At 52.1% G+C, this 55,580-nt stretch carries 62 protein-coding genes and 3 pseudogenes (2 of these 65 only partly in view); 29 read left to right on the forward strand and 36 right to left on the reverse strand.

Features of this window, described 5'->3' with window-relative positions:
* Nucleotides 1-1,175, forward strand: partial view of an alkaline phosphatase PhoX gene (locus tag LIW51_RS31780; protein WP_227380044.1) — the 3' portion only. Its footprint begins 910 nt before the window's first position; only the last 1,175 of its 2,085 coding nucleotides appear in the window; the start codon falls outside the window, past its left edge; its stop codon occupies nucleotides 1,173-1,175.
* A gap of 145 nt (nucleotides 1,176-1,320) precedes the next feature.
* Here the strand turns inward: LIW51_RS31780 and LIW51_RS31785 are convergent, their stop codons facing one another.
* The 6 genes from LIW51_RS31785 to LIW51_RS39635 form a co-directional block, all read right to left on the reverse strand.
* Nucleotides 1,321-1,779 (reverse strand): trehalase-like domain-containing protein, encoded by a 459-nt coding sequence (locus LIW51_RS31785; RefSeq protein ID WP_227380045.1) that lies wholly within the window; start codon nucleotides 1,777-1,779, stop codon nucleotides 1,321-1,323.
* A gap of 324 nt (nucleotides 1,780-2,103) precedes the next feature.
* The gene (locus LIW51_RS31790) at nucleotides 2,104-2,598 is read right to left on the reverse strand and encodes a hypothetical protein (RefSeq protein ID WP_227380046.1); all 495 of its coding nucleotides are present in this window, start codon (nucleotides 2,596-2,598) and stop codon (nucleotides 2,104-2,106) included.
* Between the two features lie 174 nt (nucleotides 2,599-2,772).
* A complete protein-coding gene (locus LIW51_RS31795) occupies nucleotides 2,773-2,931 on the reverse strand; it encodes a hypothetical protein (protein ID WP_227380047.1) in 159 nt (52 codons plus the stop codon).
* Between the two features lie 684 nt (nucleotides 2,932-3,615).
* The gene (locus LIW51_RS31800) at nucleotides 3,616-5,556 is read right to left on the reverse strand and encodes an alkaline phosphatase D family protein (RefSeq protein WP_227380048.1); all 1,941 of its coding nucleotides are present in this window, start codon (nucleotides 5,554-5,556) and stop codon (nucleotides 3,616-3,618) included.
* 363 nt (nucleotides 5,557-5,919) lie between these two features.
* A complete protein-coding gene (locus tag LIW51_RS31805) occupies nucleotides 5,920-6,975 on the reverse strand; it encodes an alkaline phosphatase PhoX (RefSeq protein ID WP_368411902.1) in 1,056 nt (351 codons plus the stop codon).
* A complete protein-coding gene (locus tag LIW51_RS39635; protein WP_368411896.1) occupies nucleotides 6,893-7,222 on the reverse strand; it encodes an alkaline phosphatase PhoX in 330 nt (109 codons plus the stop codon). Before LIW51_RS39635 ends, LIW51_RS31805 begins: the two co-directional genes overlap by 83 nt.
* Nucleotides 7,223-7,397: 175 nt before the next feature.
* On the opposite strand from LIW51_RS39635, the gene LIW51_RS31810 reads away from it, so the two are divergent.
* Entirely contained in the window at nucleotides 7,398-7,964 is a 567-nt protein-coding gene (locus tag LIW51_RS31810; RefSeq protein ID WP_227380049.1) for an NAD(P)/FAD-dependent oxidoreductase, read from the forward strand.
* 59 nt (nucleotides 7,965-8,023) lie between these two features.
* Here the strand turns inward: LIW51_RS31810 and LIW51_RS31815 are convergent, their stop codons facing one another.
* The 6 genes and pseudogenes from LIW51_RS31815 to LIW51_RS31840 form a co-directional block, all read right to left on the reverse strand.
* Entirely contained in the window at nucleotides 8,024-8,650 is a 627-nt protein-coding gene (locus tag LIW51_RS31815) for a superoxide dismutase (protein ID WP_227380050.1), read from the reverse strand.
* Between the two features lie 273 nt (nucleotides 8,651-8,923).
* On the reverse strand, nucleotides 8,924-9,286 hold the full coding sequence (locus LIW51_RS31820; protein ID WP_227380051.1) for a DsrE family protein: 363 nt from the start codon (nucleotides 9,284-9,286) through the stop codon (nucleotides 8,924-8,926).
* 249 nt (nucleotides 9,287-9,535) lie between these two features.
* Nucleotides 9,536-10,456 (reverse strand): ZIP family metal transporter, encoded by a 921-nt coding sequence (locus tag LIW51_RS31825; protein WP_227380052.1) that lies wholly within the window; start codon nucleotides 10,454-10,456, stop codon nucleotides 9,536-9,538.
* A 429-nt stretch (nucleotides 10,457-10,885) separates the two neighbouring features.
* Nucleotides 10,886-11,307, reverse strand: a pseudogene (locus tag LIW51_RS31830) (VOC family protein).
* Nucleotides 11,308-11,370: 63 nt separating this feature from the next.
* Nucleotides 11,371-12,177, reverse strand: coding sequence for a DUF8832 domain-containing protein (locus LIW51_RS31835; protein ID WP_227380053.1), 807 nt, complete (start codon nucleotides 12,175-12,177; stop codon nucleotides 11,371-11,373).
* A gap of 198 nt (nucleotides 12,178-12,375) precedes the next feature.
* Nucleotides 12,376-12,642 carry a hypothetical protein gene (locus LIW51_RS31840; RefSeq protein ID WP_227380054.1) on the reverse strand — a complete coding sequence of 89 codons (267 nt, stop codon included), beginning with the start codon at nucleotides 12,640-12,642 and terminating at the stop codon, nucleotides 12,376-12,378.
* Nucleotides 12,643-12,648: 6 nt separating this feature from the next.
* Between LIW51_RS31840 and LIW51_RS31845 the strand changes: the two genes are divergently transcribed.
* From LIW51_RS31845 to LIW51_RS31855, 3 genes are all read left to right on the forward strand, one after another.
* Nucleotides 12,649-12,828 (forward strand): hypothetical protein, encoded by a 180-nt coding sequence (locus LIW51_RS31845; protein WP_227380055.1) that lies wholly within the window; start codon nucleotides 12,649-12,651, stop codon nucleotides 12,826-12,828.
* A 112-nt stretch (nucleotides 12,829-12,940) separates the two neighbouring features.
* Complete coding sequence (locus LIW51_RS31850) at nucleotides 12,941-13,873, forward strand: hypothetical protein (protein WP_227380056.1); 933 nt, start codon at nucleotides 12,941-12,943, stop codon at nucleotides 13,871-13,873.
* 26 nt (nucleotides 13,874-13,899) lie between these two features.
* Entirely contained in the window at nucleotides 13,900-14,208 is a 309-nt protein-coding gene (locus tag LIW51_RS31855; protein WP_227379511.1) for a hypothetical protein, read from the forward strand.
* 554 nt (nucleotides 14,209-14,762) lie between these two features.
* Here the strand turns inward: LIW51_RS31855 and LIW51_RS31860 are convergent.
* Nucleotides 14,763-16,166, reverse strand: a complete 1,404-nt coding sequence (locus tag LIW51_RS31860; protein WP_227379512.1) for an ATP-binding protein — start codon at nucleotides 16,164-16,166, stop codon at nucleotides 14,763-14,765.
* 72 nt (nucleotides 16,167-16,238) lie between these two features.
* On the reverse strand, nucleotides 16,239-16,493 hold the full coding sequence (locus tag LIW51_RS40175; RefSeq protein WP_438267464.1) for a DUF7437 domain-containing protein: 255 nt from the start codon (nucleotides 16,491-16,493) through the stop codon (nucleotides 16,239-16,241).
* Nucleotides 16,494-16,504: 11 nt separating this feature from the next.
* On the opposite strand from LIW51_RS40175, the gene LIW51_RS40180 reads away from it, so the two are divergent.
* Nucleotides 16,505-16,630 carry a hypothetical protein gene (locus tag LIW51_RS40180; RefSeq protein ID WP_438267484.1) on the forward strand — a complete coding sequence of 42 codons (126 nt, stop codon included), beginning with the start codon at nucleotides 16,505-16,507 and terminating at the stop codon, nucleotides 16,628-16,630.
* Nucleotides 16,631-17,038 carry a Cdc6/Cdc18 family protein gene (locus LIW51_RS31865; protein WP_227379513.1) on the forward strand — a complete coding sequence of 136 codons (408 nt, stop codon included), beginning with the start codon at nucleotides 16,631-16,633 and terminating at the stop codon, nucleotides 17,036-17,038.
* A gap of 444 nt (nucleotides 17,039-17,482) precedes the next feature.
* Here LIW51_RS31865 and LIW51_RS31870 read toward each other — a convergent pair whose 3' ends face one another.
* Nucleotides 17,483-17,713 (reverse strand): hypothetical protein, encoded by a 231-nt coding sequence (locus LIW51_RS31870; RefSeq protein WP_227379514.1) that lies wholly within the window; start codon nucleotides 17,711-17,713, stop codon nucleotides 17,483-17,485.
* A gap of 330 nt (nucleotides 17,714-18,043) precedes the next feature.
* Here LIW51_RS31870 and LIW51_RS31875 point away from each other — a divergent pair, with 330 nt between their 5' ends.
* Entirely contained in the window at nucleotides 18,044-18,280 is a 237-nt protein-coding gene (locus tag LIW51_RS31875; RefSeq protein WP_227379515.1) for a hypothetical protein, read from the forward strand.
* A gap of 65 nt (nucleotides 18,281-18,345) precedes the next feature.
* On the opposite strand, the gene LIW51_RS31880 is transcribed toward LIW51_RS31875, so the two are convergent.
* The 3 genes from LIW51_RS31880 to LIW51_RS31890 all read right to left on the reverse strand — a co-directional run bounded on the left by LIW51_RS31880 (nucleotide 18,346) and on the right by LIW51_RS31890 (nucleotide 20,278).
* Nucleotides 18,346-18,612, reverse strand: coding sequence for a HalOD1 output domain-containing protein (locus LIW51_RS31880; protein ID WP_227379516.1), 267 nt, complete (start codon nucleotides 18,610-18,612; stop codon nucleotides 18,346-18,348).
* A 640-nt stretch (nucleotides 18,613-19,252) separates the two neighbouring features.
* Nucleotides 19,253-19,489, reverse strand: a complete 237-nt coding sequence (locus LIW51_RS31885; protein WP_227379517.1) for a hypothetical protein — start codon at nucleotides 19,487-19,489, stop codon at nucleotides 19,253-19,255.
* 255 nt (nucleotides 19,490-19,744) lie between these two features.
* Entirely contained in the window at nucleotides 19,745-20,278 is a 534-nt protein-coding gene (locus LIW51_RS31890; RefSeq protein WP_227380064.1) for an Rrf2 family transcriptional regulator, read from the reverse strand.
* A gap of 277 nt (nucleotides 20,279-20,555) precedes the next feature.
* Between LIW51_RS31890 and LIW51_RS31895 the strand changes: the two genes are divergently transcribed.
* From LIW51_RS31895 to LIW51_RS31905, 3 genes and pseudogenes are all read left to right on the forward strand, one after another.
* Nucleotides 20,556-21,305 carry a hypothetical protein gene (locus tag LIW51_RS31895; protein ID WP_227379518.1) on the forward strand — a complete coding sequence of 250 codons (750 nt, stop codon included), beginning with the start codon at nucleotides 20,556-20,558 and terminating at the stop codon, nucleotides 21,303-21,305.
* A 167-nt stretch (nucleotides 21,306-21,472) separates the two neighbouring features.
* A pseudogene (locus LIW51_RS31900) lies at nucleotides 21,473-21,937 on the forward strand (DNA polymerase domain-containing protein).
* A 197-nt stretch (nucleotides 21,938-22,134) separates the two neighbouring features.
* Nucleotides 22,135-23,061: a WD40/YVTN/BNR-like repeat-containing protein gene (locus tag LIW51_RS31905; RefSeq protein WP_227379519.1), complete on the forward strand. Its 927-nt coding sequence runs from the start codon at nucleotides 22,135-22,137 to the stop codon at nucleotides 23,059-23,061.
* A gap of 292 nt (nucleotides 23,062-23,353) precedes the next feature.
* On the opposite strand, the gene LIW51_RS31910 is transcribed toward LIW51_RS31905, so the two are convergent.
* On the reverse strand, nucleotides 23,354-23,608 hold the full coding sequence (locus tag LIW51_RS31910; RefSeq protein WP_227379520.1) for a hypothetical protein: 255 nt from the start codon (nucleotides 23,606-23,608) through the stop codon (nucleotides 23,354-23,356).
* A gap of 64 nt (nucleotides 23,609-23,672) precedes the next feature.
* Here LIW51_RS31910 and LIW51_RS31915 point away from each other — a divergent pair, with 64 nt between their 5' ends.
* The 3 genes from LIW51_RS31915 (at nucleotide 23,673) to LIW51_RS31925 (ending at nucleotide 25,985) form a co-directional block, all read left to right on the forward strand.
* The gene (locus tag LIW51_RS31915) at nucleotides 23,673-24,317 is read left to right on the forward strand and encodes a helix-turn-helix domain-containing protein (protein WP_438267465.1); all 645 of its coding nucleotides are present in this window, start codon (nucleotides 23,673-23,675) and stop codon (nucleotides 24,315-24,317) included.
* Nucleotides 24,318-24,476: 159 nt separating this feature from the next.
* Entirely contained in the window at nucleotides 24,477-24,836 is a 360-nt protein-coding gene (locus tag LIW51_RS31920; RefSeq protein WP_227379522.1) for a group I truncated hemoglobin, read from the forward strand.
* An 804-nt stretch (nucleotides 24,837-25,640) separates the two neighbouring features.
* Nucleotides 25,641-25,985, forward strand: coding sequence for a DUF7853 family protein (locus tag LIW51_RS31925; RefSeq protein ID WP_227379523.1), 345 nt, complete (start codon nucleotides 25,641-25,643; stop codon nucleotides 25,983-25,985).
* Nucleotides 25,986-26,662: 677 nt separating this feature from the next.
* Here the strand turns inward: LIW51_RS31925 and LIW51_RS31930 are convergent.
* Nucleotides 26,663-26,905, reverse strand: a complete 243-nt coding sequence (locus LIW51_RS31930) for a hypothetical protein (RefSeq protein WP_227379524.1) — start codon at nucleotides 26,903-26,905, stop codon at nucleotides 26,663-26,665.
* Nucleotides 26,906-27,107: 202 nt separating this feature from the next.
* Entirely contained in the window at nucleotides 27,108-27,527 is a 420-nt protein-coding gene (locus LIW51_RS31935; protein ID WP_227380065.1) for a helix-turn-helix transcriptional regulator, read from the reverse strand.
* Nucleotides 27,528-28,248: 721 nt separating this feature from the next.
* Here LIW51_RS31935 and LIW51_RS31940 point away from each other — a divergent pair.
* A complete protein-coding gene (locus LIW51_RS31940) occupies nucleotides 28,249-28,476 on the forward strand; it encodes a hypothetical protein (protein ID WP_227379525.1) in 228 nt (75 codons plus the stop codon).
* 962 nt (nucleotides 28,477-29,438) lie between these two features.
* On the opposite strand, the gene LIW51_RS31945 is transcribed toward LIW51_RS31940, so the two are convergent.
* On the reverse strand, nucleotides 29,439-30,122 hold the full coding sequence (locus tag LIW51_RS31945) for a helix-turn-helix domain-containing protein (RefSeq protein WP_227379526.1): 684 nt from the start codon (nucleotides 30,120-30,122) through the stop codon (nucleotides 29,439-29,441).
* Between the two features lie 169 nt (nucleotides 30,123-30,291).
* On the opposite strand from LIW51_RS31945, the gene LIW51_RS31950 reads away from it, so the two are divergent.
* Nucleotides 30,292-33,042, forward strand: a complete 2,751-nt coding sequence (locus LIW51_RS31950; RefSeq protein ID WP_227379527.1) for a PEP/pyruvate-binding domain-containing protein — start codon at nucleotides 30,292-30,294, stop codon at nucleotides 33,040-33,042.
* A gap of 530 nt (nucleotides 33,043-33,572) precedes the next feature.
* On the opposite strand, the gene LIW51_RS31955 is transcribed toward LIW51_RS31950, so the two are convergent.
* From LIW51_RS31955 to LIW51_RS40560, 6 genes are all read right to left on the reverse strand, one after another.
* Nucleotides 33,573-34,418, reverse strand: a complete 846-nt coding sequence (locus LIW51_RS31955; protein WP_227379528.1) for a helix-turn-helix transcriptional regulator — start codon at nucleotides 34,416-34,418, stop codon at nucleotides 33,573-33,575.
* Between the two features lie 102 nt (nucleotides 34,419-34,520).
* On the reverse strand, nucleotides 34,521-34,676 hold the full coding sequence (locus LIW51_RS31960) for a hypothetical protein (RefSeq protein WP_227379529.1): 156 nt from the start codon (nucleotides 34,674-34,676) through the stop codon (nucleotides 34,521-34,523).
* 11 nt (nucleotides 34,677-34,687) lie between these two features.
* Complete coding sequence (locus LIW51_RS31965; RefSeq protein ID WP_227379530.1) at nucleotides 34,688-35,080, reverse strand: cupin domain-containing protein; 393 nt, start codon at nucleotides 35,078-35,080, stop codon at nucleotides 34,688-34,690.
* Between the two features lie 589 nt (nucleotides 35,081-35,669).
* A complete protein-coding gene (locus LIW51_RS31970; RefSeq protein ID WP_227379531.1) occupies nucleotides 35,670-36,167 on the reverse strand; it encodes a hypothetical protein in 498 nt (165 codons plus the stop codon).
* Between the two features lie 195 nt (nucleotides 36,168-36,362).
* Nucleotides 36,363-37,799, reverse strand: coding sequence for an MATE family efflux transporter (locus LIW51_RS31975; protein WP_227379532.1), 1,437 nt, complete (start codon nucleotides 37,797-37,799; stop codon nucleotides 36,363-36,365).
* 752 nt (nucleotides 37,800-38,551) lie between these two features.
* On the reverse strand, nucleotides 38,552-39,028 hold the full coding sequence (locus tag LIW51_RS40560) for a DUF7972 family membrane protein (RefSeq protein WP_497007410.1): 477 nt from the start codon (nucleotides 39,026-39,028) through the stop codon (nucleotides 38,552-38,554).
* Between the two features lie 207 nt (nucleotides 39,029-39,235).
* Here LIW51_RS40560 and LIW51_RS31985 point away from each other — a divergent pair, with 207 nt between their 5' ends.
* Nucleotides 39,236-39,676, forward strand: coding sequence for an FxLYD domain-containing protein (locus tag LIW51_RS31985; RefSeq protein ID WP_227379534.1), 441 nt, complete (start codon nucleotides 39,236-39,238; stop codon nucleotides 39,674-39,676).
* Between the two features lie 1,006 nt (nucleotides 39,677-40,682).
* On the opposite strand, the gene LIW51_RS31990 is transcribed toward LIW51_RS31985, so the two are convergent.
* A complete protein-coding gene (locus LIW51_RS31990; protein WP_227379535.1) occupies nucleotides 40,683-41,087 on the reverse strand; it encodes a TRAM domain-containing protein in 405 nt (134 codons plus the stop codon).
* Between the two features lie 136 nt (nucleotides 41,088-41,223).
* Complete coding sequence (locus tag LIW51_RS31995; protein ID WP_227379536.1) at nucleotides 41,224-41,430, reverse strand: hypothetical protein; 207 nt, start codon at nucleotides 41,428-41,430, stop codon at nucleotides 41,224-41,226.
* 432 nt (nucleotides 41,431-41,862) lie between these two features.
* Here LIW51_RS31995 and LIW51_RS40565 point away from each other — a divergent pair.
* Both LIW51_RS40565 and LIW51_RS32000 read left to right on the forward strand, forming a co-directional pair.
* Nucleotides 41,863-42,206, forward strand: a pseudogene (locus LIW51_RS40565) (DUF8070 family membrane protein).
* Between the two features lie 267 nt (nucleotides 42,207-42,473).
* Nucleotides 42,474-42,710, forward strand: coding sequence for an SWIM zinc finger family protein (locus tag LIW51_RS32000; protein WP_227379537.1), 237 nt, complete (start codon nucleotides 42,474-42,476; stop codon nucleotides 42,708-42,710).
* Nucleotides 42,711-42,733: 23 nt separating this feature from the next.
* Here LIW51_RS32000 and LIW51_RS32005 read toward each other — a convergent pair whose 3' ends face one another.
* From LIW51_RS32005 to LIW51_RS32010, 3 genes are all read right to left on the reverse strand, one after another.
* Entirely contained in the window at nucleotides 42,734-44,734 is a 2,001-nt protein-coding gene (locus LIW51_RS32005) for a right-handed parallel beta-helix repeat-containing protein (RefSeq protein WP_227379538.1), read from the reverse strand.
* A 236-nt stretch (nucleotides 44,735-44,970) separates the two neighbouring features.
* The gene (locus LIW51_RS40570; RefSeq protein WP_497007420.1) at nucleotides 44,971-45,096 is read right to left on the reverse strand and encodes a hypothetical protein; all 126 of its coding nucleotides are present in this window, start codon (nucleotides 45,094-45,096) and stop codon (nucleotides 44,971-44,973) included.
* Nucleotides 45,097-45,181: 85 nt separating this feature from the next.
* Nucleotides 45,182-45,844 carry an AIM24 family protein gene (locus tag LIW51_RS32010; RefSeq protein WP_227379539.1) on the reverse strand — a complete coding sequence of 221 codons (663 nt, stop codon included), beginning with the start codon at nucleotides 45,842-45,844 and terminating at the stop codon, nucleotides 45,182-45,184.
* A gap of 624 nt (nucleotides 45,845-46,468) precedes the next feature.
* Here LIW51_RS32010 and LIW51_RS32015 point away from each other — a divergent pair.
* Together LIW51_RS32015 and LIW51_RS32020 are read left to right on the forward strand one after the other, a co-directional pair.
* Entirely contained in the window at nucleotides 46,469-46,678 is a 210-nt protein-coding gene (locus tag LIW51_RS32015) for an SWIM zinc finger family protein (protein WP_227379540.1), read from the forward strand.
* Between the two features lie 322 nt (nucleotides 46,679-47,000).
* On the forward strand, nucleotides 47,001-47,801 hold the full coding sequence (locus LIW51_RS32020; RefSeq protein ID WP_227379541.1) for a hypothetical protein: 801 nt from the start codon (nucleotides 47,001-47,003) through the stop codon (nucleotides 47,799-47,801).
* Between the two features lie 61 nt (nucleotides 47,802-47,862).
* On the opposite strand, the gene LIW51_RS32025 is transcribed toward LIW51_RS32020, so the two are convergent.
* The gene (locus LIW51_RS32025) at nucleotides 47,863-49,062 is read right to left on the reverse strand and encodes an arginine deiminase family protein (protein WP_227379542.1); all 1,200 of its coding nucleotides are present in this window, start codon (nucleotides 49,060-49,062) and stop codon (nucleotides 47,863-47,865) included.
* 154 nt (nucleotides 49,063-49,216) lie between these two features.
* Here LIW51_RS32025 and LIW51_RS38835 point away from each other — a divergent pair, with 154 nt between their 5' ends.
* The 5 genes from LIW51_RS38835 (at nucleotide 49,217) to LIW51_RS32045 (ending at nucleotide 51,824) form a co-directional block, all read left to right on the forward strand.
* Complete coding sequence (locus LIW51_RS38835) at nucleotides 49,217-49,339, forward strand: hypothetical protein (RefSeq protein WP_255767643.1); 123 nt, start codon at nucleotides 49,217-49,219, stop codon at nucleotides 49,337-49,339.
* Nucleotides 49,340-49,446: 107 nt separating this feature from the next.
* Entirely contained in the window at nucleotides 49,447-49,872 is a 426-nt protein-coding gene (locus tag LIW51_RS32030; protein ID WP_227379543.1) for a SprT-like domain-containing protein, read from the forward strand.
* Nucleotides 49,873-50,116: 244 nt separating this feature from the next.
* Nucleotides 50,117-50,788 (forward strand): nitrile hydratase subunit beta, encoded by a 672-nt coding sequence (nthB, locus tag LIW51_RS32035; RefSeq protein WP_227379544.1) that lies wholly within the window; start codon nucleotides 50,117-50,119, stop codon nucleotides 50,786-50,788.
* On the forward strand, nucleotides 50,785-51,402 hold the full coding sequence (gene nthA / locus LIW51_RS32040) for a nitrile hydratase subunit alpha (protein ID WP_227379545.1): 618 nt from the start codon (nucleotides 50,785-50,787) through the stop codon (nucleotides 51,400-51,402). Before nthB ends, nthA begins: the two co-directional genes overlap by 4 nt.
* Nucleotides 51,399-51,824, forward strand: coding sequence for a nitrile hydratase accessory protein (locus LIW51_RS32045; RefSeq protein ID WP_227379546.1), 426 nt, complete (start codon nucleotides 51,399-51,401; stop codon nucleotides 51,822-51,824). Before nthA ends, LIW51_RS32045 begins: the two co-directional genes overlap by 4 nt.
* Before the next feature lie 528 nt (nucleotides 51,825-52,352).
* Here the strand turns inward: LIW51_RS32045 and LIW51_RS32050 are convergent.
* On the reverse strand, nucleotides 52,353-52,628 hold the full coding sequence (locus LIW51_RS32050) for a hypothetical protein (protein ID WP_227379547.1): 276 nt from the start codon (nucleotides 52,626-52,628) through the stop codon (nucleotides 52,353-52,355).
* A 422-nt stretch (nucleotides 52,629-53,050) separates the two neighbouring features.
* Here LIW51_RS32050 and LIW51_RS32055 point away from each other — a divergent pair, with 422 nt between their 5' ends.
* Both LIW51_RS32055 and LIW51_RS32060 read left to right on the forward strand, forming a co-directional pair.
* A complete protein-coding gene (locus LIW51_RS32055; RefSeq protein WP_227379548.1) occupies nucleotides 53,051-53,794 on the forward strand; it encodes a Gfo/Idh/MocA family protein in 744 nt (247 codons plus the stop codon).
* Nucleotides 53,795-53,910: 116 nt separating this feature from the next.
* Nucleotides 53,911-54,078 carry a hypothetical protein gene (locus LIW51_RS32060; RefSeq protein ID WP_227379549.1) on the forward strand — a complete coding sequence of 56 codons (168 nt, stop codon included), beginning with the start codon at nucleotides 53,911-53,913 and terminating at the stop codon, nucleotides 54,076-54,078.
* A gap of 115 nt (nucleotides 54,079-54,193) precedes the next feature.
* Here the strand turns inward: LIW51_RS32060 and LIW51_RS32065 are convergent, their stop codons facing one another.
* Complete coding sequence (locus LIW51_RS32065) at nucleotides 54,194-55,168, reverse strand: DUF7972 family membrane protein (protein WP_227379550.1); 975 nt, start codon at nucleotides 55,166-55,168, stop codon at nucleotides 54,194-54,196.
* Between the two features lie 314 nt (nucleotides 55,169-55,482).
* Between LIW51_RS32065 and LIW51_RS32070 the strand changes: the two genes are divergently transcribed.
* Nucleotides 55,483-55,580, forward strand: the 5' portion of a protein-coding gene (locus LIW51_RS32070) for a hypothetical protein (protein ID WP_227379551.1). 70 nt of this gene lie beyond the right edge of the window; only the first 98 of its 168 coding nucleotides appear in the window; it begins with the start codon at nucleotides 55,483-55,485; its stop codon lies off the right edge, out of view.

Genomic DNA, 55,580 nt, shown 5'->3' on the forward strand with positions numbered 1-55,580 from the left:
TCAAGAAGTACTATGGCAGTGACTCCTGGGATGTTCAGGGCTACTGGGCACTGACGGGCCTCGAATTCCTCGCATACTACCTCGGTGCCGACCCCGTCGACCAATCGTCTGACAACAAGAGCAACACGACCACGCCGATTGGCGATGTCTTCCCGAATCCCTATCGATACGGTTATCAGGTCGATTTCCGTGAGCCAACTGCCAACCCACCGAAGCCGGTCAAGTACTACGTGATGGGACGAGCAGCTTGGGAAGCGCCGGACATCCAGAGTGACAAGCGAACGGTGTACGGTTGTTCGGACGGCGACAGCAAAGGTATCTACAAATTCGTCGCCGACGAGCCAATCGACAGTTACCGTGACCCTATGGACATCGCCGGGACGTTGTATGCACCGAAGGTGACCAACGAGGACGCCGCGAAGAAGAATCCACCCGCTAACGTCAATCTCGAGTTCGAGTGGCTGGAACTGGGCCACGCCACCAATCGCGAAGTCGAGAACTGGATCGCCACGTATGACGACATCACCCAAGCGGAGTATCTTGAAACCCACGCGGATACCGACTGGCAGGACGACCTCGCCGCGGCGCTCGAAGAAGCTGACAAGGAAGTCGTCGAGAACGGCAACCAGAACTATATTGCGAACCAGAAGATCATCACGTGGGCAGAGCAGTACGAACGTGAGGGCCCGGATGGCGTCGATGATGACCTCCGAAAGGTGCCGTTCCTTGAAACGCGTGCGGCCGCCAAAGAGATTGGCGCGACCATAGAGTTCAACAAGGCCGAAGGGGTCGACAGCATCGATGGCGCAGAACCCGGCGACTACGTCTACTTCGCCATCTCCGAACTTAACGATGACATGGCCACCGGCCAGGGCGACATTCAATTAGACCGTGTTGACGGCGGTGTTGTCTACCGCGCTGAACTCGAAGAGGACTACAACGTCTCGACGCTCGAACCCGTGATCGTCGGCCCGGACGCAAGTGATCCGGTCGCTGTCGCGGACGACGCGCTCATCAACATCGACAACGTCTACGTGATGGACGACGGTCGGGTCCTCTGCTGTGAGGACGCTGACAAGTTCGGACGGTCGTATAGCAACGACTGTCTGTACGTCTACGACCCTGCTGAGGATGCAGGTCGCAGTCGCGGACAGAACGAGACCGGCGGCTGCTGAGACACGCTCCGGTGCGGAAATTAAACGGCTAATCGCTCCTGTTTAACAGGGTTGTCCCTGGACTCTCGATTTTTCTCATCTCGTATTAAGTGGACAGGCATAATGGCGCAATTAGCCTCCAGATTACTCCATAGTCGTCAAACCTCTACGATGCGATGAGTATCGATATCTTTGTCCATCGAATTCTATTATATACATCCATTTCCGCCAGACTGTAATCGTGTCGCGGGGCGAAGTCGACCTCAAGATCGACCGTCCCGTCAGTGCATTTGATTTTGCGATAAAGCGCCCGACAGGGTTCTTTTATGTCGGTCTCGGTTGGAGGCATGAAATCGGTTATCTGAACCGTGCCATCGTTGGTTTTAAACTCGGTTTGCAAGACGTTCGTTCGGGGAAGATACCTTTGTTTGGTTTCGGACGCTTTGACTGGATTGATTCGAAAATGGCCGCCTCGATCGACGTCGAGAATGGCCGCAAAGACGCTTGGGGACTTAATGTGTGGCAGCGGATACCACGCTATCGCGCCGGTGGGATCCACGAGCGCACAGGTCTCCAAGTTTCCGACGATTCCGTATGATTCAATAGGCGGATATTTATCCGTCATTATCTGGACTATCCCTTTCGGTTAGCTCGGGTTCTGATAAACAATCTGAGTTGAAATGTTGTCGAGCCATACGGATCCATATTTAGCGATACAATGGCGGCGCGTAACTCAGTGAGGGTGCATCGATAACACACTCCGCGAGAATAGAAGGAGGAACCCTTTGTGACCACCGATAAATACCTTATGTTGGTCGTGAAATGAAAACGGTCGTCTAAGCGCCACGCATAAATTGATTCGGGGGTACCGAGGGTGTTGTACTTCCGGTTATGGTCTAAAAAGCAGTGATCGACTGTATGACTTCGGCAGCCGCCACTTCTGTCTTATTTATTCCCCAACCCTTGTGTAGGTCAAGTCGAAATCTACCTCCCAGTCGACCCCATCGTCTGAGCGTTCCCAGGTGGCTTCGATCGTATCGCCGTCCTCGCTAAAGGTGCCTGTAAAATGTTGTGCGAACCCAGGTGTGTCCCTCCAAATTTTCCATACACCATTGCTCAGACTCATTTGGTACACGCGGAAGACACCACGCGAGTCAGTATAGAGCATCGTGAACTCCTCGCTCGAATCGTCTAGGCCGATGACTGATACAGTGGAGCGAGGTGCATTTTCAATCCATTCCGTGGGTGCGTCCGATAGATCAACGACTTCTGAACGGTAAACGAGGAAGGCTCCATCCTCCAGCCAATTGAACGTTGCCCGTCCTCCTCTAAGCGTTTGCCCGTCTATCCTCACTTCTGTTTCCCACTCACCAACGAGCCGATTTAGCCGGCCAAGAACCGGATTCGATTCTACAGGTTGGCCGTTCGCTTCTTCATCAGACATAATCCTCTAATAGGAGGCTAGCCATCATCAAGGTTCGTTCGAACATATTTCACCTCGTTTTACTTAGACTTTTTCTAATAAATCCGGGAGAGGGTACCGGAGTAGTCCACTTCCCCTTTTGAGGTGAGGCGACAGGAGATTAGTCCGCTGTCCTGAATAGAGAGCGTGAATAGTTCAGTCGCGCTTTCCTCTCTTGCAGAAATGTGTTCTTCCTTCAAGTTCTGCCACCACTTCCGCAACAGTGACTTGCGGATCACCGTCATCAGCCGAAGCTAACTCGGTATGGAAAACCGTTTTCTCGGGATTCTGGTGGATGTCTTTGTTCTCGGCCATATCATCGCTTATTGAGCGTGATGGTCGTAAACGAATTGGCTGCAGGACTAACAGGAAACTAAGTGGTCAGACAGGTAAAACTGGGAGACACCAACTTCAGATCATATAATTAACTGGTAACCACCAACTGAGTAGTCGTTGTTAGACCTCGAAATAAAAGCATGTATCAAACACCATCACTCGAGGCTGTGAACACCATGAATTACGGAAGATGAGCGAACCAATCGCGACCAGCCACTTGACCACAGATGTATCGACTCGGAATCACCACTGGGGTGGCCACGCCAACGAACGTCATTCTGTGGTGATGAGGGTAACAGATATTGAGGTTGCTGTCCCAGCCGACGAATTTGTGCTCAGTCAGACGTTGACAACGATCGACGGGCAGACCGTTAAGTACCTTTATGACTGATTTTGCTTGCGTCGAAGAATAGACTTTGACGGAATCGAACTCCTTGCCGGTAATGAGATTTTCTGCTTCCTCAAGGGTGGCGACCCGGCTGGATCCACCTCAGCTTATGAAATTAATGGGACTCTTCCAGTTGCTATCGGAACAAAATCCCAATCATCTAATATTTTTACCTATCTCCAACATCATATTAAGGTAGTTTCCGTTATGAGTTCTGTCGCCACATACTAGGTATTTTCGTTTGCTAAAAGAGTGATCGGCTATTCGCGTCGACCTTAGGTTGGCTGGTACGACTCTTCGTCGAGGATGATCGCCTCGTCGTTGGCGATAACCACAGTGTCGGGATTGCTGTTGTTCAGGACTGCACCGTCAAACCCGGTATAAATGGTCGACTGGGTGTCATCTCCACTTCCGTTCCGGACGGTGACTGTCTCGCCTGCTCCGAGAGTGAAATCACCGAACGTATAGTTTTGCACCCGGCCGCCTTCGAAGCTGAGAATGAAGTCCGACATGTTAATCTCAGTGTCGCCTTCGTTCTGCAGTGTGACGTATTCATTGTTGAGATCTCCATCCTGATTTGGACGAATATCGGTGATCTCTATAGGTTCTTCCTTCGGTCGTTCCGAGATCAGCTGAGCGCCGGGATTGCCAGCCTCCGTTACAAACGATGCAAGGGTGTCAATCGATGCACTCGGTTTCTCAACGGTCGAGACAACTCGGTAGTCGGCCTGCCACTGCTCAGGGGTAAGCGTACAACGGACGTAGCCTCGGTCAACGTTAAAGAATTCTTGCCATGATTCGCCCGCCGATGGACCATACTGGGTGAGCCCGGACGTGTCTCCGAACGAGGAGATCGACGTGCCAACGTACTCAGTGCCCACTGTTTTGGAATCCGGATCCGAAAAGTCAGCTTTGAGATTGTAGGCGTAATTACGGTGAACGTCGCCAGTGATGACGATTGGGTTGAGATCGCCATCTTCAGACATCGCATCAAGCAAGGTTTGCCGATCAGCCCGATAACCATCCCATTTGTCTCCGCCACCGAACTCGGCGTCGTCTGGATCTGCATTCTCGTCAGTCGCCGCGACAGGGACTTGGTTTGCGAGGATGTTCCACTGGGACGTGGAACTATCCAGCCCATCTAGCAACCATTTTTCTTGTTCGTCGCCGAGAATGGTCCGTTCAGGGTCTTTCACCTTTTTGCTGGAATGCGTTTGGTCATCACGATACTGCCTGGTATCAAGCACGTTGAACTCGGCTAACTGTCCGAATGTAAACCGGCGGTAAAGGGGCATATCTGGCCCGTCAGGCATTCGTGAGCGGCGTATTGGCTGGTGCTCCCAGTAGGCTTGATAGGCCGCAGCCCGCCGTTCAAGGAACTCTTCGGGTGGGGTCCCTTCATCAATTTCATCAGCGTAGTTGTTTGCGACCTCGTGATCATCCCATGTAATGAACCATGGGAATGCTGCATGGGCATCCTGGAGGTGTGAATCAGTCTTATACTGTGCGTGACGAATGCGATAATCGGCTAGACTCTTGATTTCTCGTGGCGGCTCATGGCCACGGTCTAGTGAGCCCTGCGACCCCCCTTCATAGATATAATCGCCGAGATGAAAAACCATGTCAAGCTCTTCTTCAGCAAGGTGCTGATGAGAGGTGTAATATCCGGATGGATAGTTCTGACAGGATGCGAATGCAAAGTTCAGTTCGTCAATATCCGAATCAGGTGCTGGAGCAGTCTTTGTCCGGCCCACTGGACTTGTGTCTTCTCCAACCCGGAACTGGTAATAGTATTCTGTATTGGGTTCAAGCCCCTCGGGTTCAATGTGCACGGAATGAGCGTGTTCTGGCCGCGCGTACACCGTACCATCTTTCACAACCTGCTGCATGTTTTCACGAGTGGCCACCTTCCATGCGACTGGCACCTTCTTATCTGGCATCCCACCATCAGCTTGGAGTGGTTCTGGTACAAGACGCGTCCAAAGTACAACCGAGTCCGGAAGCGGGTCACCAGAAGCTACACCAAGTGTAAACGGATCGTCGCTCAATTGACTGGTGATGTCGTTTTTCGCTGTAGCAAGTCCTATCGTTCCGAACGTCGTAAGCCCAGCCACACCCGTTGCCGTCTGAAGGAATTCACGGCGGTTTGAGGAGAAAAATTTGTTTTGTTGAGTATCCATCTTATTGTTACTGCCAGACTCTGTCATTTTATCCATGTAAAGAATTTAAACGTTAGAGTAAGAATGTTTATAATAGGTCTCTATTAGTATATATCTAAATAAATAAATAATAGAAATATGAGTTCTCCTATATATTAATAAATAATCTCTGTATACGCCGCCACACAATTATCGATAGAGAATTGACTAGAACCATTCAATAAAGGCTTAGAGCGGAAATTTGAATGCCTTCTTACTAAAACGAGCGTTCAATAAAGTAGATGGTAGAAATGAGAAGAGATAACCCACTGATATTAGTATTATTTCACTTTTATAATAATTTAATCGGTATCTATTTATGTTCTTTTTTGATTAAAAATGGAAGTCAGAGTTTGGTCTTGAGGACTCTAAGAGCGACGGTCAATCCAGGTTGTAGACCCAGACCATGTTCGGCGGGTCGTGACCTTCATTACCGGTGTCCTCACCAATAATCACTCGACCATCGTCCATCACGACGATATTGTCGGGCTCGGAGATTGTATTCTCGGGGTCATAGCTCTCTTGGCTCGAAAATGCCTGCTTCATTAATGTCATGCCCTTACCCACAATGCCATTCTCATCCTCTTTGGTCGGATTGTGTACGCAGTCTTGACAGACAGTACTCGCCGAGTTAGGATGAGCATCGTAGGGACATCCACCACAGATGTTCGCATTCGGTCCACCCGTCACGATCGGTTCCATTCGACTTACGTTGTAGTTGGCACCGAGCTGCAACCGATAGACTGCACCCCACTCGTTTCCCTCAAGTTGGATTTCGTCTTGCGGGTCGTCGTTCTCAGACGATGCATCCTGATTTGAGAGCATCGTCTTGTTTGTATTTGACATCGCCATGTACAGATAGTCACCTGGTTTGGCGTTCTGCTTGATGTTCACGCCTTCCATCTTGCGGAATTCATTTGTCGCGCCCTTGGCGGCAGCCGCTTTCCGCGATTCGAGAAATGCAACACGGTTGTCCTTTGCCTTTCCACGCGCCCACTGTTTGACTTCTGCATCAGTGATGTAATTGGCGTTCGATCTCGGCTTTTGGCCATCGTACTTAGCAACCCACGATTCGACTTGATCGTGGGTGCCATGGTCGAGCTTGATCCATTCCAGATCGAAGCCAGTGGTAGCGACCTTGTTTTCAGCGTCTTGGGTAGCTTTCGCAGCGTAAAGCGTCCCCGCAGAGAGATCACCAGGAGTGTCGGTCACGAACTTGAAAAAGACCGTTCCGGTTCCATCGTCGCTCAGATACACCGTCCGCTGGTCGGGCATCACGACTGCGTTCTCGCGCGAGAAGCGTCCCATCGCAAATTGTTTGACGGGTGTTGGGGTACTAGTCGGATCGTCGATTTCAATGATGTGACCGTATCGATAGGATTCGCGGTACGGCCGAGGTATTCCGACATTCGCTCTCGCGCACTGTTCCTTCAGTATACCATTGAGCGGCGTCCGGCTCGTATTCTTCGGAGGTCAATGGCGTGTTCCACGGTGTGACAGTCCCGAAGCAGTTGTTCCATGTTCCTTCGACGTCGCGGAAGTTGACGTTCTCGCCGCCAATGTTCTCGGGGCGACGCGCGAGGATCTGCTTCGGCAATTCATTTTTGGATCGCTTCCTGAACAGGTGCGACTCGGGGCACAAAACACGGTCCTGCTGACCAAACGAAAAACAACATAACTGCATAATGGTAAGTTCGGCATCGAGGAGGCGCTTTCACATAGCCATGAAAGGTTCATCACAATGAAATACAGGGAAATGTGTTAGTTGGTTCGTCCAGTTTCCAACTACAATTTTTCACCGCTCGGCGTCGTTCTTGCTGGCAAGTACTCATTTATATTGCGAGTGAGTATGAAAAAGTATGGTCGACGTTATTGTTGTCGGCGGTGGCCCCGCCGGCATGAGTGCTGCACTGTTTACCAGCAAAAACGGTCTCGATACGACAGTGTTCGACACCGATCAGACGTGGATGCATAAGGCTCACCTCTTCAATTTCCTCGGGATTCGAAGCATCGACGGAGACGTGTTCATGCAGCGCGCCCGCGAACAGGCCACCATGGACCACGGTGTCGACCTATACGAGGGCATCGCAGTTTCAACCGTCGAGAAAACCGATGCTGGATTCACCGTCTCCACCGACGAGGACGAGTATGAAGCACCGTATGTTATTCTCGCGACCGGCGCAAAGCGTGACCTTGCCGAAGATCTCGGCTGTGCGTTCACCGACGAGGACGTCGTGGACGTGGACGTGACGATGGAGACGAGCGTTGAGAATGCCTATGCAACAGGTGCGATGGTTCGGGCGGAAGAGTGGCAGGCTATCATCTCCGCGGGCGACGGCGCTGCCGCATCGCTCAATATCCTCACTAAGGAGAAAGGCGAGCACTTCCACGACTTCGACACACCAGATGACGTTGGCGAGCGCTAGCTAGCACTCGTCGAGTAGGGTCGATAAAAAGTAGTGAACAACCGGCAGCGATGTGAGAGTTAGTGGGAGTGCTGGCCGAGCACAGTGGCGTTCTTCGCCTCGTCGTAGCGCTGGGAGACGTCGTCCCAGTTGACGATATCCCAGAAGTTGTCCACGTACTCGCCGCGGCCGTTCTCGTACTGGAGATAGTACGCATGCTCCCAGACGTCGAGTACCAGCAGTGGCGTCACACCCTGTGGGGTTTGATTTTGGTGATTCTCAGCCACGGTCACGAGTGGCTTCTCTCCGATGTGGTCGTAGACGAGGAAGCCCCAGCCGGAGCCCTCGACACCCTTAGCAGCCGCTGAGAAGTGAGCTTTGAATTGCTCAAAGCCGCCGAAGTGTTCGTCAAGAGCGTCGGCAAGCTCACCTTCAGGCTCTTCACCGCCATCGGGGGACATGTTCTCCCAGAAGACGGTGTGATTGACGTGCCCTGAAAGATTGAATGCGAGATTGCGCTCGACGCCCTTGATGTTGCCATAGTCACCGTTTTCACGCATTTGTTCGAGCGTGTCGAGAGCGGCGTTTGCACCGTCGACGTAGCCCTGGTGATGCTTGTCGTGGTGCAGTTCCATGATGCGCTGGTCGATTGCTGGCTCGAGCGCAGCGTAGTCGTACGGTAAGTCTGGTAGTTCGTAGGTACTCATCTGTGTATCCTTGTAGTGCCAAGCTGACAATCACAATAAAGATTTGCTGAAGCGTATTTTGGTAGTGGTTTCAATACATCCGGAATTCCGTTGACGTTGATGGCGGTTACAGCAGCCGTTCTCGTTACAATCATTCTCACATCCTTTGTGATACGCTACTTTTAGTGCCCAATCGAAGTTGGTAGTATATATTAAATAATTTGAATTACTGAATAGATTAATCGAATAGCTTGACGACTAGTACTGTATGGCTGAGGTGTTTCTAATTGGTGTTCAGAATGTGATGGTCGTGTCGTACTCTTCTGTCAATCGGGCGAGATCTGGGGATCGACCGAGTTCTGCCCACTCCGTGAGATCTTCCGCAGTGATATTCCGCGCTGTGGCACAGGGCTCACACACGATGAATTCATCAAGTGCATCGTTTTCCTGCAACTCTGCAAGAACCTCGGCGACAGTCGGCAATCCTGGTGCCTTGATTTCTTCGAGTTGTTCCTCCGGTTGAGTTGCAAGGCGGGTTGCTTCTTGCATTGCGAAAATCGACATGGGTTCTCCACGAGCCATCGCCCCTTTGGCGGCAACGAACGGCAGTACCGTCTTCGTCGCGTTCTCTGTCCCAATGGTCGTTATGATAAACATAGTGTGTGATCCATCGCTTGAACGTATACTATAGGTTTGGAATCAATACAGTTGAATAACCCTAAAAGTAGTTCAAAATCACTCATTGTGGCACTGCTAGAGTAAGCGAAAAATCAACAGACAACGGTATCTGGTGGTAAATAGTCTCGCAGAGTTTCCGGAGATACAGCTCCAATCAATCTTTTGTTATATCACTGCCAACACCTCTGACGCGTCGACCAATAATGAGTAACTCAGCGACAATCAGGGCTATGCGAGCACCACGTCGAGCGTGAGCATAACCGCCGCGCCGATCATCAATCCAAGTGTTGCGACCCGTTCGTAGCCGCGTGAGTGCGTTGCAGGAACGATTTCGTCACCGATCACGTAGAGCATCCCGCCAGCCGCGAAGCCCATCGCATATGGCAGCAATGGGGCGGCAACCGTGACAGCCCATGCACCGAATAGAGCGAGTGGGATCTCAACGAGGCCGGCGCGGATACCAGCGACCGCCGCATACCAACGGCGGCCGAGACCAGCGTTAATCGCCGCAACCGAGACTGCGAGTCCTTCTGGAATGTTCTGAATCCCGATTGCAAGCATCAATGCGATGCCACCAGACACATCGCCACTGCCAAATCCAACGCCGACCGCAAGTCCCTCCGGCATATTATGAAGCGTGATAGCTACAGTGAATAACAGCACGGCCATAATGCGAGAATCCAGCGCAGTTGAGCTGGTGCTTGCCGATCCAGCGAAGTGGGGATGACCGTGCCCGTCTTCCCCACCGTCAGTCTTCGTTTCCACGTCTGGGACAAGCCGGTTGCTGATCATCGGACCGACGTACTGAACCCACCGTTCACCGCGGTCGAGTACTGCAACACCGAGGAAGAACCCGATAAGTACGGGGATAATACCTGCCAGCGCGATACCGCCAAGGTGGAGAGCGCGATATCCAGGTTCGGATGCGAACTCGATACCGGGGAGTAACAAGCTCGTGAAACTCGCTGACAGCATGACCCCGGCAGCGAATCCGAGTGCAGCATCAAGCCACTTCTCGGTCGGGTTCCGCCAGATGAGGACGACCGATGCACCGAGAAGGTTGAGAAATGCAATGATCAGTCCACCAACCAGCCCCTGAACGACTGGATCCTTTCCGACAACGTCTATGAACAGCTCTTCAATCGTCATTCAGTATCCTCCAGCGGTTCTGAATATCTGTGGTACAACGGTGAGCGTGGCTATACAATCGAATCTTCTTCACTAGCAAAGTCGCCTCTAGTTGTTTCGACTTCAGTAGGTCGACTGTACTTCCCATATCTTGTTTAGACCCGCCTAATACTTTAATTTGGCTAGTAGAAACCGACGCTGAACTAGCAATTTGACCGTTTATTACCCCATAGAGTGACTGAATTGAATCTCTAGAAGCGCTCACAAGGGTCTATACGTTTCTACTTGTATTCGTATTGCTATCCAGCGGTATGTAAATTGTCGGTGGTTGCGACACGGAATAGGTCGAGATAGTAATCCCATATGGATCTCGATATCGAAGGTAAGGAGATCTAGGTAAATATACCGAGTGTACCCGTCAGGATATCCAATTGGCTGTGAGTACGGTGATTACTCTGGCGCCATTCCCTTTTCGGAAAGTTCAGCGATAGCGGTCTCGGACTTTTCAAGATCCGAGAGATCCATCGCCTCGAGGATACGTTTTGCCTTCGTGAACTGGATCTCCTCATACGCAACGATCTGAATACGATTTCCCCATGGATCGCGGAAATCAAATCCCTGGGTCGGGAGTCGTTCGACATTAAGTTCCTCAAGTCAGCGACGGTAGTCGGATCATCGACGACGAGACCAAAGTGCCGGTGGTCATCACCGTTGTTGGGGGACTCATCGGTTTCTGTGAGGGCGAGGAATTGATCGCCCATATCAAGGAAGGCGGCCGCCTCTGTCTGCCCGCGGAGTTCGAACTCGAAGATCGAGCCATAGAAATCGAGTGCAGCTTCGATATCATCGACTTCAAGCGCGACATGGTTGATGCCGACGAGGCGAGCGGGAGAGTGTCCGAGTTAGTCATTTCACTAGGGGTTCTATTTGCAGACCTATGAATTCGAGTCGTCGAGACGCACGTCGAACGACGTTGTAATCAGGTTCCCGTCGGGCTTCGCTTGTAAAAAGAGGCGGTATCGTCCTGCCGTGGGGAACCGTATCCTCCCACTTTCAGGGTCTGTTTCTTCAGGGTGGACGTGCACGTATGCAAGATCGCCTTCACGGAGGACGACGAGATGTCCGAGCGCACCGAGGTACTCGTCTAACTTTGCAACCCGCTCGCCATCTTGCTGGGTTTCGAACTCAAGGACGACGGCCTCACCGGCCTGAATCTCTTCAGGCCTAAGCGTCACGTTGTACCCATTAGTCGTCGCTTCTCTGGTTGAGGCCGGGCGGGGGTCAAGTTCGACAAGCCCGGGTACAAAGAGATCAACGCCGAGCGTCGTCGGTTGCCCGTTGACGAGGATGTCCACAAAGGCTCGGTACACGCCTGGATCTGGGAACGTAAGCTGTTGAGACCAAGTGCCGTCCGCAGTCATCTCGGGATGGAGGTGCTGAAAACGCGTAAGATCACGCCGGACAAGGATCAGATGGTTCAGTTCGTCATGAGACTCCTCGAACTCGGTGACGACGGTCCCCTCGTAATCACGGATCTGGTATGTCCATGTCTGTTCGACACCAGGCTTAAAGCGAATATCCGACGGAACGAGACGGAGGCCATCGGCGGCAATCGACAGTCCACCAGGCAGTGCGTGACTGCCGTGGTCAGTATATCCGCGAGCATGTGTCCCTCCTTCCCGCCCATGGTTGTATTCCCTTGTTGCCTCATTCTCGGTTTGGTCGTACTCGTCGTTGCCCATGACTAGTATAGTGTGTTGGAATCGCTTACCGATTTCCGCTTACGATTAGAAGAATCTGGCTCGGGAAGGTTTCCAATTTAAGGCTTGGACGGAACCCACCGTTACGTTCTTTTTGTGCCGCTGGTTGCTGATAACGTGTAAGCGACCAATCTTTCAGGCGTTGGCGCTGAGTGTTTCGTACCGGGCCTCGAACTGATCTTAACAAGACGGACAGCAAAGGTGATACAGTTCGCCGTCGAGTCGCAGCGTTTCTCCGTCGTCATTTACCTCATTCTCACACTGCACACACGTAATCGCAAGATCCGTCCCCTCGACCTGTGGCGTCCAGTCAGCACTCGTGAGCACTACAACCTCGTAGTCAGTAATCGCTTCTAGCTCGTCAGGCTCAAACGTGTCCGTGAGGAACGTCTGGACGTCTGCTTTCGGGAGACGGGAGTGGAAGAACACGCGCGGGTCAGAGGCCATGAATACGTGTTCGACTCCGTCCGTGAGAGCCAGTGTATCGCGGATATCCTTGGTCACCTCAGATCGGACAGAGCGTTCGACGAGGACAGGAACGCCACTACGCAGTTTCGAGCGGTCGAGATCGAGGATGAACCGTTGAATGATACCCAGCTCCTGGAGTCGACTGATGCGACCAGATCCAAATAGGATCTCTCCTACAAATCACTCAGAGTTCAAGCGTTATTGACCGGTTTATACTGGTTTAAGGTTAAGATTAATCTTAAAACTACTTTAAGGTTATGTATTTTATTATCGAAGTATGGGAACGGATCAATTCACACAATCACTCAACGACACTGAAAGCGTCCAAAAGCGCTACGCGAAACAGCTAGGGATCAAACCAGATCGGATTCCCTTCACAGCGGAGACGTTACCAAACCCAGAGGTTGCCGTCCGTGTGAACGATGACTTGCTCAACGAAGTTGCCTCACATATCTTGAATCGAGCGGGGCACGTCTCGATCATCGACCGGCGCGGGGCAGGGAAGACTCACTTTCGCGATCTCGTCTATGACGCACTCGCAAACGGTCCCCGAAGCGAAGAGTTCCATATTGCACGTATTCGTGAAGTCGAATCTATCACAACACGACGATTCTATACACGACTACTATACGAGCTATCCCAGTATGACGATTTGGAGATCCCGGATGACTATCCACATCCGACCGATGAGGTCCGACAAATCGTCGAAGGCGTAGCAGCCCAGCTCGAAGAACACGATATCGCCTGCATTATCCAAGTGGATCAGCTTGAGGACGCGGCACGCAATACACGTACGTTCAAACAGCTACTTGCCGCGTTACAGAGTGTCGGTGACCTTGGTGATGAAGAACCAGTATTCTTGTTGTTCCTGTTCGGGACACCGGTAGCAAGTGAACGAATAGACGAACTTCGCGAGACACTCACCTCTCGTCTCGTCGCGAAAGATCGATCGCTGGAACGGTTTGACTTTGCAGAGGCTGACGAGCTGATTGGACGGTGGCTCGCGTTCGCACGCGAAGAGGAATACAGTGACGGCTACTCATCCAATCCCTACACTGCAAGCGCAATTGACGAGATTGTCGATCGGAGCGACGGAACTCCACGCTCGATTCGACAACAGTGTTACCACGCGTTCCGTGCTGGTGCACGGCAATTCGATGACATTGAAACGGTAGGAATCGATGACTCAACACTCGAGCAATACACTTAGGCTTAAAACTAAGATTAAGGTTAACAATGAGTAATCCACTTAACGACGCGATGGATGCAGCAGAATCGGAAGAGGAGACAAGTGAGGAGAAGTCGAAAAACGAATTCGACGCTGACGAGTATCTGAACAAACTCGGAGAAGGGCCGAAAGAACAGACCGTTGGCTTCTCGGTTGACGAGCCGATGCATCGATTCTACAAAGAACTCCAAAGCGACGACAACATCAAGTTCAATGTGGCCGAGTCGTTCCGCGAACATCTGAAGAAATTAGCTCGTCGCCATCCAGAAACATTCGAACGTGCAATGCGGAAATGGGAGATCGATAGAGAATATTAATCTTAAGCTTAATCCTAAGTCCCAACCATTGTATTGAGCATGTTAGGAAGGAGATTCACCTTCTGAAACAGGGTTGGAAACGAAAGGTCGGCAATGCCGTTGGAGTCCACAGTAGTATTTGTGTTGAAATCCGCTAGCTGATTTTCAAATAATACTTGATGGGTAATTTTCATATAACACCGCGATACTGTAGGATTAGTATATCGCGTTGGTTAATAGCGGTCGCCCACCCACATGTACTGTTTTGAGGACCGAGACGGCGTCACTACCATGGAAGGTAGCCATAATATTAGCATTAATCTTAAAATTAGTATTCTTAATCTATTTTGATGTGAATCGCTTCGGAGGTACGCCCCGAGACCCGTGGCCTGTGCCGCCTGTAAATGCATCGGGGTATGAGTATTGATCTTAATTTCAACCGGACGGTGAAGGTCACCCAACACTGAAACTCGAGATTGTGAAACAGAAACACGAAAATGGCTGGATAGATTAATCTTAAGGTTAATTCCATTCTTAAGCGTCTGTCTAAAGGAAATTATCGAATTCCACGGTTTTTAAGCCGTGGAGGAAGTCAATTGAAGAATATCAGCGGGCGTGAACAGTGAGATATCAGTACGTTCATCAGCCGTAGCTTGGAGTCCATCTGAAAATCCAGACCGACAGAAACAGCAGTAGTGAAACGTTGGTTCATCACCATCTTCTGGCGTCCACTGTATTTGTGCTGCACTCCGTTCAAGATCAGCTAGATCACCCTCATCCATCTCTTGAGATGTGTATTTACACTCGCCAGCAACGAGTGTTCCATCGCTCGCGAGGCCAACAACGTCTAATTCGAACTCGCGGTGCCACCAGTAACCAATTCCGTGGTATGTCTTTGGAACCAGTGATGGGAGTGCTCCTTGGCAGACAATTTCAAACATCGGGCCCATATAATCAGAGAATGATGGCTTGACCAACTGCTCATAAGCATCTTCACCGAGTTGAATCAGTTTTTCTTCTTGCCCATAGACGTAGCGAAACCAAAAGCGGAACAAGGGTTCGTTCAATCGATACCGGCTTTTGCGTGTCGCAGTGGGGGTAGCCGTCACAGGGATATTCCGTTCCACTAATCGAAGACGGCGGAGTTTTGAGAGATAGGATCCGAGTGTATTCGAATCAATACCCGCAAAGTTTGCAATCTCGTTCGCTTCACGTTTTCCAGTTGCGATCGCCCGGAGGATCGTGTAATATGTCTGGGGCTCTCGTATTCCGAATTCCGTCCGAAGCAAGAACTCTGGTTCGTTGTGAAGAACACCATGTTCAGAGAGGATATGAGACTGAATGTTCCGTGCAAGCGACGCTGACTGCGTAAGCGCCTGCAAGTAATAGGGTGTTCCACCGAAAACACCCCAAAATTGAATCATCGTATCAGGATCGTCAGTCGGATAGAACTGTCGCGCATCAATCAGCGGAAGTGGTGGCAGATCAATTGCGGCGGTCCGCCGACCGTACAGCGGGCTTCCCCCACTGAGAACTTTTTCTTCCATAATACTGATTGAGGATCCAACAAGCACCAGTGTTATTCCAGAATCTTCGAGCTGCAGATCCCAGACGCGTTGAATCTTCGATGGAAGAGCATCATCCGACTGGATGAGATATGGGAATTCATCAAGTACAACGATTGCGTCCTCTCGACCAAGCGCGCGTAGTAGTGCCTCCCAGTCACGTTGGATATCAGCTACGATCGGAAATACCTCACTCGCAGTCTCGACGAAGTTAGTGAGCTGCGCCTCCGGCGTTTCCTCGGTTGCTTGCCAATAGACGGCATCATCGATATCTTCTATTGCCTCACGAATGAGTGCGCTCTTGCCGAGCCGACGACGGCCGTAGATAACGGTCAGATCGGCAGTATCACTTTGGAACTGTGATTGTAATGTGTCGAGTTCTTTCTCCCGATTAACGAAACGTGGTGGATCCATGTGGCTACTTTGGGCTGATAGTTGATAATCGTGGTGATTATCTAAATCGTGATTTTACTAATCGTGATTTTACTAATCGTCTGGTTCAGTAACGACCTCTGGTTCCGTATTGGGAAGAACCTCGCGAAGCTCTTGAAGGATAGTTTCAGCCTCAAACACAGAGAGATCTAACTCGCGAGCCATGATTCTCGATGTCATTTTCCCTTTGACGTACGCACGTGCATACTCGATAGCGATTGCAAGTCCTGCAGTGCCATGGCGATCATGGTAGAGCTCAAGATTTTGATTGTCCGTGCTCCGGGCGAGAGCGCCAATCAGCGTTGACATTCCAATCTGAAGTGCTGACGAGCGACGTTATCCCTCTCTGTGCATCCTTTGCTGCACAAGACTTCGGTGACGCACGGAAGGCGATCGATATCCTTCGTCATTCGGGCAACTTAGCGTATAAGCAGGATGCAGAGTAGGTGACTGAAGCTCACGTCCGTGAAGCTCGTACTGAAGCAGAAAAGGATCGTTTCAAGGAACTAATCGAGGAAGTCTCTCAACAAGCGAAAGCAGTGTTATTAGCGCTTTCAATTCTCACGAACAGCTCGAACCAGGAAGAATTCGCGACACAACTCGTCTATCGCCAGTATTCGAACATCTGCAAAATAATTGATTTAGACACGCTTTCTGAGAGGCGATTTCGTGATATCTTGAACGAGCAGACGTTTCTCGGCCTGATCGATATCCAGAAGGAGAACCGTGGTCGTTCAGGTGGTATCAATCTACTAAATCGGCTTGTCGAAGATTCTGAAACCGTTTATCAGATTCTTATTGACGATAACCGATTCACAGAATTAGATGACAACCTCGACCAACGCCGTGTCTAAGACTGGTAAACCGTCTCGAGATCATTCACTGAGGCACTCGGCTTGTTCTGTTTATAGACTCGATTAATGATTGTTCTGAGTGAATAGTGGTCTAGGTCGATCCGTTGACGCTCCAATATTTGATCTTAATCTTAAGACTAAGATTAGATTTAAGTCAATAATTTGGGTTTCCAAAGAGTCATTGGAGGACTCAGTACTCGAAGTGATACAGATGAGTCGGGTTGAATTCGTATTATATGCTAACGAGTGCCAATCTCAGACCTGTTCTTTTCGAATTGTTACTATATCTGCTGCCAATCGTTTGAATCCCTCCGCTGCAATCACAAACATGTTCGGTGCTGGGGTACATAGCACTCGATCACTAACATTGAACTCTGCGTCAGCAGCACCTGGCAGTTGCACCTGATAGCCATTGCCTGCGATTTGGAGTGAGGCGTCTGCAACTCAATGAATCGAGACCGTGTCAAGAGCAGCTGATGTTACGAGTTCTACGACATTTTCGTTTTTGACACGGTCGATGTCGATGACGAGGAGAAGTTTATCGAATGCAAACACCCGGATGGTCGAAAGGCGGGTGGTCTCGTCGTCAGTCTCTTCAACGAGTTTAGCTGCTCGGGCGGGTTGCGTCACTTGGAGGGCAAGGCCATCGCCGGAGCGCTTGATTTTGTTGGGCATTACTGGTTAGTACTGTATGCTAACTCAAGAACGTTCGTCTCGTCAGTCGCGCTCTCGGTACAGCATTGTTGTGAGAAGTTTGAGGATGTGAATTCTATTGCGCGTGCTCAGTTTCACTTCCGCTCTGGTTGGCTCACGACTTTATCTATTGCGTCCCAAGCGTTGAATGCAGTTAGCGTATCCCAGCAGGCGGCGTAGGATCTTGTACTCATCCCAAACCCACCCTCCCACGCCGTGTGCTCATTCCCCTTGTCGTAACGAATCAAACAGTCGCATGGTAAGCTACCGTCCAAGGGTTTACTTGTCGAGAACGCAGATTCCGTAGTACCAATGGTTCCAAACGAGAAATCGCCACTCACACCACTTGCGCAAGAAGCGCTTGACACGCTTGCGAAGGAACTTCCGGAGGAGGGAGAGTTCACGTACAAGCAAGCGTATGCAACTCTCAAGGAGGAAGAAGACCTTGAGCGCCCCGCGGCCGAGGATATTATCGAACGCCTCTACATGAAAGGCCATCTCTACGAGATCGAGGGAAAGCTCCGGCTCACTGATTACGGATCTAAATAGGAAGGACGGCCCCGTTAGTGAGCGTAATGATATTCCGTCGTGTCAATCGAATCGCTTTTGCTTGATCAACTCGCCAAGCATTGTTTCTCACCAGTACCGCGATGTGCTCCACGCGGTTTGTAGATGAGGATGGTGTTGTCACTGCGGACGGTGACAAGATAGTCCTCAACTGTGAATCGGACTTCGACATCACTCATTTTCGTCGTGCTTGCTGTAATGATGTCTTCGAGCGCATCTAGGTTCACGTGTTCGTACAGTAAGAGTGTGGTCTGGCTAGCTGCTGGCGCAATTACGTCAATAAGTGCGTCGATGAGACCTGTAATAAGCTCCAAACTTGATGATTCAGGGTCGATCGTCTTAGAGGTGATCAATGCATACTGAGGTGGCCGACTCGGTTGCGATTGCTCTCTGGTGGATCCAAACCAGTTGGTTGTTTTGGCGGTCATAGGCTTCACTCCCATTTTTTGCTATCTATACTAATAGTTGATTAATGACTTCTTACTGCAGAATTTACTCGATAGAAACGAAAAGTGAAGTCAAAGATTAAATTCGTCGAATATTGATTGGTCATTTGGAGAAATTGATAATAAAATCAAGTAATGTCTGACGAACCCATTTTATTTCGTAGTCCATTGGTGAAAATGCATCCTCACAAAATCCAGCACGACGACCTGCTCTGGCGTCATCACCCGATAGTGTCGCCGTGTCCGGTTGTGAGAGCTGGTTCTCTCTTCCCCTTATTCTTTCCAATGAGTGCGTCTATTGTTCAATCTCTTCCGTGTCGAGAATCGGGTTTCAGAAAGTCCAATTGGAAATGTTTGTTGCCGTTAGGCTGGCGTAAATCAGGGATTGAGTGGGAGTGAGGCAGTATACTGAATCCAGTTTACAGTCATTCGGTTAATTGGGACATGGACTAGGATTGCTGAAACGCGTAAAAGCCTGGAGTCAGTGCGCTTAATAATAGAGTATAAGCTAATCGCCGGATTCAGATTCACCACTCTCACTGAAATGCTCCGTGACTTGTGCCAAATTATCAAGGACGCGGTCGAGCTGGTGCAGAAGATCCGCAACGGTATCAAGCCACCCCTGCAAACTCATCGGCTGCTCTATCTGGAGAGGTGCCTGGGTACTGGCCGCTCCAGCAGTAGGTGTAACTGACATGCTGATGACGCAGATCATGAGAGTTACGGCAAGGATCTTTCGGAACATTAGTGCTCCACAGGTGGATCACTCTATGAGAGACTTGTTAATCTTCAGGCCATGAGTTAGATTGATATCATAAGAGGCGTGAACCGAGTATCCAATTCGATCTGCACTTCGACGGAGTTGGTTCCTCCGAGGGTTGAATGCTATTCAAGGTGATCCTCGTTGGATGGAGACGTTGACCGCTATGATACTGCTTCACACTTTGGCATGTCCTTAGCACGGGGACAATGATGGACACAGAATACAGATCGGTCGACGCTATTGGTTTGAGTCGTCGGCCGATGTGTGCATCGACTGGATTTTGAGACTGAGAATATTGCTTGTCTCATCTTTATTGTCGAGCTGGCCTTCAATAATGAGATTTGCGAGTGGTGTCGGCCCAACCCGCATTACATCATCGGCATGGAAATCTGTCACAGACCCTTGAATATGAATCTCAGCACGGCAGAGGTCAGGATGGTGGATATTGCTCAACGAAATTTGTTCGACGTTTGTATTCTCCACAGGCTCATCGTTGTGGAACAGCGGTACTTCCGCCGCCTCATCGAGTGTCTGCACGTCAAGGGTGTTGAAGGCGGTCGCAGTTGGCTTGTATCCACCTTTCGGTCCAGGCACCCCTTCGACGAGTTGGAGTGCTTTCAGTGATTGCATCTGATTACGGATTGTTCCTGGATTCCGATCGACTTCGGTTGCGATTTCTTCACCTTTTATTGCACCTTCAGTCTCACTATGGAGGTTGACGAGTGCAGTGAGAATCCTCTTCTGACTTGCTGTCAGCTCGATTGATGACATACCGGATTCTTCGACTTTGCATCGGTTAAATCCAGCCTTTTGGAAATCTAGTACCGTGGCGAGCGTATCCATTTGTTGGACGAATCTTTTCGGGGCACGGAACTGGATCCACTTTTCCTCTCCTGTATCCTAGATTCGTCAATACCGCTCTCACTCATTTGAGATTCCGTTTGAACACCTGTCTAATTGCCTTCTAGCCATGCTCTATGAGTTCTGCTCTCCCGTCAGTATCGATTTGACCAATTAGAGGCTGATTTAAACGACATAGGATGAAGCGATGGTGTACAAAATCGACTACGTTGATGGCGACGTGCTCACCTGGTCACTAACTGAGACGGGGCTAAACTGCGAGGTGGATGAATCGTATACACCGACAATCTACGTGTCGGTGAATGATGATGGTGAGTTTTCCACGGCACATGCTGAACTCCGTGACCATCCTGCCGTTGCTCAGATTGCTATGGTCGACGAACGCGTGAGTTTTCGGCACGACCCTGAGCAAGTGCTGCAGGTAGACGTGGTCGACCTCAAGGCGGTCAACTTAGTGGCTCGAATGGTGAGCAGATGGGGTTCTCCTGGTGAGTATCGGTGTTACAACGTCGATTTTTCGCGGGAGTTCCGCTATTGTCTCGAAGAGGGAATCGACCCACTGCCGAACCACGAACTCTCGCAGGTGCACGTTGCTGTGTCGGAGACTGAACTCGCGAGTAGGACAGTCACCGATCTCACGATTGACGATGAGGTGGTGACCGGGGGTGGGGAGGACGTGTTAGCAACGCTGTCGGATTGTGTCGAGCGTACAAACCCGGACGTTCTGTTCCTGAATACCAGTGATCTCATTCCCGTCCTCTTTCAACAGGCCGATCGGCTCGATGTAGAGTTCCAGCTTGGACGACGACCTAGGTGGCAGCAGTTGGCGGGCGAATCGACCTACGAAAGTTATGGCCAGGTCGGGCACTCACCAGCACGCTACACTTTGCCCGGTCGGCTAATCATCGATGGCTCGAACTCGTTCATGTGGAACTAGACGAATCTCGATGGCTGTCTGTATCTCGTGGAGAAGTCGGGCAAACCACTGCAGGAGTTAGTGGGTCGTCGATCGGGAACATACTGACTGGAATTCGAATTCAGGAAGCTCGTGAGCGGGAAGTCCTTGTTCCATAGCATTCCTGGCGCAACGAGAAGTTCAAAACGATGCGCCAACTCCACGATGCCGACCGAGGTGGGTTCACCTTTGCACCAGATGTTGGGTTGCACGAGGACGTCCATGAACTCGACTTCTCCTCGTTGTATCCGAATATCATCGTCACGCGGAACGTGAGCCCAGAGAAGATTCGATGTGAATGCCATGCAGGTTGAGAGAACGTGCCGGGGATTGGCTACTCGATTTGTGACGAGCGGGGCTATCTTCCGGACGTGCTCGAACCGTTGATTGAGGATCGCGATGCGATCAAAGCCGAAATTCGAGCAACTGAGGACGAGGATCGTCGCGATGAGTTGGAAGGGCAATCGAGTGCGATCAAGTGGATTTTGGTGTCGTGTTTCGGCTATCAGGGCTTTTCGAATGCGAAATTTGGACGGATCGAGTGCCACGAGGCGATCAACGCGTATGCTCGGGATCTATATCCCTGTATTCGGTGGGTGATCGCGTGTGTTTAGAATCCGATCAAAGTAGCGGTCGTGCGGTTGCATCTCGAGAATGACTTCCCTCAGTGCGTTGAGCACAGCAATCGCAAAGGCAACTTGGAGAGTTCGATTCCTGACCAGAAGACGTTGGCATGTCTCGATGTAGTCTATTCTGTGCTGTCGTTATTTATTGGTGAAATGATTAAGTTCCCAACTCTCGAAGACCATGTATGCTCCTGATTGGCACGAACGACGGTGTTTATCAAGCACCAATAGACGAACTCGATAACACCACCCATGTCCTCGAGAGCGAGCACGCCCTTCGAATTCACCAGTTTGATGAATCAGTCTATGCAGCCACGCGCTCGGGGCTGTTCCGATCGATGGACGCTGGTGAGACATGGGTAAACCTTGATGTCCCACGGCGTGAGGTCTACTCCGTTCTCCAGAATTCTACTGGAGAACGACTATATGCCGGGACACATCCTGCTCACCTGTACGTCTCTACTAACGATGGAGAGTCGTGGCGCGAACTGGAGGGCTTGCAGGAGTTGCCGTCTCGTCAAGAGTGGCGACTTCCTCGCCACCGCAACGAAGCACACGTTCGTAGTCTTGGCGCCCACCCTGATACTCCTCAACGAGTCGTCGCAGGCATCGAGGTTGGTGGCGTCCATGTCAGCGACGATGAGGGAGAAACGTGGACAGAGCGCCGCGATGGGGTGCACGACGATGTCCATCATGTGCTCGTACAAGGGAGTGAGGAATACATTGCATCATGTGGTGGCGGTCTTTACCGCACGCGTAATGCCGGTCGATCATGGACGCGCCTTGACGTCGATTTTGAGCATACCTACTTCCGAGAGGCATTCTCTGTTGGGGGTCGGTTGTATGCAGCAGCGGCCCGTTCGTCGCCTCCTTCATGGGGTGGCGAGCGGGGGCCAGATGCGGCGCTGTTCGAATCGACAGATGACGGAGACACCTTTGAATCTGTCTCGTACCCTGGTAAACCGCAAGAATTCATTCTCGCCTGGACGGCCCTTGATGACGGTACAGTAATCGCGGGAACTCGGGGAGGTCACATCCTTCGTCGAACAAATGAAGGATGGACAAGAGGTGGGAGCGTTCCAGCAGGTATCCGTTCACTCACTGTCGTGTAGCTGTTTATTTTGTTTAATCGCTGATTTTGAAAAACCGATTTGAAAGACTCCGTAGAGTCATGGATTTCGTCCTCGACAATACGATATTGCCTGCCGTCACTGGAGAAATAGATTACACCATTGTAATAGAGAGGGATCGCGAACGCGATCCCCTCTATTTCGCGGAAATAGACGTCCCCCACCGTATCCAACCAATTACTACCTCCCTGTTTCACTGGCAGTGCGGTGTGACTCTTGTGTAGTGACTTGTTCGAGAAGGGGTTCTCTGAACCCCATGATTACAACGCTATAATCAGTGTCCTCCATTTGTGAGTTCCCCGTTGACTTCGTGGACTCGCATCCACACTGCGAGGTCGGGATGGCCGAACGTGATTTCGATGTGATACCCGCCGACGCCCATTGCATCGTCCACGGACAGCGTTCGTGACGTCTTGTAGCACACGTCGGGCACACGCTCGGCCATTTCTTCCATGACGCGATAACCATCGTTCTTGTCCGTACAGCTGTAGTGTATCGCGACTTCTCGGTACCCGAGTCGGGCAACCATCACGTCGTTCGTATCTCTTAGCAAAAGAATCCCACTTATACTTCGCCAGTGATGTTATCCAGGTATGGCTTCTGGGATCCACGTGCAGATTGGGCTAAGCGGTGCAGATAGCTGCCCCGTTTCTTCGATCAGTGAGAATTTCGAAATCGAGTCCTTGACTGTCAATCAACATTCCACTCCGAAGAGATCAGAAGTTGTCGGTGAGCTAACGATTGACCACTCTGAGAACACTGAAGGAGAACTATACATGGTAGACGAAGTTTTCAGTGACGATACGAAGTCAGTATATCGATACACGCATGACAACGATAAGTGTCCGTGTATGCGCGTGCCAAACCATGGGTGTCCCGTTCGTGACCTCCGTGCGAACTCTGGTCAGCTCATCCTGTCATTTATCACACCGGATCTTGAGACGCTTCGATCGGTCGTTGCCGACCTCGGAGAAAGCTGTGAGAACGTTACGATTCGTCAGCTTACGCGATCGAGTGCTACCGATAACGGGCGGTCACTTCTCTTTGTCGACCGCACTGAATTTACCGACCGACAATACGAAGCACTCGAAACAGCACACGAGATGGGATATTTCGACTCACCAAAGGAATCGAACTCCAAAGAAGTAGCTGACGAAATGGGGATTTCAGTTGCCACGTTCGTCGAACATCTCTCTGTTGCCCAAACGAAGCTATTAGATCAGATTCTCACAGACTAATCGTGCTGTTTGTCAATCGAAATTGTAATTGATCCGGGTGGCTCTAACCGACATGGTGTTATCTTAGTCCATTGTCCCTGTGCGACATGGGGTTAAATAAACCCAAGTATATTAGCGACAGCCCGTATCCTGATTCCCCGCCAATTTTCATTCGTCACAATGTCTCAATCAGTCTATCGGGAAATCGGCGGACGTGACGCAGTCGAAGCGGTCGTCAGGGACTTCTACGACCGGGTGCTATCGGACGACCAGCTGATCCCATATTTTGAAGGGATGGATATGGACGAGTTACGTGCACACCAAATCCAGTTCATCAGTGCGGTTACTGGAGGGCCAGTCGAATATTCAGGTGCGGATATGCGCGAAGCACACATCCACCTCGATATCGATGAAGCGGATTTCGAGGCCGTCGGTGCACACCTCGAAACCGCGCTTCGAATGAATGGAGTTGACGAGGGGAACATCGACGCGATCATGGCCGAGGTCGTCGCGCTGGAAGATCCGATTCTCAACCGGTAACAGTAGACTGGTTACACTGTCGTAATCACCTTTAGACGACCAGTGTAATCAGCTGAACCGCTTCATTCCTTCACTTCAAACCGCGAAGAGAAGGCTTAAATATATTTGTATCGAGCACAGTTTTTGTATTAGAGAGCTAATACTGAGAATCTTGTGCGCGACTCTCATTCATCGCTAATTTTTTAATCTATTCACTGTATGTCAGACTACGAAGGGTACGTCCAATGACCGAACTTAAAGTTCCCTCCAACAAGATAAGCCGAGTCGATTTCGAAACCGTTGTGGAAAACGCTATGCGTGACGCGACCGAACCTTTAACAGTCGAAATCTAACTGAGTTTACATCCATCGACGAGGCGAAAAATGCCTTTGTCTCCTATGCCCTTGATATGTATGCGATACAGGCAATTAGTATCGACGAGATTCGTGCGGAACCTTCTCGTCCACGTCAGGCCATCACACATCGAGCAACGCAGGTTTTTGATACCCGTTTTGCCAACAGTACCTGGGAATCTACCCCCAAGAAACGCTCTTAGCGATGGACCTGTCCATCATAATTGACGGGGTTCTCCTGTTGTTTATCGAGAGAAAATCAATGCATTCTCATGAGTTCAATAATCGGTACAATCATGTCTAGTTGCATTTCAATCATTATCGGTTTCGTTAAGTAAGTTCTACGATGCTCTAATAAGTTTCAGCGAGTGTCGAAGTCACGTCTCTATTGTTCAACTGAAGATCTATGTTAGCATTGCACAAAGACTTATAAGTGGGTACCACCTACGCATAGCTCCACGACAGACCTGCTATGTCCGCCGATTCACGGTCACCCCGATCGATCACACTGGCACTTCCACCAGACGAACACTGGACACTCCACCACGTGCTCCTCCATCGAATTGACCGAGAAACGACTGCAGACGACACGACCGTCGTAAATCCGCCACCACTTGAAGTCTTCCACGCGTTCGAAACACTCGACGCTGGCAGCACGCAGTTCTCTATCGCTCAACTCGAGGCAATCCAGGCGGTTCTCGCAGAGTATCATCACTCGACCGTGTGGTGGGAGGGAGAGCGATCGCAGCTCGAACAACTCCTCCATCGCGTCGCGACGCTCGTTGAAGCGAACCAACTCCCACACCCACAGTACTGAGCGATTAGCACTGCACCGATCCGTCCCCTTCTAATTGGACAGTATTTAGGTTCAGGCGACGATCGACGAAGACGTTCATTTAATAGGGGGTCGGATAAAGAGGCCAATTCTTATTACGTTGGGTGCGAAAGGACGAATGTCATGTCACTCTCCGCCACGGTGCAGCGGGGGTTAGCTGACAATGAGAACATCGTTCATGAGTGTAGACAGTGCGGGACGACACTCATGGCCACCGAACAGCAGTGCCCTGCCTGTGAGTCGACTGAAATCGTGAAATTCGATGTCTCGTAATCCCGTTTCAATGTAGTTGGGTGCCAGCTTGACGTCCAATACAGATTGATGTGGATACGTGGCGGTCGTGATCGCGATGATGGCAATAAAAACGGCATCAGTGCAACGTATCTAACACCAGCTATTGGGAACGCCAGAGTAGTGGTTTACTCTTCGTACAGACAATGCGTGTTTGCTGTTCGCTGATGAGCGTTTACTGATTGTCGGTGGTCTCCACGAACAGTTTTGGTTGACCTCCCTCAGATAATTGCGCTTCATCTTATTCAGAAAATCCCATCTACACAGCACTGAGCGACTGGCCTCTCACCGATACTGGTCCCTCTCTATCTGAAGAGTGCTCTCTCGCCCATTCGTTTGACAGTGAGCGCGAAACCGATTCTGGTCAATCAGTGTCCCGGATCGGTGATGCGAAGCTCGTTTTCGACCTCGTAGAGCCAGCCATGATTGAGGAGATGCTCAATCGCGTATTTCGCGTCGGCTGGTTCGTCCGGAAATTCACCATGTGCGAGCAAGAGGTCGTGTGCTCGCTCGTGGGAGAACTCCTCATGACGATCAGCGGTTTGAGAGACCAGAATTTGATAGGCATCTTCGATCCAGCCAGGCAGCGATCGCGATTCATTCGACCACATCTGTGTTCACACTCGCTTTACCAGCGAACGGCAGTTTGTACCAAGTTTACTTAAAGAACCGGTGGCCGTCTGACGCCCGGCTGTCGATCGATGGTGAGCCGCAACTGATGATCAAATGAACGCCAACAGGTGTCTACTGATCGATTCACGCTCTTCTCGTCAAGTTTCTCTTGAGTCGGTGAATTTACAAAGGGAGGAGCAGTTAGCGCTCTTTCTGTGCGAGCTGCAAGATCCACTGCGTAAACGCGTCAGAGTCGATTGGGTCAGTCTCTTCTTCAGTATCGATTAGTGGAGAGAGCATGTCGCCCGCCATTAGGAGCGAGAAGTCAAGATCCTTTTTTGCCGGGAGAAGGAGATACGTTTGCTGTCCGTTGTAGGTCGCTTCTTCTCGTTGAATTATTCCCTCTTCCTCTAGGCTGGTTGCGAGACGGCTGCCCGTCCGGCTACTCACATTAAGTTCCTTCCACAGCTCACTCTGGTAGATGCCCTCTCGATCGTTAATGAGTGCTACTGCACGCGTTTCGAGATCATTATGTGTATCATCCGTTTTGTCCTGGGAGACGCCCCTTGTGTGGTTGCTCCCTTTCTGGGTAGGGGTATCCCCATTTGTCGTATCTAGCAGGTAGGTCCGATGTCCATTACTTGTCGTCTGCTCTCGCCTGAGGAGGTCTTTTTCCTCTAAGGATGTCGCAAGACGGCTGCCTTTGCGACTCGTTACATCCAACGCCTTCCATAGCTCGCTTTGGAGGAGCCCATCGCGAGAGCTGATAAGTTCGTATGCTCGTTTTTCGTCCGCTGAGAGATCTTCAACCGCGCTCATTTTCCTATTTGTTGCTAGGTGGTCAACAAATAAGTCCTCTGCGTTCTGTTACGAGCCCATTGGATGATCGAAACACGTGCATCCGGTTTCTTCAGCGAGTTTAGCTGCCGTGCGGACTTTGTCACTTAGAGGGCGAGGCCATCGCCAGAGCGTTTGATTTTGTTTGGCACTAGTGGTTAGTATAGTATACTAACCACTGGCTGTTCGCCTCGCCAATCGCGTGATCGTTGCCAGGACAATACCGTTGAATTGCCGATAGGCTATTTAGAGAGGCGGATTCTCTTGGGTACATCTGTCTATGGTTAGTTTCACTTCCGCTCTGGTCGGCTCATGACTTTATTCATCACGTTCCAAGCAAGGAATGCAGTCAGCGTACCCAGCAGGCGGCGTGGGCTCCCGTACTTCTCCCAACCCATCCTCCCACGCCGTGTGCTCATTCCCCTTGTCGTAACGAATCACATAATGGCACGAAGAAACGTCACCCGAGGGTTTACTAATTGAGAAGATGAATTTTGGAGTACTAATGGTTCCAAATGGGAAGTCGCCACTCACACCACTTGCGCAAGAAGCGCTTGACACACTTGCAAAGGGACTTCCGGAGGAGAGAGAGTTCACGTACAAGCAAGCGTATGCGATTCTCAAGGAGGAAGAAGATCTTGGAGAATCCGCTGCCGAGGATATTATCGAACGGCTCTATATGAAAGGCCATCTCTACGAGGTTGAGGAGAAGCTCCGGATCACCGATTACTGACTACAAAATCGAGCAACTGACGGAGCATGCTGACTGGTACCGACGGTTTGGGTATGTGGGTTACTACAATCAGCATTTGTGTTACCGGAACGCGTTTTATTCCACCGTTCAATGATCTAACTGCGCTCTCACAACTGGCCAAGGCGAATTCCCGACGCCATCATGCGACGCTGACGCAATTGGCTGGTTGTGAGAGCCCTGCGGTCGGCTTTCCTTGCCTTTCTCCCAGTGAACGTTGGTGGGAACTGAGTTTTCGGAAAATCCTATCAGAAATAGGTTGATTGGGCTACTGACGACCGGTACTACCGGACTTTTTGAGACTCGTCCCGTAGAGAAAGTTCTGGATAGAGATGCATCGATTCGCTCCAAACTGACGGTAGCAGAACATCGACTCTTGCTTCATCGTGATGGCCAGCACGACCAGTACTCACACCGATTTCCATCGACATTTCCTGTATTAGAATATCCGGAACCGACCCTGGCTTGCCTAAGGGTACCTCGGTAGTCGTGTTTACCTGCAATGTGTGAGTGACGATGAAACCGGTTACAACAGTCGTATGAGTAGTTGATAAATTGATGGTTTAGACAGAATCAGGTGATTCAAATAATTTCATGTTGTTTATCTATTCACTCCGGACCAAAACCTTTATTATATTAATCAATAATCATTATAGTATGTCGCTCTCTACTACAGTGCGGCGATGGTTGACTGACGAGGACGACCTTGTCTACGAGTGCCGGCATTGCGGAACCACGTTAGAAACCCCAATCATAGACGTCCAATCTGTGGATCAGCCGAAATCGTCGGATTCGACGTTTCATGATATTCTTTCATCAATCAGTGCATAGAAAATTCGTGGTTTGAGTAAGGTGGACGCCTTCCTTATGGAGTTCCGTCGTAAGGTAGTAGATTCTTTTTGAGACGATATCCGTAATGAATTTCTTCGCGAATCGACCCCTCCTTAGCGAGTATCTGTCCCGGCCAGTGATGAGAGATTGGCGTTGGCGCTACCGATGATTCGAGCCTCGATCTTCTGAAGGTGCTCACTTACCGTGCCGGCTGTAACATCAAGTTCCGCGGCGATGTCACGATGGGTTGTCCGGCGCGGAATCTCATAGTAGCCGAGATCGAGTGCGACGTCGAGGATCTCACGCTGGCGATCGGTCAACAGCGCACGGATATCGTTCGTGTCCTCCGTGTACGGCCCGATTCGTTCGATCTCCACGCCGATGCCAAGCGGGATGTCCGCCAGCGCCTGCTGGAGGTCGTCGTTCGTCTCGCCGATCATGACAATCTTGAGACGGCCGTCCGACGTGGCCTCGATCGGGAAGTCGAAGAACACCTCATGCTTGCGGGGGAGTTCGATGAACCGCGCAATCTTCGCAGGTGGGCGCGCGTGGATGAAGACCAGTCCGCCGTCTTCGTCGCGATTCGAGATGCTGAATCCGAGGACATCCATCCGCTGCTCGATGAACTCACGGGCGTGCTTGAGGTCGCCGGACACACGACCCAGGAGAACGATCGACCCGTCCTCCAAGACGTTGAGGTTGTAGATGCGTTCCCGCTCCAAGACGGCGTCGCCCTCGAATAACTCTGCCGTCGGATAGTCCCCCGGCAACGACACCAGCAACGTCACCGCGCGCATCCCTGCCCTCCGCTTGAGACTCGATCGGTTGTATTCCCCGCAACTGGTATTATCCGAGGGTACATAAACTGCCAGTAATGCTAGGCAGTTATTCAATCTTCTTGCCGGTTTTTGGCATCATTATGACGTCGCTCTATATACTTCAGTACTGCTCCCGAGGTGACGACCGATGACTGATCAGGCCAACTCCGTAGATTATTCCCGTCCGATTATCGTCTCCCTCGTCGACTCGGACGCGACCCACCTCGCGCTCACTGGAGGGAAGGGCGCTAACCTTGCCCGGATGCGATCTGCCGGTCTCCCAGTCCCGCCAGGGTTCTGCGTCACCACTGCCGTGTTCGAAGAACTGGTCGAGACACTCCACCTCGGAGCGTCGATCGATGCACTCGATTCACTCGACCCGACGGACACCGACGCTATCGCCGAGCGTAGTGCGGTCATCCGGTCGACCATTCAAGAACACCCACTTCCCGATGGCATCACTGACAAAATCGAGGGCACTCTCGACAACCTCGCCGCAGACGCGGTCGCGGTGCGTTCGAGTGCGACCGCCGAGGACTTGCCGACCGCTTCCTTCGCTGGCCAGCACGAGTCATTCCTCGGCATCTCGACCCACGACGTCGTCCTCGACCGTGTCCGCGACTGCCTGGCGAGCCTCTTCACCGATCGAGCCGTCGCCTACCGCCTCCAGAACGACATCCCCCACGAGGATGTCGCGATGGCCGTCGTCACGCAAGAAATGGTCGGCGCCGATGTTGCGGGGGTTCTCTTCACCGCCGATCCCGTCTCCGGCAACCGCCACGTCGCTTCCATCGATGCGAACTACGGTCTCGGCGACACCGTCGTCGCCGGCGAGGTCTCTCCGGACAACGTCCGTGTCAACCGCCGCACCGACGAAATCCTCGAGTACGACATCGGGGAGAAGGACCACGCCATTCAATCCAACGCCGGGGACGGCACGGCACCCATGGAGGTTTCCGAGGACGCCCGCACCTCGCGTGCACTTTCAGATAACGCCGTCCGCGACCTCGTCGACCTCAGCGACGATGTCGAGACCCTTCTCGGGTCGCCCCAAGACGTCGAATGGGCTCTCGTCGACGATAAGTTCGTCATCCTACAGTCCCGTCCCATCACGTCGCTGTATCCGCTTCCCGAACCCGCCCCCACCGACGACGCGCTTCACGTCTACTTCAGCATGGGCCACCAGCAGGCGATGCCAGAAGCCCTGCCACCGCTCGTTCTGGATTTCTGGAAGACCTTCGGGAACGCCAGCGTCCGAAGCATCCAGCGGAAACCCGCTCGAGACATTTTCATGGAAGCGGGCCACCGCGTCTTCATCGACCTCACGCCACTCCTGCGGAACCGCCTTCTCCGACCCCGGTTCCTCGAGGTGCTGCGGTCCATGAGCGAACCCGGCGCGAACGCGCTCGAGGACCTCTTGAACCGCCGCGCGCAAGCGGTTCCCCAGACCAGATCATGGACAAGTCTCAGGGCGGTGGTGGCCAAAATATGGCACCAGCGCAGGATAGCGGCCTCCGTCGCGGCTAGCTTCCTCGGCCCGATACTCGCCACGTTCGTTCGCGGTCCCAAAGACCCAGCCTCGGTCACGAGAACCGTCGAGCGTCGTGGCAAAGCGGTCGCCAGCCAACTCAGCGCGCCGGCGTCGACGGCAGGCCGCGTGGACGCCGTGTTCAACGAGCTCACGATCGGCCCGTTATTCGATCTCGTGGCCAGCGAGTCCTTCCCCCGGCTCCTCTCAGGCATTATCGCCGGCCGCATCCTCGAACGACTCTATCCGGACACCGAGGATGAACTAGAGGCGCTGGGGAAGGGGTTCGACCACGAGATCGCGACCGCGATCAACCAAGAACTCGGCGACCTCACTGACCTCGCCCACACCCACTCGGAAGTGAAGACCGCGCTCGAGAACGGCGCCCCACTCGATGAGATCGAGGAGGTCGATGGTGGCGTGGACTTCGTCGACGCGTTTGACGAGTTCCTCATTGACTTCGGAAGTCGCGCCGGCAGTGAGATCGACCTCAGCCGGCCCCGCTGGAAGGACAATCCCGAGACGCTCCTCCGAACGATCCGCACCTCGCTCGTCCAGGGCGACGTCGGCGACCACTGTGCCCATCTCAAGGTGCTGAAGCAGGACGCCGAGGACGCCGCCCATACCCTCGAAGCACGTGCTAGCCAGGGAAGTCTCGGCCCGATCAAACGTCCAATCGTGCGACGTCTCATCGAGGTCTACCGCGGAGGTATTCAGCTCCGCGAACACCACAAACACGGCGTCTCCTTCGTCTTCGCCGCGATCCACAACATCCTCACCGAGGCTGGGTCGACACTTGCTGCCGACGACCGCCTCGATGACACTGCCGACGTCTGGTATCTCCGGGCGGACGAATTGCGTGGTGCGCTGCGGAACAACGACCTCATCGAGGAGGTCACCATCGCGAAGCGCCGCCGTACTCACCGGCGATCCAGCAATATGACCGCGCCGGCACTCATCACGAGCGAGGGGGAAATCCCGCAGGGCGCCACCCCCGAGGTCTCTGGGCATGCTCTCACCGGTACACCTGTCTCGTCGGGCATCGTCGAGGGCCCCGCCCGCATCGTCCACGACCCGGCCACCGAATCCATCGACAAGGGTGACATCCTCATTGCCCCCTCCACGGACGTCGGCTGGACGCCCCTATTCCAGAACGCTGTTGGCCTCGTCATGGAGGTCGGCGGCCAGATGACCCACGGCGCCCTCGTTGCCCGCGAATACGGTATCCCCGCCGTCGTCTCCGTCGCAAACGCCACCACTGAGATCCAGCAGGGCGAACGCATTCTCATCGACGGTACCCGCGGCACCGTCGAACTCCTCGACCGAACCAAGAACACGGACGAACATTCCGACGGAGATGGAAGCGACTGATGCCCGAAGAATCCCGTATCCTGGATCTCCCTCGCACGATCTCTACGCGGGCCTCATAACAATGATGGACGACTCGAAGTCGTCCGGAACGGCGCGAGCGCGCCGTTCTTCGTGTGTATGTTGTTTTGCGCGTCTTTGCGTGGTTAGGTAGTATGAGTACCTGTGTCGTATGTAGTAGTTGACGATGCAAAGCACTCGCGTGAGTGGGTGAAGTTGGCAAGTGAGGAGTTAACCGAGTTTGATACCAGATTTTATCGGGAGTTGATGGTACGGGCAGCAGCGAGGGTACTGTCGCCGCTTAGGTGGCGAGAGAAATTCCTTGCAGATCACGATGAGATGAGCCTGAATTCGTTTCTCTAATGACTACAAGTTCAGAAGATCGTTTTGTTGTACACCAGCATCCCATAGAAGCAAAAATCCCGGCCTTGTTAAGACTCACTCGGTGACAAGTCTCAACGGTCGTGCTGATTACAGGGCGCATATCCAGCCGTGCCGAACATGTAGTCTAACCTCCCGCGTTCTCCGCTTAATTATGATGGTTCGACAGCTAATCGATCATCGCGCACAGACGAGTTAGCAACGAGCAACTCATCTTCATCGAACGGTCGTGCTTCGCACCGGTACTTCTCATAGACGTCCTCCGCCCAGTCACGTGCCTCTGGTGACTCCGTGTCGATTACGGCCTTGAGTTGAGAGGTTTCGGAATTATGGCCACAGATCCCGATACAGTCATCCATAATGCTGAGACCGCATCGATTGCCGTCCGGCAAGTTATCGTGAAGAAGGATCGTACAGTTCTCACACGCAAGTACCTGAGCGGTGAGTTCCGGATTCCACGCGACGATTGCCTGGAGAACAGGAAGCGAGTATATGTATTCTACCTCCATTCCCTCGATAATCCGCTGACAGAACGCTTCGAGGTTCCCCGATTTGTACATGGTTGTGCCCAGTCCCCGTATCGAATCTGTCGATTTGATCAGTTGGTTGACACGTTCGATGGGTTGATACGGATAACTGGGCCCCGGGTACGAGACGGTCGCATCTGCGAAGAATTCGACCGAGAACCCCTCCATCTCCCGCGGAAGCCACTGCCAGACCTCACGGAGCTTCTGGCCGATTACCATCCCATCGCGCAATCTGAGAAATCGGTCGATGACGAACGCTCCCAGCGGGGTGAGTTCGTAATAGGGACCGTCACGGACGATCCAGCAGCGGTTCTCAAAATCACTAACAAGGCGTCCGATTGTAGGGCTCGATGCTCCCGTCACAGCACATAGGTCCTGCCGATCACGGCGACCATCGGTCAATGCCTCAAGCGCTGCAATGCGGTGTTCAGACCGCGCCAGAAATTCGATGTCTTTGACGGCAGAATCCATGACACTATTACGCACGGCGGAACGAATACTCTTCGTATGTATCGTTGAGAACGGAGAATGAGGACAGATCAGGTCTCAGTAGTAGACCCAGAATTTGTGCCCCTAGGAGCAGTGGACGACGCTGTATTCTCCGAAGGCCGCGACGTACGACCCCACGACCAACTCGGTGTCTCGATCTAGTACTTGGACATCCGCGGGCTGCTCGCACTGCGGACACGTGACCTCTGTACCTAGCGGTTGAAATGATGAAGTAGCCATCAGTCGTTCTACTAGGTACTTCCGCTCATTTTAGCCAACATGTGGTCAATAACCTCCGTGTGTTCGTCCTGCGGGCTGAACATGACGATTTCAGAATCTTCATCAGCCCTAACCGTGTGTCCTGGCGGCCAGTAGAAGAGGGTGCCCGTCTCGTCTACTTCCTCTGTTCCGTCCGTGTAGCGAACGGTGAGTGCGCCCTTTAGGACGTACCCCCAGTGGGGGGCCTGACAGAGGTCGTCCTCTAACCCCTCAAATAGCGGGGCGACGTCCGTTCCGGCGTTCAGCGTGAAGTACTCCCCGCTGAGTTCACCGTAGTTGCTCGCGTCGCCGAACCCCACCTGCTGGCGGGCCACAGCGTCCGGTGTGTCAATCTTGACTGGGATATCGTTTTTTGCTTGCTGCATTAGTTTCACCTGGCTCTGAGAGGCAGGATCGCTTTCCAAGCGGTGGACCAATTGTCTGAGGTCCCATGCCATGGCGAGTCTCCATCTCGTTGCTTCGGCGATGGATTGTCTGCCTTGTATCTGCCCTTCAGTACTACAGGAGTACGCTCCCTGCAAACATGTACCTATCTAGTGAAATATTTCACCAGTTGAACATCATGGCATCTAATTTTCAGTTACACTGCCAACTAAGCACGAGTAGGACTGTCAGTTCCAGTGACGGTGTGGTAAACAAACCTTCTATATCTGGCACACCATTCCTAACAGATGATTAGAGGATGACATCCAGCTGCTACTCGTCAGTGTGGAACACTTCGACACGTTCTTAATCATGTCGTCCTCGACTGTCGCAATTGGGGGATTGTCGATTACAATATTGTAAGAGAAGGGGATCGCGCACGCGACCCCCTCCGTTTCGCAGAAATAGATACACTCCACCGTAACCAACACACTAGTACCACCATGGTTCACTGGCAGTGCGGTGTGAATCTCGGATGGTGGCGTCGCCGAAATGTGGGTTCGCTGAACCCCCGTGATTACAATGCTATAATCAGCGCCCTCCGTTTGTGATCTCCGCGTTTGTTTCATGTGCTCGCATCCACCCCGCCAGATCAGGATGCCCGAACGTGATTTCGATATGATGGCCGCCGACACCCATTGCATCGTCAACGGACAGCGTTCGGGACTCCTTGTAGCTCACGTCGGGCACATGCTCGGCCATTTCTTCCATGACGCGATAACCATCGTTCTTGTACGCACAACCATAATGCGTCGCAACCTCTCGATATCCTAACCGTGCAACCATCACGTCATTCGCCTCAGCGACCTTCTTGGCATGCTCGAGGACATTCAGGTACTTGTCCTCGACCTGCTGGCTCTCTGCGCGTTTCTCGCGGAAGTTGACGAGCTCTGTATTCTGTTCTACCCGCTGCACCGTCTCGAATAGCTGCCGCCCCGCTTTGGACGCTTCCGCAACAAGATTCGGCGAGTCGTCATCAACACTCTCTTCAGTCTCATAGTCGCGAACGAGATTGATCAGTCGAGACACCGACGCCCGAATTCGGGCATTCTTCTCTTCAGCGTCGATGAGATCGTCAATGTCTGTTTGCGTGGTCTCGGTCGTGTTTTCGAGACTACTGAGCTTTTGTCAGTTCTGGGCATGTGTTTTCGCGCCTCCGTACGATAATCTTCGAGTTCATCGACCCGCTGTTTGAGTTCGTTGATGCAGTGATCAGCTGGTAAGCTAGTCGTTTGCCGTCGTTGGTCTATATGAACGACTGATTCTCTTCCAGTGGCCCCCATCAAAGCGATAATACGTTATGATCGCTGGAATGCCAGTTTCCACGATTAATGTGAGTGACAGGGCAATGAGCCCGACGGAGGTCGTTGCACCGAGGTACGCGACGGGTAGTGCGAAGAGATACAACCCCAATGTCTGTCCGTAGAATGGCCACCGGGTGTCGCCGCCCGCACGGAGTGGACCGGTTGCGCTCCCGATCACTCCATAGAAAATGACGCTCACACAGGTTGCGTAGATCAAATTCATCACAATTGGGAGGACGGCTGGATCGCTGACAAACACTCGACTGATGGGATGCGAGAAGAAAGCAACAACGATTGCAATGAGCACGTACACAGACACAGTAAATCGGAATACGTCCCTAGCGTACCCCTCGGCTTTCCGTTCGGCACCAGTCCCAAGCGCTTGTCCAACAAGGCTGCTCGAAGCAAGACTCAATCCCCAGCCAGGTGTATCCATGAGTGCTCGAATTCGAAGTGCGATGACAAATGCGGCAACTACGTTTGGGCCGAAGAGGCCAACAATGGCGATTAAGGGGAGTTGACCTCCGGTTCGAGCAAGGTTCGTGAGAACGAGCGGTGTTCCAATCTCTGTAATTTGGTGCATGAGCGGCTGATCGACATGCGGGCCATCGAGGGTAATCGTCACAGGGAACGCTCCGACCAGTGGAAGGCTTCCAGCTATGAATCCCCAGGCAAAGAGAATCGTCACGAGGACCGTGCTGATAACCGTCCCGATCGCTGCACCAAGAACTCCGAAGCCAAGACCAAAGATAAGAACAGCATTGATGCTAATGTTCACCACTGCGCCACCAGCACGGAGGAGCATCGGAATCCGTGCGTTATCAGCACCGACTAGCGTTCGGCTTCCAATCAGGTTCACTGCGGCGAAGGGGATCCCAAGCGCAATAACTTGGAGATAGGCCGTTCCATATTCGATTGCAAGGCTATCGGAACCAACAAGTGAAATCAGAGTGTGAGAGAGGAACCAAAGGAGGAGTGCCAGCGGTATCGTTACAGCAATCGCTAAAAACGTGCTCGTTTTGACGATGCGGTTAAGTTCGTCATATCGGTCCGTACTAAACCGTTGTGAGATAAGTCCGATTGCTCCGTCAGCGATCCCACCACCAAATGAAAAGGCGAGCCCCCAGAACGGCGATGCAAAGCCGATACCTGCAATTGCTGCAGGACCCACTGCCAGCCCGACCATTGCAATATCCGCTGCTGATTTCGACATTCGGGCAACACCGGTGATAATTCGCGGCCATGCAAGTCGCGTAGTATGGTAGACCCGCTGCTTATCGATCAGGTTCAGCGCAACCAGTAGATGGCCTACCTGAAGGAGAGCAACTCTCACGGGATTGTATGATTTGAGTTCCACAGAATGTACTGCGACGTATGGCAGTTGTGTATAAATTACTTGTGGTATATTGAGGAACAATCTAATAAATGTTCATGATTGAGGTAGACTACCAACGATCAGTCGTCTTCTGAAAGTCACCTATAACGTGGATAATCGAACGTGGTTGGTCGTCACCTAACGGAATATCTTGCCTATACGATTCCCAAAGATATCAAGAAGAGCGATGTTGCTATTCAATGGTTCGGAAAGGGCAGCTATGTCCCTATAATAGCTGTTTGAGTTTTCTGCTTCGTTTGCGGTTGCGACTGTGTCGCGTTTGCTGTTGAAACGAACGGGGGTGGAATCGAACCACCGGGGCCACATCGTTTGCGGTGGCCGCCATCGACGACACGAGTTGAAGCATCGATGGTGCTTCTACCAACAAGCAACCCGTTCTCGCCCGGAACCCCCCGGAAAGCAAAAGCGCGGGAAGCGGCGGGCGTCCCACGCCAACCATGACTATTGAACCAGTCGTAACGCGACGTGCTCTTGCTGTGCTCGAGCGTCCACCGTAGGGGGCACCAAGTTCAGTGCGACGCTCGCAATTGTCTCAAGGGCCGCCATAGGTATTGTTATGTGGTGCCTGAAAGTGAAAGGAAAGATAGAATCCCGCATCTGTAGCGCCAAAATACTCCGGTTGTTCGTTATCTTAACCACGGGTTTCGGGGTGCTATTGTAGTTACTCTCGGGCTGATCGACACAAACAGGACAGAATCGGCAGGAACGGTTGCCTAGTGTTGGAGAGCTGTGGCAAGTAATTTGAGGAGTCGGGAGGGCTCTGCTGGGGCTGCCGGTACACTGGCGACATCCTCTACGTCCTGCCGAAATTGTATCTCTCCTTCGAGGCGGTCGCGGAAATCACCCGCCTGGGAGAACTCCTGTGAGAGAATGAGCTGGTTGACTGAGACAACGAGGGTAACAAGGGAAAACGTGCCAGCGATCATCCCGCTCGCCATCCTTGTGATCGAATCCTCATTTGTGAATGCGATCACACCAAGACGAGAGAAGATGAGCAACAGCACGAAAATAATTGCTGAACTACCGACTGTGATGACGATTCTATTTCCCTCGACTAATATCCAATCTATAAATTGATTTCGTGACTTTGGCCGTTGAGCGATATCCGTGCCAGTCGGCTCTGTCGTTTTATCGTTTCCGGTAGAATTCAGGTTATGAAAATAATACGGCGGAATAAAGAACGTTGGCATAAGATGAAGCCTCAATCGATCCTATCGTCAAGTCGGACGCTTCCAAGCCGAAATGCGATTGTCTGTCGCTTGAAAAGTTATTTTGAAATGTGAGCCCTTCCTTTATTCGGGCACAATGACCAACAGTGAACGCAGCAGTGGGGCGAGTCACGAGTGAGTATTCACTTTGAGCGATTTTCTCGCCGTCGCTTTCTAACTTCAGTAGGAATGGGGGCAACAATCGTCCTTAGTGGTTGTGCCAGCACGAATGATGATCCACAGTATACGCGTAGTAAAGTAAACAATACCGCCGGCAAACCCCGGACGGCAAAAGAGATGGTCGCAGCAGAAGCGGTCGCTCAACAAGATCCGGATGAGAATGCTAGTCCGATTGACTCGCTTACACTCGACACCCACGAGTTCGTTGTCAAAGACAGCTACAAAGGACCAACGGTACAGGGCACTGTCAGCAATACAGGTCGGGATCTTCTCACATATGCCGAGGTTCGTGTACGAGTCTATGACGATACGGGTGCTCAGCTTGGACTGTATCTCGATAGTACAGATGACTTCAGCGCCAGAACAGCATGGCAGTTCGAGGTAGTCCTTCTCACATCAGTGAGCAAAATCGCGAGCTATGACATCGCTTTGTTAGGCATCCCAGGGTAATCTCTCGATTATGCGGGAGTCAGCAATTACTCCTTGCTGAGATGGGATATACTTTAGAAACGGGGTAGAAATCACCCGCTTAGTGCTGGCACGCGACTGAACGGGATTTGTCGAAGGTATTGACAGAGGTGCTCCAGTGAATGAACACCCACCTTCGACAATAAACAATAAGAAAAATAGTTGGGTAAGAGAATTGCATGAATTAGCAAGGGATTGTTTTGCCTCGGGTCATAAGTCCAATCTCGCCCTCAATACGAGGATCGTTTTGATGCATTAGCAATTTCACGGATACAGTCGGAAAAATTAGCTGGGATGAGAGAAAGTATGTGCCATAATACTCGCAATATTGATCCTATTTTTCGCCCATGACTATCTCGATTAACAGTCGTGTTTATTGGACTCAAGTGGCGTTAGAGAGAGTGATATCGCAATCTGCTCTCTTCTCGTCGTCGGGATATTTCGAACAACAGTGTCCGAGGGAGGAGAACGTCGTGCTATGCGACGAGATCACGCCACCTCTTCGGTATGATAATGACGAAAATTACTACCTAGATGTTATTAACCCATTACCGCAAAAAATTTTATGTAGCTATGTATCCTATACTTCCGTAGAACAGCCATTGCAGTGACGGACGACTCAAAGTCGTCCGGAACGGCGCGATTGCGCCGTTCTTCGCGTGATTTCTTGTTATGCACGTCTTCGTGTGACTAGACGGTGTGTGTGACGTATTCTGGTATGTCCACCAGACGTTTGGCTGGAATTACGTGGACGAGAACAAGAGCGACAATTGTGATATCACTCGTTTGTGAGAGTCTCTGGCTGCTTCAAACGCATGGTTCACTGAAAATGTGGTGACCTCAGTCATGGTGGTATCCGAAAAGTGATATCACTCATGTCGAGAGAGCAACTCTCTGCTTTCTGCATTGTCAATGGCCACAGTAGAGCTACACGAATTCGATCACCGGGTAATCGCGCTTGATACCAGTTGAACCAACTGATCACCAACTACTCGTAATACATCTCCCGGTCGACGACTTCGGCAAAAGCGACAGTCGGTGTCACGTCCGTAATTTCAATAGTTACCCGTTCGTATTGTTCTGTCTCAGGAACGATAATGATGTAGCCACGCTCAACACGTGCAATCCCATCACCTTGGTCGCCAATACCTTCGATTTCAACACGCCGACGCTCGCCTTCCTCGACAGGCGGCGCAGGATCGTCGTGGAGTTGGTCTGACACTGCACCATCTGTTCCATTTGACGCGGATCTAAGCAGAGCCACGCGGTAAGTGCTATTTTCTTGGATGGCACCGTCCGTTAGCTCCTCTTTCGGGACTGTGATCGTGTAGGTCTCTTCTTGTTCCTCGATGCGTTCGCTGAACAGGCAGAGTAACTCATCGGGGATTTCCATGCTCTGTTTCGCCGGTACAACAGCATAAACGTGTGCGTGAAACTCGGAGATTGCTCAGTTGAGAGGTACTAGCAGCGTAGCTAGCCGAAGGCTGCCGCTATTCTACGCATGCGACCAATATCTACGGTTACGGTCGTTAGTCGCTCCCGATGACTGTGAGCAGCGTGTCGTCGAGATCTTCGATGATGATGACTTTCACCTTTGTTGGGAGGTCGTCGAACGCTTCGAGTGCATTGTGGATGTTCGAGTGTAAGCCATCGAAGGCTGTCTCTGTCTCGGTCTCCTCGTACTTGTAGTTGCCACGCCTAAGTTCAGTGACGAAGGTGCGTCCAGCGTGTTTCACTCGAGCGATTTCTGTGAGCCATCTTGTGAGATCCGTGTACCATTGTTCGCGAAGCGTCTCGTTGTTGATTGGCGTCTCCTTTGCCTCCTGTATCTTTGCTGTAGTAATGCTTCTTTCTTTCTCCTCTCTGCCGTCTTAAAGTCTATCAAGAGTGCAACAGACCAGTACAAGGGAATACTTTAGACGTCAAACTTGAAGGTTAAGCCTGTTTCAAGATAATTGATTGGTTTTATAACCTACGTAGAACGTGAGACGCCAGTGAGGTAATTTTCCGTGATTTACTCGGTTGTAGGCGATTTATTGCTTGTAGCCATATAAGCGTCTGTGGAGTGCCTCCAATATTCTCCTCATCCAGCGAGCTTTGACTTGAGCGGGCTTCTCTTTCAATTACCAATTCCAAGAATAATACCCGTGGAGTGACATTTCCGGATAATGAGCACTCGAAGGATTGCTCGGGCGACAATCCTCTACACTATTGTTGCAGGAGGTCTCACAGTGGGCAGTCTGTACCTTGTAACTCATTCTGGCTTCTATATGTTAGCTGGTATGGGAGCGGGGATTGTGTTGATAGTCCTTGGTGGTGCTGCGAGTGGACCAGTAAGTGCATCTGCGGTCGAGGGAGCCGAAGATGCGGGGCTCAGTGGATGACTGAAGATATGCAGTTGCAACCGTCTATGGGGAGTTTCAGTACTCGTGCTGTTCTCATTTTCTATGGGATTGAACTCATTCTCTGGTCTGTCGTGGTTCTCACGATCTTCCGGTCAGGGCTACAGTGAGAACCAAGTCTACCGACTTACCGCTGTTTCAGGAACGATAGTAATTATCTCTCTGGGAGAGTGTTATGGGTGGGTGGGTATATATTGTACCTATCTCTCCGGAATCCGCCAGATACTAACCCGCGGACTCAACTTCCCCGCTCAACCTCTCCCTCTTCATGCAACTCCTCAAGCCGTCGATGAGCGGATGACCGCTCAATCTCAAGCGTATCTGCCTCCCAGCGAGCAGTCATAGCCGGAAACTCTGACTCCCTGATCGCCCTGAGAATGACCACCGAGAGCCACGACAACCCCGCTGAGCACCACTACGTCGTCACGCTGGACGACGTGACGGGTGATGCAATCGGTTGTACGTACCCGCATCACGTCCACCGTGACGCCGTCTGCAAGCACATGACTGCCGTCGAGAACGCAACTGACGATGGGACGCTTGAGGCCTTCCCCTCAAACAATGGCGAAGACGACGCTCATCGCCGTGTGATTCTCCTTGACGTCGAACCCTGAGGCGCCTCACCGCCTGATCAGTCTCACTTCAGCGCGACGCCGTCGACAAGGACGTACTCCCTGCAGTCGAGGTACGCGTCATAGCCGACGCCCCCATCCGACCAAGTTGAATCGAACCCTGAAACGCGCGCGACGGTGCTCCCGTCGGTGTCTCTGAGCGTCGCCATGTGGTTTCCGTCTTTGCTCCAATCGACGACGACCTCGTACCATGCGCCCTGTGAGAGGGAGTATCCGCCCGAGCAGGAGTCGAGTTTGTGGCTCTTCGCATCCTCATATCGGAACAGCATGAGGTCGTCGTTGGCGACGTCCACCCGCACGAAGTAGCGGTCGTCGTGCCCCTGAACCCCGTACGAGAGGTTCAAGTCGGCGACGCCCCCGTCGCCGCGGATCCAGTACCGGATCGTGTCGCCCGCGGACGGATAGGTCGAAAGTCCGTCCGTGCTTATCATCTCCGTATTCGTGCCGGCGAGGGAGAGCGCGTTCGTCCCCTGTCCTGCTGAGGAGGAGATGACGCTCGCGCCGGATGCGCCGCGGTCGAACGCATACTCCGAGAGGGTGCTGTCCTCGAAGTTGTCGACGACCGTCGTCGGGGAGTAGCCACACGAGGGCAACGAACAGGTTGCCGAACTGGTTGTGTTCTGGGAGCGAGTGACGCTGCTGGAGTGGTCAAGGATGATAGGGTCGCCGGTTACGTCGAAGGTGCAGTTTGCGACACGACTACGATTGGAGTATTGGAGAAGGACGCCATCGCGATCCGCCCTCGTCTGGTCGACGCAACAGGACTCAAAGACGGACTTCGGTCGACCGAAAGTGCGGAGGGCGGCGCTGCCGGGATAGCCATTCCTCGTGTGAGCGGCGTCGCCTGTAACTTGCACGTTGGAACAGCGAATCGGCGAGGGTGTCGTATCCGGTTTCGACGCGTACATGGCGGCGGTGTCGTTGGTGTCGACTTCGATCCGGGAGTTCCGAATCGCGTGCGTTCCGGTGCCAGCGACGACGATGGCACCGTCGCTTACGGTGTCGGCCGTCAGGGACACGTCGCAGTTGTTGACGGTGCTCCCCCGACCGAGCAGCCAGATTCCTCGCATGTTCGTCGGGAATGAGGGGTCGGAGTGGGGGTCGTCGACGATGACGCAACAGTCCTTGACGACGCCGCCGGGGCCCGCGAGACGAACGTTCGAAATATTGTTGTTCCGGTACTGTCCGCCGACGACCCGGACGGTTCCGGTGCTTTTGCTCGACTGGTAGAGGCCGTTGTTGGGGAATCCCGCAAGTCGGCAGTTGCGGAACATCAGGTCGCCGGTCGTGTTCATTTCGACGAAGAGGCCGACCGCCCCGCTTCCGTCGGGAGCGCCGTCCGGAGCCCGAAGATTCTGCACTCGCCCTGAACCGGTCTCCGTTCGAACGCCGAAGAGGAACGGCCCTTGAGATCCATCGTGGGATCCGCGGTGGAGCACGTCTCGAACGAGCAGTCCATCATCGACGATCAACTGCATCCTGGGCGCTTCCGACGCGCTGCCAACGTCATGCCGGAGTCCCTGGTAGAGGAGGTTCGTCGACCCCTTCCCGCCGAGCGACAACCAGTACGCCCCTTCGCTCGGCGTGACGTCGTCTGCCGTGTCGAGGATAATAGTCGCGCCGGGTTCAACACCGACCATCCCGAAGTCGTGGAGGCCGTTTCCGAAGTCGAAGGTGAGGTCGGTGATTCGGTACTCGCCCTGCGGGAACTCTAACTTCGTGTTGCTCGCGATGTGCTTGTCAAGAATTCCGTCGATGGGTTCTTGCCCGGTCGGATCCATCCCGAGGTCGTCAACGACGTCGTACACGTGAGCGAACTGGAAGTCATCGACGGTCACGCTCGCTTGCTGGGCCGTCACCCCCATTTTACCTGCCGTCCCGGTCGCCAGAGACGCCGTCCCTCCGAGCGCGGAACTGGCGATAATCGAACCACTCGCGATTTTGAGACACGACCGCCTGTCGAATGTGAGCTCCCTCGATGTCGGTCGCTCCGGTTTCTCGGACATATACCCTACTATTATAGGTTTAATTTATAAATTATATTGCTGTGAATTTATAAAAGTTATCATCCATAATTGGATGTCGGTTCGAGGTTGTCTATCTCTTTCAGGGAGTGCGAGAAGTATCGCGTATGCTAACCGACGTACTCACCGACGAGAACGAACCGCATGCTATTACCAGTCAAACGACTAGTCCTCTGGAATCCATCAGATAACAACCCGTGGACTCAACTTCCCGTGCTCTACCTTCCCTCCTCATGCAACTCCTCAAGCCGTCGATGGGCTGACGGCCGCTCGATCCCAAGCGTATCTGCCACCCAGCGAGCGGTCACCGCCGGAAACTCCGACTCGCGCATCGCCGTCAGAATATCGTCGTCAGTCGTTTCCTCTGCGTACTGACCGCGAGTATCGTGTTTCTAATAATTAGAGAGGAAAAGCATCCTCACTTTTGCATTATTGCTCAGGCTGCAGTTCTTCGTACGGCTGAACGATGACGAATCCACCTTCCTCGGCGAAGTGAAGCTGATATGTTTCTCCGGAGGAGCGTCCAAAGAAACTCTTGAGATTGAGGTCTCGCTTCGAGCTTGGTGACACATTACTGCTCCAAGCGACAGTCGCATTGGGATCCGTACTCACAGGTGTTGGAATAACAAGCGGCTTTCCATGGGTGGTGATGGCCACGTATCCTGGTCCCTCAAGAAACACATTGAACAACCCACCTGTAGAGGTACCAGCAATACTTTTCATCATCTTAATATCCCAACTTACACTCTCATCAAAAGCCAGTACATCGTTCCCATTGACGCTGATTTCGTCTTCCTCGTTCAGTTCCAAAATTTGTACCTCTTTGCCCTGGTCAGCTAAGTACAGATGCCCTATTCCTGTGGCTTGCATCATTACGCCTCCCTCCCCAGTGGCTTTCTTCTTCAACATGCCTTTCAGCCCACCGGTTGATTTCCGTTCGAATGAGATGTCACCAGTATAACCCACCATGGTTCCTGCTTTTGCCATGATGGTCCCGTCCATCGATACATCGAGCAGTTTTGAATTCTCTAAGTCGAAAGTTTTTCCCTGATCTTGCGGTGCATGAGTGTTGACAAATTCATTGAGATTCATTGGTTTCCTCTGAACCGCATTTCACACGGCTCTGTATAAAGAAGATTCTCAAAGACAATATAATTATAGCCTACTTTACTTGATCAATCATCGACAGATAAAAAGTATGATGGCGGAAAATATTTGTATCTACTAACTTCGGCTGCTGTGCATTTCCGTCAGTGTCAGTGACTACCCGAGTGACATCGTACAATTAGAAATTGAAAGCAATCTTACTTTCTTATACGTTGGTAATCCGAGGATTTCGTTTACGGAGTTGGTGAAGTTCGGAATCTAGATCGAATGTATTTGTATTCGAAAAATACAGCGATTTTGTAATCCAAATATTAAGATAGAACTAATTAATATCTGATATTTTGTCCTTGTGATCGTCCTGGTCTGTGGGGAAACGTGTCAGGTGGTTAGAACCACCCGGCACCGGTCTTCCTAATGGACTCGAAAGACCATGAGTACAAACCCATCCACAGCCCGTGACGCTGACGAGACGGCACAGCAACGCGCACAGGCCGAACAGTTCTCCGTCGATGTCGATGCCTCCGGACTCATCGAAGTCACCACTGAGAGCCACGAGAACCCCGCAGAGCACCGATACACAGTCTCCATCGACGATGTGACCAAAGAACAATGGCTTGTACGTGCCCGCACCACATCCACCGCAATGCCTCCTGCAAGCATATGGCCGCAGTCGAAAACGCAACCGACGACGAGACGCTTGAGGCCTTCCCATCCGAGGATGAAGGCGATGCCGGACCAGAAGACTGTGATTGTGACGGCCTCGATAGTTTCCCGTGCTGGCCGTGCGTGCAAACGGGACGGAAGGAACTGCCGAACTAATCTCGATTTCTTATATACATTCATTTGTATTATCAGGAATACGTCTGAAAAACCGGAAGTAGGGAATCTTGTGTCTAGTCAAGCAATGTTCGAGAGTGTGTCATATTATTTTAACCGGTCCTTGGCACCACAAAACACTTAACATACAACTTATATTCTGAACCATGCGCTGTTCACGCTCGGATTCATCGCGATCATCACGCTGATGGTCGTCCTCAGCGGATGCCTCGGCGGCACACCCCTTCAGAATGACCAACAGAATCAAACCCCACCGACAGATCAAACGACATCCGAGTCGACACGCGTCAATGGAACACCGACAATGGGAGAAATTCCCCCACTTAGCGATCAAACCAAGGAGGCCCTCGAACGTATCCGATCAAAACAGGATAGGATCACTAGTTATCAGGCCACCATAACTGAAACGACGGTTACACAGCTTTCGAACGGGAGTCAACTCACATACGTTCAGAAGTGGAATGTCGCCGTCAAGTTCTCCGAAAACGGGGTTCTTACACGTGTTGAATCCTGGAGTCCCAATTCATCGGAACCGAAGAGTCTCTGGATCCAGAATGCGACTGCGACCATCCAATACGTCCCGAGTGAGGATGAATACCGGATTCAAGAACGGACAGAGTCAACGGGTCACTCGGAGCATTTCTTCCCACATGCTCGGGTAGAGAAGGGCAGCTATCGTCTTTTCGAGGCCCCATTCCCAACCATCAATAAAGAAAACGCAATCCAGTACAACGGGACCGATATAGTCAACGGTCGACAAGCCGATGTCATCCACCTCGACGGCAATCCAAATGGCGGGAACCTTGCGTACTACGACGCGCAAACCATCTGGGCCGATACAGAAACAGGACTCGTTCTGAAACAAACGGCACAAAAGCCCCATCTCGACAGTATGAGAAATATAAGTGTGGCAGAACTCAGAAACCCAGGCGCACATGACCCGATGAATGAGTCCGATGATGACCCGAACGCGGTTTATCTCGGCGACAAAACCATCACGACAACATACACGAATGTGAGCGTCAACGATGTTCCCAACAGCACCTTCGATCCGAATATTCCACAGGGTGCGGACGTAGAGAGGTCTACCCAAGAGGAGGGATAGGGTCCACAGAAAAACTGCTTGTGACCGGAAATCCAAATTATCTCGCTTAACGTCACTCTGTCTATTCTCTCGAAAGGGGAGTCGTCATACAATGGATACCGCCCCCACCGTTCGTCAACGCGTCTCGAGGAATTCCTGCCCCGTCTGGCAGGATCTCTACACCGAGTTCCTTCAGTTTCTCTATTGTCGGATTATTTTCGGAGCGATACTCTCCGTTAGCGTCCGGTTCATAGAGCGGCAGAATTGTTTCGCTCTCAATGGTGAGGAAGTTTGTGGGCCATCGTTCGGACCAGGAGACATCGACAATTTCGAACCCTTTCTCTTCGGCCAGATAGTCGTAGAGGTTACTCGAATGTTCCTTTGCGTATTCGTCCCCATGTCTCTCATAGACATCCACGTTGGCTGCACGTGCGAGATCTGCATCTAGAACTATCAAATCTTCAGCGACAATGTTTACCCACCCTAAGAGGTGCATTATCCGGGAGCCAGTATCATGTTCTTTTCGGAACTCCCGATCGGCCTGCAGGGGTGCACGGACAAGCACAAATTCATCGTACTCAATTGCACCACTGTCCATCAACTCTTGACCGGCTGCATAACTTGTTCGGATTACGTGTTCTTTCCCGTCAAGGTTCGCGGAAACTCCGAGGAGTGCAAACTCACCAGCTGGAAGGAATTCTCCACCTTCAACATGCATATCCATTTCGTAGATGATATCGGCTCCAATTCCCTCCCACGCATCGCGGACGATTGGGACTTCACGTTGCCGTACTGGCTCAAACATATTACACAGAATGGGCCCTTTATCCCCTAGAATCGTTGTATCCCGCTGAAAATACATATTTGAAAGGGGCTGATCGATTGTCAATGATGTTGAACTTATTTCCTCCTTCGGTTGTCGCATCGACACTTGTGCTAAGGCAAGGTGAAGTTTCTCTCTGGAGTTGAATGTCTCAATAATAATCTCTACATCCGCTGACGAGTTGGCGTCTATTTCCGAGATAGACTCACGGATCAGATCGTCAAGAACACCCGCCGTTTCGAGATCATCTGCGAGCTGGTGTACTTCCACACATGTATCCTTAAGACATGAAATTATTTTCTCATGTTCTGCACGGGCTCGCTCTGGAGGAATCATCTGTTCGAAGAGGTTTGTTTCATAGTCGAGCGTTCCAGCCCATACCTCGATCCCAGGAGTATGAACCCGAACAGTCGAGAGACGATCCCATTCTGCATATACGGTATCGAGAGACGATCCCATTCTGCATATACGGTATGTTCTCCCATACATCTCTATCATCACACTATGCAAGCAAAAACCCCATTCTCCATCGGTTTCTTTCGACAATGTAATTAACGAGTTAATAGCCTACACCTGCCTGCACCACGTTAATCGGAGCGCCTTCTGCAAGCACATGACTGCCGTCGAAACTGCAACCGACGACGGCACCCCTGAGGCGTTCCCATCGGACGACGAGTGTATCAGTGACCCATTCACTGGCTACAGCAAGTATGGCAACGTCGATCACAAATACTGAAAGTGTGAGGACTGTGGCGCGGAAGCCACCCGGAAGGGCGCACTCACCGACTGCTGCTAACCCTCCTACTCTCCTCATTTATGTCACGCCAAACGAAACTTTCCGATGTGGCCGCCCAGCGAACGCTGACCGAATGTGCGGCTGGTTCGACCGAACGCGAAGACGATACACCGACGACTGAGCGCGACCTGCTCGACCGAGCGCAAGCTCATGCGGCGGAGCGACTCGCCGCCGAACATTTCCCATCTTTGCCGGTCGATGTGATTGACTGGACGGTCTCACATTGCGTGCAACGAACGGCAGGCGCAACCAAATACAACCCTGCGACGGATAAGATTACGATCTCGCTGACGTGGGACGCCTACGACTTACAGACCTGGGAGCAATTCAGTTCGACGGTGCGCCACGAGTTGATCCATGCATGGCAGTATCACGAGTTCGGCGAGGCAGACCACGGACGAACGTTTGCCCGCTGGACGGACACCCTCGACACAACGCAGTACTGCAAGCGGTTCACATCGCCGAATTGGTAACGCCATCCGCGCGGAGCGTCTTGAGGCCGCGGAGGTCGAGGTAGCTATCGAATGGCGAGAATGGTGCCTCGATCAGGTTTTCGAGCACGAGCTGGGCGAACGCGTTGGGATTCCGATTGAACCGTCGGTGGATGAGTTAGTAAGTGACGAAACGGAGGAGTAATTGTCGTGATGAGGTATCGGTGTAAATGGTTCCTGTTACCGATTGGATAAGGATTTTCTCCACTGACATCGAGGAGGGGTTATGGACGGTATCCACGACCTCGGTGGGATGGACGGGTTCGACGACCTCCCACCGGACGAATCCGACGATGCGTCGCCGTTTCACCAAGACTGGGAGGGACGCGTCTACGCGCTGTTCGTCGCCGGTATCGCCAGTGGTGCGTTCAATCTGGACGAGTTCCGCTACGCGCTCGAACAGCACAACCCCGAATTTTATCTGGAGAAGCCGTACTACGAGCGCTGGCTCACAGGCATTGAGTCGCTTCTCCTCGACGCTGGCGTCGTCGACCGTGACGAACTCGCAGACCGAGCAGCAGCGTTCGAGCGTGGGGAGGCCGAGATCTCCGAGGAACCCGGTCCGTCGCTGGACGAGCTCACTGAGGGAGTCGCTGAGGTCTACCAATCTGAACGCGAACCGGAAGACCCCGTTTTTGAACCTGGTGACGAGGTCGAGGTCCACAATAACCATTCTAAGGGCCACACCCGGTGTCCGAGGTACATTCGTGGCGTCCGGGGAACGATTCATGCCCACCGGGGCACTCACGTCCTGCCGGACGCGAGTGCCCACGGCGAGGACCGCACGGAACCACTCTACAACGTCAAATTCGACGCCGCCGACCTCTGGGGTGCCGACCACACCGATGCCGACGCCGTCCACATCGAACTCTGGGAAAGCTACCTTATAGAACCATGACCGACACATCTAATTCCATCACCGAGACGAACGACCTTCGTGACTACGACCCCGAGGCCAGAGCCAGGGCACTCCAATCACTGCTGACCGAGAAGGGTTTGTTGAGCGCCGATGCCGTAGACGACGTGATTTCCACTTATGAGGAGGAGGTCGGGCCGTTGATCGGCGCGAAAGTAGTCGCGCGGGCTTGGACCGACCCTGAGTTCAAAGAGCGCCTCCTCAAAACCGGAATCGAGGCAGTGGCCCAACTTGACGTGGAGGTCAGCGACGAGGTGATGGAACTGCGAGTCGTCGAGAACACACCCAAGACGCACAATCTCGTGGTGTGTACGCTCTGTTCGTGCTATCCGTGGGCGATCCTCGGACTCCCGCCGACCTGGTACAAATCGCCAGCTTACCGCTCGCGGGCCGTCGACGAACCTCGGACGCTGCTCCGCGAGGAGTTCGACACCGAGATTCCCGACGATGTCGAGTTGGAAGTATGGGACAGTAACTCCGAGATTCGGTATATGGTGTTACCCCAACGCCCACCCGGAACCGATCGGCTGAGCGAGACCGAACTCCGGGACCTCGTGACGCGCAACGCCATGTTAGGGGTGGAGCGGCTCGTATGACTGATTCCACGCCTGAACCCGGAGTCGACGCACCGACGTTCGACGCCCCGTGGCAGGCCCGTGCGTTCGCCCTCGCGGTTGCCCTCACCGACGAACATGCCGATGAGACCCTCACGTGGCAGGAGTTCCAGACCCGTCTCGTCGAGGAAGTGAGCGCCGACCGGGAGAACGGCGAACCGGAGGCGGTCTACTACCGCCAATGGCTAACCGCGCTCGAACGGTCGTTGGTCGAACGGGAGATTCTCGACTGCAGTGATCTCACGGCCCGCGTCGCGGCGTTCAAAAACGGTGACCGAGACGGCCACGAGTTCGTCGAGGGGGATCCCCACGCCCACGCAGACCGCCTGCCAGACGGCCCCACCGAAGGAAATCATCATGACCACGGAACTACCGCGAATAGCGGCGATAGGCAGCGACACTGAGGTTCAGGTCACAATGTTCTAATCTCCTTTGACGTCGATGTCCGGACTCGTTGAAGTTACCAACGAGAGCCACGAGAATCCCGCAGACCACCAGTACGTTGTCCCCATCGACGACGTGACCGAAGAACTGATGGCCTCTACGTGTCCGCTACCTGTTGTGGTCAAATTGAGGAGAGTAACCTAATTATTTCGCTCTCTCGTTATGGCGATTGATTAATGAATTCACGGTAAGCCTCATAGCAGCTCTCGTAAACCACATGTTCGTAATCGAGGAGCTCATACCTGAAGATTTACACCTTGAATCGTCAACCAGACGTGCGAGCCATCATCCGTAATTTGATTGCCACATCGAGCACACGTTTGATCCGTGGAAGACATATGAATCGGTGAGTACACAAAGCATGTGAATTGCTGTCAATCTTCGGGCGATAGGGATCGTGAAGAAGGTTTGTTCATCTTGTTCTTGGCTCGTGTATCTCAACCCAACGAATCACTCACTTATTTGGGGATGATGTGAGACACCAGCTATTATTCACACGACTCAAATTGGTCGATTTTCTCTTGCAGATGCTGGTGATTCAGTTCCTGAGAATGCACGTACTCCCCCTGAATGTACATCACCGCTTCGAGCAGTTCACGAGACCACACCGAAAGCTGGTCGTGTTCGGGATGATCGTCCACCCACCGATTAATACACTGCACGGTATCTATCAGTTGTGTGGTTGCCGTTTCCATATCCGAAATTTTTGATGCCGTCATAATTTGTCGCTTAACGTCATCTGCATCCCAGTCAATTTCAGTCATAATCTTAGCTATGGAATAGTGTTCAATAGAGCTACGGATTTCTCGGTATACTGTCCTCTATTTATATTGATCATCAATTAATATTAATAATGATGGTAGAATTGGAGACTGCTGAACGACGAACTAACTCGCAGTTCAGCCTAGTTATCCATGCTACGCCAATTGACGGTCTCGGATATCACCGATCAGCGAACGTTCATAGAGAATACAGATACAGCGACTGACGATGCCCCCGAGACGCTAGCGTCCCATGGTCTCCCTCGCACTTTCTGATTTAGTTCTCGGACCTCACTATGCGACACAGTACTTTACAACGCTGGTAGTTAAGAAGGTTGCTTGCTGCCGGTGTGTTCGGAACTAAGAACATAGATGGGTCGAGAACAAGCATTATGACCCTCTGACGAATGTATCTCTCTATTAGTATGCCAGTCGACGTAGGACTTATCGGCGCCAGTGGCATCTCAGACGCGCATACACCCGCATACCGGGACTTCCAGGACAGAATTCGATTGACCGGCGTGTGTGATGTAGACGAAGAGCAAGCAATACACATCGCTGAGAAATACGACGCCGAGTACTGGATTGATTTCGAGTCGTTCGTTGAAGAGGTAGATGCCACTGCAGTCGACATCGCACTTCCGCACGCACTTCACTTTCCTGCGGCCAAAGCTGCGCTCGAAGCAGGTAAGCACGTTTTCATAGAAAAACCGTTCGCGACCTCGATGGAGGAGTGTTTCGACCTCGTCGAACTCGCCGAACGGGAAAATCGACAACTCATGGTTGGAATGGTACAGCGGTATCATCCTCGCCATCGGGCAGTGAAATCTCTTCTCGACGCGGGCGATCTCGGTCCGATTCATTCCGGTCGGATCGACATGCTGCAGAATCTCCCAGAAGCGGGATTTCCATCCTCCCACTGGCTGTACGACGGTGAGCACGCTGGTGGTGGTGGAATCCTCAGCGTTCTCGTCCATAAACTCGACCTCTTGCGATACTTCCTCGGTGACGCTCGTCGAGCAATCGAAATGAGCAAGACGGTTCATGAGGCGTTCGATGACGCTGAGGACTACGGTGTCGGCCTCCTGGAATTCGAGAATGGAACAATGGTTGATTTTTTAACACACTCGTCTATCAGTTGCGTGATTTTGACGCAGTTGGTCGTGTGAATGTGGTGTTCCTGCAGTCAGTTGACTAGTACAGCTTCTTCTGGACGTCAAAGACATAGCATTGAATTGATGATGCCCTCTACCTACGGGCATTGTTCGCGGTGTTCGTGGTATCCATGATCGCCAGTGGAGCGGTTGAAATGATCTTTCATCGGGATGATTTATCTGTGTGGTTCGACACCGTGGCGAGCTTGGCGATACTGTGTGCTGGCATGGCGATGGTGCTCGAGTATTACTTGCTGACCGAGGATCGGGACGTCCAGGACAACTTTCCTGACTACTGAGGTCGTGAGATAAGCTTAAAGATAGACGATGACCGTGAACGAGAGCCAGTAGCATCAGACGTTAGCACAAAGTACTAACCACTATTTTCTCGCCATCGTATAGAGGGCAGAAAGCCTATTCATCGACAAGAAAGGGGCCAGTTGAGACGGTACGCTCAGCAATAACAGCAAGTGGGAGAATGTATGCGCTCAGAAGAACGCTTGGCCCGAGAACGACGGCGATGCTGAATGCAGCGACTGGGCGAATATATGGTTCTGGGATGTTGGGTCCGCCGCTCGAGGTATATACAAGGAGGAGCAGTACCGCGATGAAGATCGATGGGAGACCGAGATACACAATATATCGGGAGAGACGAGCGAGTTGTTGTTGGATCACTATTGTTTTGAAATACTGGCGGGCGACCGGTATACTCTCCAGTATTATTGAAATGTCTCCTAATACCTCCGAGATTCGTTTAGGGCGGGTACGTAGTTCAGCTTGAAGCTCTTCGACAGCCACTGAATTGTGGACATATGTCTGATGTGAGAGACCAGAGACGATGTGGAGAATCTCTGTCGATTCGTCCTCTGCAAGACCCTTAACCAATTCTGCATACTCGTGGAGTGATGTAGCGCACTTTTCAATGAGGTCTCGGTATCGTGGGTCGACCGTGTCAATACTGTCTTTGAGTTCCTCTGAATGTGTCTGAAGCAGATCCGCGATCACCGTTAAGAATCCCTGTGGATCGGCTGGCAGTGTCGTACTATCCATAACTGCCCGTACTTGGTGGCGGTACTCGGCGGTTCCCAACAACCGCTTTTTGATTTCAGGGGGGGACGCAAACATACGCGAGAGAATGAGCTGATTGATAGAAAGGGTCACCGTAAACAGGGTGAGCTGCCCAGCGATGATTCCACCCAGTAACGTCGGCATGGTACTTGACGGACCAACTTCGAGAACGCGAAATTCGATCAACATAAAGCTGATTACCCAAATCAATCCAAGTGCAATACCAACAATCAGAAGGCGGTTGCCGTGAAAGAGGAGCCACTCAGTAATTGCACGCTCTTGCTCTTGTAATGATGAGTCATTATTGGACGTGTTCCCCATAGCACCTGGTCGTGAGGGAAAGGTATGAACGCTGGCGAAAACCACTCCGGAGAGAAAGAAGGATAAGAGTGGGTACATATATGACTCATTTATGGCGGTGTTTTGAGCTATAATCAAATGTTGAAATTTAAATGGGACACAGCCGGAGATCGGATCACGGCACCCGCCCAATCTTTCGAACAAAGCTGGAATGTCGATGTACGCGGTGTAAGTACAATAATAATGGCACCTGCGGGTATTAGGGGAGGCTCCTCATCAAATCAACTGGCGAATGTGAAATGATGGAAACGGGCTTCGGTGGCGACAAAGGTCGTATGACGACTGATCTGACCGCAGACCCTGAAACTGCCGAGACAGCACCAAAACACGCACAGTGGGAACAGTTCGGCTTCCGCGTCGAAGCCCCTGGAAT

It is taken from the genome of Haladaptatus halobius (genome assembly GCF_020618475.1).
GTDB classification, from domain to species: Archaea; Halobacteriota; Halobacteria; order Halobacteriales; family Haladaptataceae; genus Haladaptatus; species Haladaptatus halobius.

What these genes read in the sequence shown, in the direction of transcription:
- LIW51_RS32050 (WP_227379547.1), bottom strand. Translation starts at nt 52,628, where the DNA reads ATGACTGAAATTGACTGGGATGCAGATGACGTTAAGCGACAAATTATG.
- LIW51_RS39635 (WP_368411896.1), bottom strand. Translation starts at nt 7,222, where the DNA reads ATGCAGTTATGTTGTTTTTCGTTTGGTCAGCAGGACCGTGTTTTGTGC.
- LIW51_RS32045 (WP_227379546.1), top strand. Translation starts at nt 51,399, where the DNA reads ATGACTGATTCCACGCCTGAACCCGGAGTCGACGCACCGACGTTCGAC.
- LIW51_RS31940 (WP_227379525.1), top strand. Translation starts at nt 28,249, where the DNA reads ATGGTTCCAAATGGGAAGTCGCCACTCACACCACTTGCGCAAGAAGCG.
- LIW51_RS31960 (WP_227379529.1), bottom strand. Translation starts at nt 34,676, where the DNA reads ATGGCTACTTCATCATTTCAACCGCTAGGTACAGAGGTCACGTGTCCG.
- LIW51_RS31965 (WP_227379530.1), bottom strand. Translation starts at nt 35,080, where the DNA reads ATGCAGCAAGCAAAAAACGATATCCCAGTCAAGATTGACACACCGGAC.
- LIW51_RS31855 (WP_227379511.1), top strand. Translation starts at nt 13,900, where the DNA reads ATGAGTAATCCACTTAACGACGCGATGGATGCAGCAGAATCGGAAGAG.
- LIW51_RS31930 (WP_227379524.1), bottom strand. Translation starts at nt 26,905, where the DNA reads ATGTGGTCGAATGAATCGCGATCGCTGCCTGGCTGGATCGAAGATGCC.
- LIW51_RS40175 (WP_438267464.1), bottom strand. Translation starts at nt 16,493, where the DNA reads ATGTCAACGCTGATTGGCGCTCTCGCCCGGAGCACGGACAATCAAAAT.
- LIW51_RS32020 (WP_227379541.1), top strand. Translation starts at nt 47,001, where the DNA reads ATGGGAGAAATTCCCCCACTTAGCGATCAAACCAAGGAGGCCCTCGAA.
- LIW51_RS38835 (WP_255767643.1), top strand. Translation starts at nt 49,217, where the DNA reads ATGACTGCCGTCGAAACTGCAACCGACGACGGCACCCCTGAGGCGTTC.
- LIW51_RS31875 (WP_227379515.1), top strand. Translation starts at nt 18,044, where the DNA reads ATGGTTCCAAACGAGAAATCGCCACTCACACCACTTGCGCAAGAAGCG.
- LIW51_RS31905 (WP_227379519.1), top strand. Translation starts at nt 22,135, where the DNA reads ATGCTCCTGATTGGCACGAACGACGGTGTTTATCAAGCACCAATAGAC.
- LIW51_RS31840 (WP_227380054.1), bottom strand. Translation starts at nt 12,642, where the DNA reads ATGGCCTCTGACCCGCGCGTGTTCTTCCACTCCCGTCTCCCGAAAGCA.
- LIW51_RS32060 (WP_227379549.1), top strand. Translation starts at nt 53,911, where the DNA reads ATGATCGCCAGTGGAGCGGTTGAAATGATCTTTCATCGGGATGATTTA.
- LIW51_RS31785 (WP_227380045.1), bottom strand. Translation starts at nt 1,779, where the DNA reads ATGACGGATAAATATCCGCCTATTGAATCATACGGAATCGTCGGAAAC.
- LIW51_RS31870 (WP_227379514.1), bottom strand. Translation starts at nt 17,713, where the DNA reads ATGCCCAACAAAATCAAGCGCTCCGGCGATGGCCTTGCCCTCCAAGTG.
- LIW51_RS31910 (WP_227379520.1), bottom strand. Translation starts at nt 23,608, where the DNA reads ATGGTTGCCCGACTCGGGTACCGAGAAGTCGCGATACACTACAGCTGT.
- LIW51_RS32055 (WP_227379548.1), top strand. Translation starts at nt 53,051, where the DNA reads ATGCCAGTCGACGTAGGACTTATCGGCGCCAGTGGCATCTCAGACGCG.
- LIW51_RS31820 (WP_227380051.1), bottom strand. Translation starts at nt 9,286, where the DNA reads ATGTTTATCATAACGACCATTGGGACAGAGAACGCGACGAAGACGGTA.
- LIW51_RS31925 (WP_227379523.1), top strand. Translation starts at nt 25,641, where the DNA reads ATGTCCGCCGATTCACGGTCACCCCGATCGATCACACTGGCACTTCCA.
- LIW51_RS32010 (WP_227379539.1), bottom strand. Translation starts at nt 45,844, where the DNA reads ATGAATCTCAATGAATTTGTCAACACTCATGCACCGCAAGATCAGGGA.
- LIW51_RS31810 (WP_227380049.1), top strand. Translation starts at nt 7,398, where the DNA reads ATGGTCGACGTTATTGTTGTCGGCGGTGGCCCCGCCGGCATGAGTGCT.
- LIW51_RS31990 (WP_227379535.1), bottom strand. Translation starts at nt 41,087, where the DNA reads ATGGAAATCCCCGATGAGTTACTCTGCCTGTTCAGCGAACGCATCGAG.
- LIW51_RS31985 (WP_227379534.1), top strand. Translation starts at nt 39,236, where the DNA reads ATGGGGGCAACAATCGTCCTTAGTGGTTGTGCCAGCACGAATGATGAT.
- LIW51_RS31945 (WP_227379526.1), bottom strand. Translation starts at nt 30,122, where the DNA reads ATGCGCGCGGTGACGTTGCTGGTGTCGTTGCCGGGGGACTATCCGACG.
- LIW51_RS31890 (WP_227380064.1), bottom strand. Translation starts at nt 20,278, where the DNA reads ATGTCATCAATCGAGCTGACAGCAAGTCAGAAGAGGATTCTCACTGCA.
- LIW51_RS31915 (WP_438267465.1), top strand. Translation starts at nt 23,673, where the DNA reads ATGGCTTCTGGGATCCACGTGCAGATTGGGCTAAGCGGTGCAGATAGC.
- LIW51_RS32015 (WP_227379540.1), top strand. Translation starts at nt 46,469, where the DNA reads ATGGCTTGTACGTGCCCGCACCACATCCACCGCAATGCCTCCTGCAAG.
- LIW51_RS32065 (WP_227379550.1), bottom strand. Translation starts at nt 55,168, where the DNA reads ATGGGGAACACGTCCAATAATGACTCATCATTACAAGAGCAAGAGCGT.
- LIW51_RS31815 (WP_227380050.1), bottom strand. Translation starts at nt 8,650, where the DNA reads ATGAGTACCTACGAACTACCAGACTTACCGTACGACTACGCTGCGCTC.
- LIW51_RS32025 (WP_227379542.1), bottom strand. Translation starts at nt 49,062, where the DNA reads ATGGGATCGTCTCTCGATACCGTATATGCAGAATGGGATCGTCTCTCG.
- LIW51_RS31895 (WP_227379518.1), top strand. Translation starts at nt 20,556, where the DNA reads ATGGTGTACAAAATCGACTACGTTGATGGCGACGTGCTCACCTGGTCA.
- LIW51_RS31795 (WP_227380047.1), bottom strand. Translation starts at nt 2,931, where the DNA reads ATGGCCGAGAACAAAGACATCCACCAGAATCCCGAGAAAACGGTTTTC.
- LIW51_RS32005 (WP_227379538.1), bottom strand. Translation starts at nt 44,734, where the DNA reads ATGTCCGAGAAACCGGAGCGACCGACATCGAGGGAGCTCACATTCGAC.
- LIW51_RS31825 (WP_227380052.1), bottom strand. Translation starts at nt 10,456, where the DNA reads ATGACGATTGAAGAGCTGTTCATAGACGTTGTCGGAAAGGATCCAGTC.
- LIW51_RS31860 (WP_227379512.1), bottom strand. Translation starts at nt 16,166, where the DNA reads ATGGATCCACCACGTTTCGTTAATCGGGAGAAAGAACTCGACACATTA.
- LIW51_RS31920 (WP_227379522.1), top strand. Translation starts at nt 24,477, where the DNA reads ATGTCTCAATCAGTCTATCGGGAAATCGGCGGACGTGACGCAGTCGAA.
- LIW51_RS32000 (WP_227379537.1), top strand. Translation starts at nt 42,474, where the DNA reads ATGACCACCGAGAGCCACGACAACCCCGCTGAGCACCACTACGTCGTC.
- LIW51_RS31955 (WP_227379528.1), bottom strand. Translation starts at nt 34,418, where the DNA reads ATGGATTCTGCCGTCAAAGACATCGAATTTCTGGCGCGGTCTGAACAC.
- LIW51_RS31950 (WP_227379527.1), top strand. Translation starts at nt 30,292, where the DNA reads ATGACTGATCAGGCCAACTCCGTAGATTATTCCCGTCCGATTATCGTC.
- nthA (WP_227379545.1), top strand. Translation starts at nt 50,785, where the DNA reads ATGACCGACACATCTAATTCCATCACCGAGACGAACGACCTTCGTGAC.
- LIW51_RS31790 (WP_227380046.1), bottom strand. Translation starts at nt 2,598, where the DNA reads ATGTCTGATGAAGAAGCGAACGGCCAACCTGTAGAATCGAATCCGGTT.
- LIW51_RS31800 (WP_227380048.1), bottom strand. Translation starts at nt 5,556, where the DNA reads ATGGATAAAATGACAGAGTCTGGCAGTAACAATAAGATGGATACTCAA.
- LIW51_RS31885 (WP_227379517.1), bottom strand. Translation starts at nt 19,489, where the DNA reads ATGTTCCGAAAGATCCTTGCCGTAACTCTCATGATCTGCGTCATCAGC.
- LIW51_RS31850 (WP_227380056.1), top strand. Translation starts at nt 12,941, where the DNA reads ATGGGAACGGATCAATTCACACAATCACTCAACGACACTGAAAGCGTC.
- LIW51_RS40560 (WP_497007410.1), bottom strand. Translation starts at nt 39,028, where the DNA reads ATGCCAACGTTCTTTATTCCGCCGTATTATTTTCATAACCTGAATTCT.
- LIW51_RS31835 (WP_227380053.1), bottom strand. Translation starts at nt 12,177, where the DNA reads ATGGGCAACGACGAGTACGACCAAACCGAGAATGAGGCAACAAGGGAA.
- nthB (WP_227379544.1), top strand. Translation starts at nt 50,117, where the DNA reads ATGGACGGTATCCACGACCTCGGTGGGATGGACGGGTTCGACGACCTC.